This is a genomic window from Streptomyces chumphonensis (assembly GCF_014779715.1).
Classification (GTDB): domain Bacteria; phylum Actinomycetota; class Actinomycetes; order Streptomycetales; family Streptomycetaceae; genus Streptomyces; species Streptomyces chumphonensis.
The window spans coordinates 56,391-111,754 of sequence record NZ_JACXYU010000013.1 but is presented as its reverse complement, the minus strand read 5'-3'; the positions used below and the strand labels follow the sequence as shown (position 1 = coordinate 111,754).

Genomic DNA, 55,364 nt, shown 5'->3' with positions numbered 1-55,364 from the left:
ATCTGGGCGCCCTTGTACTCGACGGGAATGCCACCGAGGGGGTAGTCCTTGCGCTGCGGGTGGCCCTGCCAGTCGTCCGGCATCATGATCCGCGTCAGCGCGGGATGGCCGTCGAAGACGATGCCGAAGAAGTCGTAGGTCTCGCGCTCGTGCCAGTCGTTCGTCGGGTAGATCTCCACCACCGACGGCACGTGGGGGTCGCCGTCCGGCACGCCGACCTCCAGCCGCACGACCCGGCTGGCGTGGGTGAGCGAGCGCAGGTGGTAGACGGCGTGCAGCTCGCGGCCCTGGTCGCCGGGGTAGTGCACCCCGCTGACGCCGCTGCACTGCTCGAAGCGCAGCGCCGGGTCGTCGCGCAGGATGCGGCAGACCTCCCTGAGGTACTCGCGCTCGATGTGGAAGGTCAGTTCGTCCCGGTCGACGACGGTCTTGGTGATGACGTTCGACGGCACGAGGCCCTGCTCGTCCAGGGCGCCCTCGAGCTCGTCGGCGATCTCGTCGAAGTAGGAGCCGTAGGGGCGGGTGGCCGCGCCGGGCAGCCGCACGGTGCGCACCAGGCCGCCGTAGCCGGAGGTGTCGCCCCCGGCGCTGGGCCCGAACATGCCGCGCCGGACGCCGATGACGTCACCGGCGTCGGTGCGGGCGGCGGGTACGGAGGCGCCGTTGGCCCCGGCGTCCTCGGGGTGCTGGTCGTCGGTCACCGCAGGAGACCCTTCATCTCGATCGTCGGGAGCGCCTTCAGGGCCGCTTCCTCCGCCTCACGGGCCGCCTGCTCGCGGTTGACGCCGAGCTTCTCGTCCCGGATCTTCTCGTGCAGCTTGAGGATGGCGTCCATCAGCATCTCGGGGCGCGGCGGGCAGCCGGGCAGGTAGATGTCGACCGGCACGATGTGGTCGACGCCCTGCACGATGGCGTAGTTGTTGAACATCCCGCCCGAAGAGGCGCACACGCCCATCGAGATGACCCACTTGGGGTTCGGCATCTGGTCGTAGACGTGCCGCAGGACGGGCGCCATCTTCTGACTCACCCGGCCTGCGACGATCATGAGGTCGGCCTGGCGCGGCGAGGCGCGGAAGACCTCCATGCCGAAGCGCGCCAGGTCGTACCGGCCGGCGCCGGCCGTCATCATCTCGAACGCGCAGCAGGCGAGCCCGAACGTCGCCGGAAACACCGAGGACTTGCGGGCGAGCCCCGCTGCCTTCTCGACGGTGCTGAGCAGGAAGCCGCTCGGCAGCTTCTCCTCGATTCCCATACCGATCCCCTATCCGTTGTCCGCCGGCCCGAGATGTGTGCTGGTCAGTCCCACTCCAGACCTCCCCGGCGCCAGTCGTAGGCGTAGGCGACGCCGATGAGGCCGACGAAGATCAGCATCTGGACGAGGCCGAACATCCCGAGGGCGTCGAAGTGGACGGCCCAGGGGTAGAGGAAGACGATCTCGACGTCGAAGACGATGAAGAGCATCGCGGTGATGTAGTACTTCACCGGGAAGCGCCCGCCGGTGGCCGGCATGGGAGTGGGCTCGATGCCGCACTCGTACGCCTCCAGCTTGGCGCGGTTGTAGCGCTTGGGTCCGATGATCGAGGCCATCACCACGGAGAACACCGCGAAGGCCGCGCCTAGGGCTCCGAGCACGAGGATGGGCACGTAGGCGTTCACCGCACCTCGCTCCTTCCAGTCGCCGATGACTAGCTGGGGTCCGCTGCGGGCCCGTTCTCCGCCCCGAGGGGTTGCAGAGATCGTGCAATTGTGAGGCAGTTCACAAGCCCGAGTGGGTGCATCCTATGCCTCCGCCTCTGTGACATGCGACACGGGGTACAGGACTGACTTTGTGATCTTCAACACCCGGTGATCGATCAGCGGTTGGATCGACGGTCCGTGTTCGCACGCGAAGCCCGCGAACGGTCACCGAAGGTAATTTTTGCAGGCTTCGCCGCAGGTTGAAAGAGTTTGAGCTAGCAAAACATGTGCCGTCCATGCAAATTCGCAATGGACAGCCTCACGTGCTAGCGACGCGGCCCCGAGTGCGGCGCGAGAGACGGGCGGGGTGCCGTTCCGTGACGGCGCGACTCCCTTGTGCACGCACGCACAACCCGTCCCTTCCGCGGGCGGACGGCGGACGGCGGACGGCGCGATGAGTTTCCGGGGCGTCCGGTGTCCACACCGGTGTGGGACCGCCACCGGCCGTCCCGGACCGTACGGAAGGAGAACCCCCATGCCGCGCATCACCCCCACCCTGTGGTTCGACACCCGGGGCGAGGAGGCCGCCGCGTTCTACTGCTCGGTCTTCCCGAACTCCCGGATCACCCACGTCGCCCACTACGGCGAGGCCGGTCCGCGCCCGGCCGGCACCGTGCTCACCGTCGACTTCGAGCTGGACGGCCAGCGGTACGTCGCCCTCAACGGCGGGCCCGAGTTCACCTTCGACGAGGCGGTCTCGCTCTCGATCGACTGCGCCGACCAGGACGAGGTCGACCACTACTGGACGAAGCTGGCCGAAGGCGGCGAGGAAGGGCCCTGCGGGTGGCTCAAGGACCGCTACGGGCTGTCCTGGCAGGTCGTCCCGCGTCGGCTGGAGGAACTGCTGGCCGACCCGGACGCCGCCCGGGCCGACCGCGCGATGAAGGCCATGCTGGGCATGAAGAAGCTGGACGTCGCCGCGCTGGAGGCCGCGGCCGACGGTACGGCCTGAGCCGGACGCCGGACGCCGCCCCCGGCGCGGGTTCAGCGGTCGACGCCGCCCAGCACGGGGTCGACGGAGGCGATCGTCACGATGACGTCGGCGATCTGGCCGCCCTCGACCATCGCGGCGATGGCCTGCATGTTGGCGAAGGACGGGTCGCGGAAGTGCACCCGGTAGGGCCGGGTGCCGCCGTCGCTCACGGTGTGCACGCCGAGCTCGCCCTTCGGGGACTCCACCGCGATGTACGCCTGGCCCGGCGGTACCCGGAACCCCTCGGTGACCAGCTTGAAGTGGTGGATCAGGGACTCCATGGAGGTGCCCATGATCTGCCGGATGTGGTCGAGGGAGTTGCCGAGGCCGTCGGGGCCGAGCGCGAGCTGGGCGGGCCAGGCGATCTTCTTGTCGCCCACCATCACCGGGCCCGGCTCCAGCCGGTCCAGGCACTGCTCGACGATCCGCAGCGACTGGCGCATCTCCTCCAGCCTGATGAGGAACCGCCCGTAGGCGTCGCAGGTGTCGGTGGTCGGGACGTCGAAGTCGTACGTCTCGTACCCGCAGTAGGGCGCCGTCTTGCGCAGGTCGTGCGGCAGGCCCGTGGAGCGCAGCACCGGGCCGGTGAGCCCGAGCGCCATGCAGCCCGCGAGGTCCAGGTAGGCGATGTCCTGCAATCGCGCCTTGAAGACCGGGCTGTTGGTCGCGAGGGTGTCGAACTCGCCGAAGTTCTTGCGGAGGGTCTTCACCGTCTCCCGGATGGCGTCGACCGAGCCGGGCGGCAGGTCCTGCGCCAGACCCCCGGGCCGGATGAAGGCGTGGTTCATCCGCAGGCCGGTGATCTGCTCGAAGAGGTCGAGGATCATCTCCCGGTCCCGGAAGCCGAAGACCGCCACCGTGGTGGCGCCCAGCTCCATGCCGCCGGTGGCGATGGCGATGAGGTGGGAGCTGATCCGGTTGAGCTCCATGAGCAGGACGCGGATGATCGTCGCCCGGTCCGGGATCTGGTCCTCGATGCCGAGCAGCTTCTCCACGGACATGCAGTAGGCGGCCTCGTTGTGGAACGAGGTCAGGTAGTCCATGCGCGTCACGTACGTCGACCCCTGGGTCCACGTGCGGTACTCGAGGTTCTTCTCGATCCCGGTGTGGAGGTAGCCGACGCCGCAGCGGCACTCGGTGACGGTCTCCCCGTCGATCTCCAGGATCAGGCGGAGCACGCCGTGGGTGGACGGGTGCTGGGGGCCCATGTTGACGACGATCCGTTCGTCGTCGTTCGCCTGGACACCCTGGACGACGTCGTCCCAGTCCCCGCCCGTGACCGTGTAGACCGTCCCCTCGGTGGTTTCGCGGCCAGGTGCGTGTGACGTTGAGGTGCTCATCAGCTGTACGACCTCCGCTGATCAGGGTCCGGGATGACTAGCCTGTCCGCTCGTGCGATTGTGAGGCAGTTCACAAGTCCGAGTGCCTGCATCCTATGCCCCGACCTCTGTGACATGCGACACGGGGCCGACCCCGTCTTTGTGATCCTCAACACCCGGACGCCGCCCCGGTGGTCACCACCACCCGGATCAGCACACGCAAAGCCTGCGAACGCGCACGGGGCGTCATGTGCGCCCCCCGAGGCGCAGCTCCGGGGGTGTGCGCCTAGCAAAGGGAGGCCCGGCCTTCCAAATTCGCAATGGACACCTCGACGTGCTAGCCGAGGCCACACACGCCATCCCGCGGCCCTTCGACGTCGAGCGGCCAGGCGGTACACCTCTTCCTGAATTCAGGAAGAGGTGTACTCTCATGGCGTGCTGACCCTTGCCTCCGACATCGAGGTGCTGGCCCGGTTCGGCCGCGCACTCGCCGACCCGATCCGCTGCCGCATCCTGCTCGCCCTGCGCGAAGCCCCCGCCTACCCGGCCGACCTCGCCGACGCGCTCGGCGTCTCGCGGAGCCGGTTGTCGAACCACCTGGCGTGCCTGCGCGACTGCGGCCTGGTCGTCACCGTTCCGGACGGGCGCCGCACCCGCTACGAACTCGCCGACGCCCGCCTCGGCCACGCGCTGGACGACCTGCGCGCCGCCGTGGTGGCCGTCGCGTCCGACCGCACGTGCACCGACGCCGAGACGAAGGGCTGCTGCCGCCCATGACCGCCGAGACCTCGGTGTCCCCCGGTCCGTCCCCGGACCGCCGCGAGGAACTCGCCCGGCGGATACGGTGGCTGGTCGCCGCGACGGTCACCTACAACGTGATCGAGGCGGTCGTCGCGATCACCGCCGGCACCATCGCCTCCTCCACCGCACTGATCGGATTCGGGCTCGACTCGATCATCGAGGTCTCCTCCGCCGCCGCCGTCGCCTGGCAGTTCTCCGCCCGCGACCACACCGCCCGCGCGGCGCGCGAGCAGCGCGCCCTGCGGATCATCGCGGTGTCGTTCTTCGCGCTCGCCGCGTACGTCGCCGTCGCCGCCGTCCGCGCACTGGCCGGTACCGGGGAGGCGGAACGATCGGTCACCGGCATCGTCATCGCGGCCCTGTCGCTCGCGATCATGCCGTTCCTGTCCGCGGCCCAGCGCCGGGCCGGCCGCGAACTCGGCTCCGCGTCCGCCGTCGCCGACTCCCGGCAGACGCTGCTGTGCACCTATCTGTCCGCCGTGCTGCTGCTCGGCCTGATCCTCAACGCGACTCTCGGGTGGTCCTGGGCCGACCCCGTCGCCGCCCTCGTCATCGCCGCCGTCGCCGTCAAGGAGGGCCGCGACGCCTGGCAGGGCCGGGGCTGCTGCACGGTCCCCACCGGAGCGGCCATGCCCTCGGCCGGTGCCGCGCCCGAGGCGTGCGGCTGCCGCACCGAAGGCGCCTGCCGCGCCTGACCGCCGGGGCGGGTCGGGCGCGGCAGGCGCCGAGAGCGGGTCCGCCGAGGACCGGGGCCGTGGCGGCGCGGTGCCAGCGGCGGTTCAGGCCGCGGTCGTCAGTTCGGCGCGGCCGAAGAGAAGGGCGTAGCCACGCGGCAGACGGGCGAGGACGCGATCCAGCAGGTCGTCCCCGGCGAGGCGACCGACGGCGGCCAGGACGGTGCCGGCGTCCCAACGCGTCGTGGCCGGGGTCCCGCCGGTGCGGGCGGCCAGGTCGTGCACGAAGGACGAACCCGTCAGGGGGACGGTGTCGGGTATCTCTCCGGTCAGGACGCGGGCGGCCTCGCCGGGCAGGCAGGCGGCCAGCTCCTCCCGGACGTCACCGGAGAGCTGTCGGCCCAACGCGGAGAGGACGGCGCACAGGACCTCCTCGGCCCGCTCGCGCGTCGGGTACGCGCCCTCGTACCGCACGTGCTCCAGGAGCTGGGCGTGGGTGACGGCCCTTTCCGTACCGGACGGTTGCCGCTGGGTGAGCATCGGTGACGCCTTTCTCTGCTGGTCGCTGGGATGGTCTCGGCCCCAGGGGCCGGGTCGGTTCGGCTAGTGCTGCGGGTGTCCGAAGAGGATGTCGTAGCCGGGCGGGAGCTGGAGCAGGATGCGGCGGGTCAGCTCCTCCCCCGCCGCGTCGGCGGCGACGCTGAGGACGGCGCCGACGTCCCAGGCCGCGGTCTTCTCGGTGGCTCCCTCGATCCACGCCGCTGTGGCCCGGACGAACCGCTCGGCCGACAGCGGCTCCGACGCCTGGAGCGGGTTGAGCAGGATGATCGAGAAGGACTCCGGGAGCCGGGCGGCCAACTCCGACCGGACCTCGCCGACCAGATGGGCCCCGAGCAGGGCCAGAACGGTCCGGGACGCCCGGTCGGCCTCCTCACGTGTGCCGTACTCACCGCGTTCCCGCACCTGGTCGAGGAACGCGTCTGCTCGCATCACCACCACGCCACCTCCTCGGGGCGGCGGCGGGAGGGCGGAACCCCTCAAAGCACCGTCGGAAAGAGGACCGTGCTCCCGCCGCCGGTCGACGGCGCCGACTCAGCCGCTGATCTGCTTGCGCCCGGACCCCTCGCCGATGGTGATCTTGCGGGGCTTGGCCCGCTCGGCGATCGGGATGCGCACGGTCAGCACGCCGGCGTCGTAGTCGGCCTTGATGCGGTCGGTGTCCAGCGTGTCCGCGAGGACGACCTGGCGTGAGAAGACCCCGAACGTCCGCTCCGACAGCTCCATCTGGACGTCGTCGCCGTTGACGGCGGGGCGGCGCTCGGCCTTGACCGTCAGCATGTTCCGCTCGACGTCGATGTCGATCGCCTCGGCGGATACGCCGGGCAGGTCGAGAGCGATCACGTACGCGTCGCCCTCCCGGTAGGCGTCCATCGGGACCACCGACGGCCGGGACCACGTCCCAGCGGTACCGAGGAACTGCTGCGTGAGCCGGTCGAGCTCGCGGAAGGGGTCGGTGCGCATCAACATCGTCTGCACCTCCATCACCGTGTGAGTGCCAATGCGCTGTTCTTGCCTCCTGTTGTAGCATGTCATCGAAACGATGACAACTCACGACGTCATCCAGTGGATGACATCACAGCGGCAACCACCAGAAGCCGCCAACAGGAACCACCGGCAGAAACCACCGACGACGCACCAGGGGACCCGATGAGACCCGCCGACGAACACGCCCCGCACCAGCGCCGCGCACCCACCTCCTTCTCGGCCGCCGTGGAGGCGCTGAGCACGATCGACGCCACGCTGCGCACGGCGCACACACACCGGCCCGGCCAGGGACACGACGCCGGGCTGACGGACTCCGAACAGGCCCTGGCCGCCCTCCTCCTCCTGCGCGAGCTGCGCACCCGGCTCGCCGGATGGGAGGCCGGGCTCATCGAGGCGGCCCGCGACGCGGGGGCCAGCTGGGCCGACCTGGCCCGCCCGCTCGGCGTCGCCAGCCGACAGGCCGCCGAGCGGCGGTACCTGCGCGTCCGCCCCGGCGCCGCGGGCAGCACCGGCGAGGAGCGGGTGCAGGCCACCCGCGACCGACGGGCCGCGGACCGCACCGTCACGACATGGGCACGGGCGAACGCCGCCGAGCTGCGCCAGCTCGCCGGGCAGGTCACCGCCCTCACGGATCTGCCCACCCGGCCGCACTCCCCCGTGACCCGCCTCGCCGACGCGCTGGGCGAGGACGACGCCGCCCGCCTCGTCGCCCCGCTCACCGACGCCGGGACCCTCCTCCAGGACCGCCACCCCGAGCTCGCCGCCCGCGTCGACGCCCTCACCGACCGGGTCGACCGGCTCCGCCAGGACAGCGACGGACGGCGCCCGGCGGACTGAGGCGACGGCGGGTGATTCGGGGCTTTTGCCGGAACTTGCCGACCGAAGCCGCCCGGCCCTCACTGACGCGAAGTCAGGACTGCGCGTCAACGTACACATTGCGCCGGTTGACTCGATTCAGCGCATTGTCCGTTTGGGGTGTTAGAGGGTGAAGCAGCGTTCGACTCACTCTGTGATCTGGGTCACCAAACCTGCTCGGCGGCAACTGTCATGTTGGCGTTACCGGGCCGAGACATGCTAGGCCCGCCCCGGCGGCCGACAAAGCGGACAACTGCGTGGTCGTGGGCCCGTAGTCGGACAGGACGCGACCCCTGAACGCCCCCTGACGCCGGATCAAATGCCGCGAAACGGACGCCACCTCGGGGCCTGTGGTGCAGAACACGACGCTTGAGGGGAACGTCGGACGCCTGGTAGCCCTTTCCCCATGTCCTCGAACGCTCACATACGAAGCCACCGGAAACCCCGGCGTTCCTCCCGGAACACGCTGATCCGCTCGGGTGTTGCCGGTGGCGTCTTCACGACCCTCGCGGTGACCGGTGCGGCCTCGCCGACGTCCGCCGCGAGCCAGGCGTCCTCGGTCGACAGCACGGTCGAGATGCCGACGCTGAGCGGCGTCCTCACCGCGGGTGCCGAGGAGGCCGCGCACGCCACCCAGACCATCGCCATCCAGTACGACGTGGAGGCGGCGAAGGAGCAGGCGGCCGCCAACGCCAAGAAGGCCGCGGCGGAGACCAGGGAGAAGGCCGAGGCCAAGGCCGAGGCCAAGCGCAAGGCCGCGGCCAAGAAGGCCGCCGAGGAGGCCGCCGAGGCCGAGGCCGCCGAGGAGGCCGAGCGCGCGGCCGCCGAGCGCGCCGAGGAGCGGCGCACGGCGTCCCGCAGCACCGAGCGCCCCGACGCCCCCAGCACCACGAGCGCGCCCGCGCCCGCGCCGTCCAACGCCACCGGCAGCGCCGCGGCGGTCGTCAACTTCGCCCGCGCCCAGGTCGGCAAGGCCTATGTCATGGGCGCCACCGGCCCGAGCGCCTACGACTGCTCCGGTCTCACCGGTGCCGCGTTCCGCCAGGTGGGCATCAACCTGCCGCGCGTCTCGCAGGACCAGTCCGTGACCGGTACGCAGGTCCCGCTGAGCCAGGTGCAGCCCGGGGACATCCTGTACTGGGGCAGCGCGGGCAGCGCCTACCACGTCGCCATCTACGTCGGTGACGGGAAGTTCGTGGGCGCCCAGAACTCCTCGACGGGCGTCGTCGAGCGGGACATGAGCTGGGACATGCCGACCGGAGCGGTCCGCGTCCTCTGATCCACTACGACGTTGCCGGCCTGCGCGACCGCTCAGGCCGGCAACGTCGTGTCGACGACGAAGGCGATCTCGACGAACTGGCCGGGGAAGGCCAGTTCCGTGACACCGAGGACGGTGTTGGCGGGGCGGTGGTCGCCGTAGTACGCGGGGTTGCCCGCCATCAGGGCCGCACCGTTCTGCCGCAGACCGACGACGTACACGGTCTGCGAGACGATCTGCTTCCGGGTCGCCCCGTAGTGGTCCAGGATCGCGTCCATGTTGACGTAGGTCTGCCCGAGCTGGGCGCCGAAGTCGTCCGCGTGGACGAACTCGCCCGCGTCGTCGTAGGAGAACTGTCCCGAGGCGTGGATGAGAGTGCCGGACCTGACGGCCTGCGCGTAGCCGAAGGCGCTCTCGGCCGGGACGTTGCGGTGGAAGGCGTCGATCGTGGTGGCCATGGGCCGGGCCCTTCTGTAGTGCTCTCCAGTGGTTACCGGGAAACCCTAGGAGAGTTACCGTCTACCGGGAAGAACGCACTTTCCGGTGACGGAGGAACCTCATGGTGACCACGCGGCAGCGCCAGGACCTGCCCGAGGACGCGGACCTGCGGCGTGCCGACTCGCTCGCCCGGGAGATCTTCTCGGACGTCGCCAACAAGTGGGCGCTCCTGATCATCGAAGCCCTCGGTGAGCGCACCCTGCGCTTCAGCGAGGTGCGGGACGAGGTGGCGGGCGTCAGCCACAAGATGCTCACCCAGAACCTGCGCATGCTGGAGCGCAACGGCCTCGTCGACCGGACGGTGCACCCCACCGTTCCCCCTCGGGTCGAGTACACCCTCACCGAGCCGGGCCGGGCGCTGCGCGCGACGGTCGACGCCCTGTGCGCGTGGACGCAGCGGCACCTCGGGCACATCGAGGACGCGCGCCGCCGCTTCGAGGGCTGACGGACGCCGAAGCGGCGGCCGCCCCCCGATCAGGCGGGGAGGGCCGCCGCTACCTCGGCGTGCGGGGCGGGTGCGCTCAGGCGCGGGGGGCGACGCGGGAGAGGCCGTTGATGACGCGGTCCATCGCGTCGCCGCCCGTCGGGTCGGTCAGGTTGGCCAGCAGCTTGAGGGTGAAACGCATCAGCAGCGGGTGCGACAGGCCGCGTTCGGCGGCGAGCTTCATGACCTTCGGGTTGCCGATGAGCTTCACGAAGGCCCGGCCGAGGGTGTAGTAGCCGCCGTAGGTGTCGGCGAGCACCTTGGGATAGTGCCGCAGGGCCCGCTCACGCTGGAGCGCGGTCTGCCGGGACTGCGCCTGCACGACGACGTCGGCCGCCATCGCCCCGGACTCCATGGCGTACGCGATGCCCTCGCCGTTGAACGGGTTCACCAGCCCGCCCGCGTCGCCGACGAGCAGCAGGCCGCGCGTGTAGTGCGGCTTGCGGTTGAAGGCCATGGGCAGGGCGGCGCCCCGGATGGGCGTCGTCATGTTGTCGGGGGTGTAGCCCCACTCCTCCGGCATGGAGGCGCACCACGCCTTCAGCACCTCGCGCCAGTCCAGCTCGCGGAAGGCGCTGGAGCTGTTGAGGATGCCGAGGCCGACGTTGGACGTACCGTCGCCCATGCCGAAGATCCAGCCGTAGCCGGGGAGCAGGCGGTCCTCGGCGCCCCGGCGGTCCCACAGCTCCAGCCACGACTCCAGGTAGTCGTCGTCGTGCCGGGGCGAGGTGAAGTAGGTGCGCACCGCGACGCCCATCGGGCGGTCCTCGCGGCGGTGCAGGCCCATCTTGAGCGACAGCCGGGTGGAGTTGCCGTCGGCGGCGACGACCACGGGCGCGCGGAAGACGGCGGGCCGCCGGTCCTCGCCGAGCTTCGCCTCGACGCCGGTGATGCGCCCGGCGGCGTCCAGGACCGGGTCGCCGACGTTGCAGCGCTCGTACAGTCGCGCCCCGGCCTTCTCGGCCTGCCGGGCCAGCTGCTCGTCGAAGTCGTCGCGCTTGCGGACGAGTCCGTAGTCGGGGTAGCTCGCCAGGTCCGGCCAGTCGAGCTGGAGGCGCTGGCCGCCCGCGATGATGCGCAGCCCCTTGTTGCGCAGCCAGCCGGCCTCCTCGGAGATGTCGATCCCCATGGCGACGAGCTGCTTGACGGCGCGCGGCGTCAGGCCGTCGCCGCAGACCTTCTCGCGGGGGAACGCCGTCTTCTCCAGCAGCAGGACGTCGAGCCCCGAACGGGCCAGATGGTACGCGGTCGTGGACCCGGCGGGCCCCGCCCCGACGACGATCACATCGGCCTGGTGCTCCGAGGCCGGCTTCGACTGCGGTTCCGCCACGAGGACTCCCGGGGATGAGGGCACTGGTCCGGGAAGTCTATGCGTCGCGCCCGGCCGCTCCGGGGTCAGGGCGTGGTGCCCGGCTTCGTTCCCCGGTGCAGGGCGACGATGCCGCCGGTCAGGTCGCGCCACGCGACGCGGGACCAGCCCGCCCGCTGCAACCGCCGCGCCAGCTGGGGCTGGTCGGGCCAGGAGCGGATGGACTCGGCGAGGTACACGTACGCGTCCGGGTTGGAGCACACGGTCCGGGCGATCGGCGGCAGCGCCTTCATCAGGTACTCGGAGTAGAGGGTGCGCAGGGGCCGCAGCACGGGCTGGCTGAACTCGCACACGACGATCCGGCCGCCGGGACGCGTCACCCGGAGCATCTCGCCCAGCGCGGCCTGCGTGTCCTGCACGTTGCGCAGGCCGAAGGAGATGGTGACGGCGTCGAACGCGTCGTCGCGGAACGGCAGCCGGGTGGCGTCGCCCGCCGTGAACGGCAGCCAGGAGTGACGCTGTCGGCCCTCGGCCAGCATGCCGGTGCTGAAGTCGCAGGGGACGGTGTAGGCGCCGGCCCGGGAGAACGGCAGGGAGGACGTCCCCGTCCCGGCGGCGAGGTCGAGCACGCGCTCCCCCGGGCGCGCGGCCACCGCCTGCGCCACGGCACGGCGCCACAGCCGGGCCTGGCCCAGCGAGATGACGTCGTTGGTGAGGTCGTACTTGGCCGCGACCCGGTCGAACATCGCGGCGACGTCGTGGGGCTGCTTCTCCAGGCTGGCGCGCGTCACACGGCCATTGTTCACCCTCCCCGGCCCGGCGTCGGCGCCGGGGGTGCCGTCGGCGCGGGTCAGTGGCCGGGCGGCCCGGCGGTGCGCAGCGGGAGGCCCGCCGCGACCCGGCGCTTCACCTCGGCGACGTCGCGCAGACCGGCGACGCAGGTGACCGCGTCGCCGTTCGCGTCATGGTCGTCGAACACGTCGAGGAGGTCGCGGTCGAAGTGCTCCAGCATGCGGGGGTCGTCCTCGTCGATCACGTCCGGCCGAACGGCGACGTCGAGCCTCGGCCGGCCGATGACGGTCCCGGCCCGCAGCGCGCCGCCGATGGTGAAGTGGTGGTTCTCGCCGTAGAAGAGGCGGGCCCGCACGTCGCCGTCGACGCGGGCGGAGCAGTCGTTGTAGTCGCCGACGAGCCGGTCGGTGGTCAGGTCGCCGTACACGTCGAGCCAGCCGGCGGTCACGACGTCGCGGGCCCGCATGGCACCGGTCACCAGCAGCAGGGACTCGGGGTCGTCGCTGTCGCGGTACACGCCGTCCACCGTGAGATCACCGAGCACGGCCAGGAAGTGGACACGCTCCCGCGTCAGGTCGAGGTCGCCGGGGACGTGCAGGTCGCCGTCGGCCACCCAGACGTCGCGGACGGCGTCCCCGGACCCGTCCAGGGCGGCGGTCACCTGCGCGACGGTGTGGTGGTTGCGGAGTCCCCCGACCGCCGCGACGGCCTCCGCCCGCGAGAGCCGACCCCGTCGGAAGCTGCGCACGTTCGCGATCACGACCGCGAGCCTAGCGCCGGGCGGGGGCCGTGTGGGGGCCGGGGCCGGGGGGCCGGGGGAGGCTCCCGGACGCCCCGGGGAGCTCTCAGCGGCCGCGGTACACGATGCGGCCGGCCAGGACGGCGGCGCGGCAGGTGCCGTCCGGCGCCGTCACCGTGAAGTGCGCGGGGCCCCCGACCGTCAGCCGCGGCGCCACGGGCTCCGGCAGGACGGGCAGGCCCGAGCGCCGGACCGCCGTCCGGACCGGCGGCCGGTCAAACGGGCCGACGAGGGCCGTCACCCCCTGGGCCAGCAGCCGCTGGAGGCCGCGCCGGGCGCTGCCGCCCCACCGGGCGGCGTCCAGCGGCCCGAGCGCGGCGAGCGCCGGACCGGTCAGCGGCGCGGTGCCCAGCTCGGCCGCCTCCCGGGGGTCGGGGTGGTAGGCGTCCTGGAGCAGGCGGGCCGCGTCGGGTTCGCAGTGGCCGGGACCGATGGCGCCCGGCCAGCGGCGCTCCCGTGCCCCGGGACGGGCGGCGGCCAGCTCCGCCGCCGGGCCGACGGCGACGAGCGTCCCGTCCTCGACGAGGACCGCGTCGCCGGTCTCCGGCACGTGGAGCGTCAGCACGGCGGGCGGGCGCTCAGCCGGCGTCGATGAGCTTGAGCTCGGGGTGCGCCGTGCCGCCCGCGAGGGCGGTGGACGACAGGTGGGAGACGACGCGGTCGTCGGCCGGGTCGTTCGCGGGGTCGTCGTTGACCAGCAGGTGCTCGTACGTCGTCGAGCGCTGGGCGGGGACGCGGCCCGCCGCCCGGATGAGGTGCAGCAGCTCGGTGAGGTTGGAGCGGTGCTTGGCGCCCGCCGAGGAGACCACGTTCTCCTCCAGCATGACCGAGCCGAGGTCGTCGGCGCCGTAGTGCAGGGAGAGCTGGCCCACGTCCTTGCCGACCGTCAGCCACGAGCCCTGGATGTGGGCGACGTTGTCGAGGAACAGCCGGGCCACGGCGATCAGGCGCAGGTACTCGAAGAGGGTGGCCTGCGTGCGGCCCTTCAGCACGTTGTTCTGCGGCTGGTAGGTGTACGGGATGAAGGCGCGGAAGCCGCCGGTGCGGTCCTGCACGTCCCGGATCATCCGCAGGTGCTCGATGCGTTCGGCGTTGGTCTCGCCGGTGCCCATGAGCATCGTCGACGTCGACTCGACGCCGAGGCGGTGGGCGATCTCCATGATCTCCAGCCAGCGTTCGCCGGACTCCTTCAGCGGCGCGATGGCGTTGCGCGCCCGCTCGGGCAGCAGCTCGGCCCCGGCGCCCGCGAACGAGTCCAGCCCGGCGGCGTGGATGCGCTCGATGGCCTCCTCCGGGGTGACGCCGGAGATCCGCGACATGTGCTCGACCTCGGAGGCACCGAGGGAGTGGATGACGAGCTGCGGGAACGCCTTCTTGATCGCGGAGAAGTGCTCCTCGTAGTACTCGACGCCGTAGTCGGGGTGGTGGCCGCCCTGGAACATGACCTGGGTGCCGCCCAGCTCCACCGTCTCCGCGCAGCGGCGCAGGATGTCGTCCAGGTCGCGCGTCCACACCTTGTCGCTCTTGGGCGGCGCGTAGAAGGCGCAGAACTTGCACGCCGTGACGCAGGCGTTGGTGTAGTTGATGTTCCGCTCGATGATGTACGTCGCGATGTGCTCCGTGCCCGCGTAGCGGCGGCGGCGGACGGCGTCGGCCGCCCGGCCCAGCGCGTGCAGCGGAGCGTGCCGGTAGAGCTCCAGCGCCTCCTCGGCGGTGATCCGGCCGCCCTGAGCGGCGCGGTCGAGGACGGACGTGAGGTCGGCGTTCTCGGTCACCGGGGCGGCCCCTTCCGGCAGGTGCGTACGACGCGCCCAGCGTACGCCAGCGCGCCGACGGACCCGGCGGCCGGGCGGTCAGCCCCCGCCGCGGGTGAGGTCGGCGCTCGGGTTGCCCGCCGCCGCGTCCTCCGCCCGGAAGCGCAGGGTGTCGCCGCCGTCCCGGAGGGTGAGGGTGAAGGCGTCGCTCGCACTGCACAGGGGGACGCCCAGCACGGTCGGGTTCTCCACGGCCCGTTCCGACAGCTCCAGCCGCTCGGCGCCGACCGACTCCACGGTGCCCACGCCCGTGCACTCCTGGCCCAGGTAGCGCGTGGTGAGCTCCGCGACCTCGCCGCCGACGTGCCCCTCCTCGACGACGACGGTCAGCTCGCCGGCCTCCAGGCCGCTGTCGGTGGTCACGGTGCCGGTCCAGGTGCCGACGAACGCCTCGGGGACGGCGTCCTCACCCGGGCCGTCGTCGCCGCCCGTGGCCCCTTCCGTCGTCCCGGCCGTCGTGCCGGCCGTCGTGCCGGCCGTCGTCCCCGCCGCCGCCCGGCCGCCGTCGTCCTCGGGCAGGAGCACGACGGCGAGCGTCACGAGGACGGCCAGCACGATGCCGGCCGCCGCCAGGAGCAGGGCGCGCTGGACGACGCCGCCACCGGAGGCGTCGCCGCGCGGGTGCGGCAGCGCGGCGCCGGTGGACGCCTGGTGGAACGGAGCCGCCTGGTGGTGCTGTGGGGGCCGGTGGTACTGCGGGGCGACGGCGTAGGGCTGCGGCCCGACGGGTCCGTGCCCGGCCGGACCGCCCGGCCACGACCCGGGCGGCGTCGACGGGCCACCCGGCGGCGGGGTGGACGGGCCACCCGGCGGCGGCGTCGACGGGCCCGGCGGCGGGGTGGACGGGCCCGGGGGCGGCGGGGGCCCGTCCGGACCGCTCGGACCCTCCGTCGCCTCGTCCTCCAGCTCCAGCAGGGCCACCGCGCGACGGCTGACGCCCTCCACGACCGGCCCGGGGAGCCAGCCCCCGGCCACCAGCGCGGCGGCACCCTCCCGCCCCGCCAGGTAGCGGACGACCTCCGCGACGGCGGGGCGCTCGGCCGGGTCCTTGGCCAGGCAGGCGGTGACGAGATGCCACAGCTCGCCCTGGAGGCCGTGCAGTTCCGGCTCCTCGTGCACGACCTTGTAGAGCAGGACGGCCGCGCCGTCACCGGGGAAGGGCGGCCGGCCGGTCGCGGCGAAGGCGAGGACGGCGCCGAGCGAGAAGACGTCGCTCGCGCTGCCCACGTCCTGCCCCTGCACCTGCTCCGGCGACATGTAGCCGGGCGAGCCGACGGACATGCCGGTGGCCGTCAGGGAGGCGGTGGCGTCCGTGGCGCGGGCGATGCCGAAGTCGATGAGCCGCGGGCCGTCGAGGGTGAGCAGGACGTTGGACGGCTTGACGTCCCGGTGGAGCAGCCCGATGCCGTGCACGGCCGACAGCGCCTCCGCCAGGCCCGCACCCAGGGCCCGCACCCCGCGCTCGGGCAGGGGGCCGTGCCGGGAGACGGCGTGCTGGAGGTCGGGGCCCGCGACGTAGCCGGTCGCCACCCAGGGCGTCGGCGCGTCCGGGTCGGCGTCCAGGACGGGGGCCGTCCACTGGCCGCCGACCCGCCGGGCGGCCTCGATCTCCCGGCGGAAGCGGGCGCGGAACTGCTCGTCGGCGGCGAAGTGGCCGTGCACCACCTTGACCGCGACCGTGCGGCCACCGCCGCTGCGCCCCAGGTAGACCCGCCCCATGCCGCCCGCGCCGAGACGGCGCAGCAGCCGGTAGCTCCCGATGACCCGTGGGTCGTCCGCGCTCAGCGCCTCCATGCCTCATCCCCCCTGTGTGCCACGCGGCGTAAGCGTAGGACACCGGGGGGACGGCCGGTCAGCCCTACCGCGTACCGGTCGGTGCGGGCAGCAGGTCCACGGCGACGTCGGCCGGGTAGCCCGTGTCCGGGCCGGTCCGCCGGGCGAACTCGGCGATCCCGGCCAGCTGCTCGGGACCGAGGCGGAAGTCGAGCGTGGTGAAGTAGCGGGCGAGGAGGTCCGCGTCGAAGGTCTCCCAGCGCGCCGCCTGCTCCGCGACCTTCCCGACCTCCTGCAACGACAGGTCGCGCGAGGCGAGGAACGCCCGGTGCACCTCGCGGACGGCCTCCGGCTCGCGGGCCAGGTAGTCGCGCCGGGCCGCCCAGACGGCGAAGACGAACGGCAGTCCCGTCCACTCCTTCCACATCTGCCCCAGGTCGTGGACCTGGAGCCCGAGCCGGGGGGCGTAGTGCAGCGACGCACGCAGCGCCGCGTCCCCGATGAGCACCGCCGCCTGCGCCTCGTGCATCATCTGTCCCAGGTCGGGAGGGCAGGTGAAGTACTCCGGCGTGATGCCGTGACGCTCGGCCAGCAGGAGCTGCGCCAGCCGCACCGAGGTCCGCGACGTCGACCCGAGGGCGACCCGCTCGCCGTCCAGCTCCGCCAGCCCGCCCTTGGACACCAGGACGCAGGACATCACCGGCCCGTCGCAGCCGACGGCGATATCGGACAGGGCCGTGAGGTCCTCGCTGTGCCGCAGGAATTCCACCAGGGTGACGGGGGCGATATCCAGGTCCCCGTTCACGAGCTGTTCACTCAGCCTTTCGGGGGTGTCCTTCGTCAACTCCAGGTCGAGAAGGCTCCCCGTCCGGGCGAGGCCCCAGTAGAGGGGCAGGCAGTTCAGAAACTGGATGTGCCCCACCCGGGGCCGGGAGGGGGGAAATCTCCGGTGCGCGCTCACACTGCGGAGGGTACGCCCGGCCCCCGCCCGCGCCGCACGGACCCGTCCCGCCGCCCTCTCGACCAGGCACGACGCCACGGATCATGAAGCACTACCGCACCCGCACCGAGCGTGCTACGCTCCAAGCGAGTTGCAGTTTGGTTTCCTTGCAGTACAAAGCCTGCGGAGCATGTGACCGCGGGCTTTTGTCGTATTCAGACTTCAAGACATCTTGCAGGTTCTGGAGCAGGGCGACCCTTATAGGCCCAGGGAGGGCTTATGGCTACCGGAACCGTCAAGTGGTTCAACGCCGAGAAGGGCTTCGGCTTCATCGCCCAGGACGGCGGGGGCCCCGATGTCTTCGTCCACTACACCGCCATCAACGCGGCCGGCTTCCGGTCGCTTGAGGAGAACCAGACCGTCACCTTCGACGTCACGCAGGGCCCGAAGGGCCCGCAGGCGGAGAACGTGACCCCGGCCTGATTCGCGAGAAGCACCACCAAGGAGCCCCCGCCCCGGCGGGGGCTCCTGCCGTTGCACACCCCCTCGCACCTCAGCCCTGCGGGTCGGTAGCCGCGCCGCCGGCGGCGGACTCGAGCCCGCCGCCGGTGCACGGGTCGCCACTTCAGTCGCGGGTACGCAGAGCGTCGAGTGGTACCTCGCGGGGGGCGCTTGACACCGCGATGATCTGTACGAGTGCGGTCAGCACGATGGCGATGAGCAGGCCGGATACGTAGGGGCCGGTGTTGATCTGGACGGGGACGCGGACCAAGCGGTCGTAGCCGACGTCGGTCAGGAAGGTCATCAGCCAGGCGATGGGCAGCAGGGTGAGGACGGGCAGGATGCTGTAGAGGGTCCAGGCGCGTCCCAGGACGTGCGGAGGTACTCCGACGATTCCCAGGTAGGCGTGGACGCGTCGGCGTTCGATCAGGGCGGTCAGCGCGGAGACCAAGACGAAAGTGCCTGCGACGGCAAGGGTGACGATGGCCGCCGAGGTGAACCAGCCGCGGTAGTGGCCGGTGCGGTTGAGGCGCTCTGCATAGGCGGTGGTGTCGTCCTGAACGTCGGCCGCCGGATCGGCCGCGAGCACTCGGGTTCGCACTCCGGTCTCGTCGGCGTCCTGGCCGGGGAGGATCAGCGTCCCTCTCTGGAGGGCGGGGGCGCCGGAAAGTTGCCAGGTCCGGTGGTCGATGAGCAGGGAGATGTCGCCCACGGTACCGGCGACGCCGGGCAGGGCCTCATAGGTCACGCTCGGCTCGGGAACGGCGAACGCGGTGGCGGGGGTCTGGCCAGCGCTGGAGGGGTCGAGTGGCATGGCGTGAACACTGCCGCCGGGTGGGAACGGGTTCGGGGTGACGTCGGAAGCGAAACCGACGACCCCGTCGGCGCACTGCGATGTGTCCTTCTTCAGCAGAGTGAGGAAGGTGTCGCAGTCGCCCACCATCACGCTCGCGGCGTTGGCGAGGTAGGGATCGTCCATCAGTTTGTTCCGGCTGCCGTCGCCGTTGCGGACGTCGGCCAGGGACACGGGGCTGAGTGCGGCGGCGTCGGGGAGGGCTTCGCGGACGAGAGGGAGCCGGTCGGTGGTGACCACGGTCAGGGCCTCGTCGGAGCTGGTGCGGTAGAGCTCAGTGTCGACGTGGGCGATCTGGCTGGTGAGGGAGCCGACGATGCCGGAGGCCGCGACGGCGAGAGCGATCGCGAGGGCTCCCAGGGTGCCGGTGTGTGGGTCGGCGGCCAGGCGACCGCTCCCCAGGGCAAGCCAGGGTGTGCCGGAGTGGGAGAGTCTTCGCCCGGCGGCTCGCACCAGGACGGGGCCGGCCCACGCCAGGCCGGCCACTGCGACGACGAGCGCGCCCATGCCCGCGTAGACCACCCAGGTCTTGGGCGTGGCGTTCGCCTCCCAGGGAAAGACGGCGATACCGGCCAGACCACTCATCCCGAGAACAGCGGGCCCTAGCCTGCGCCAACGCCGCTCACGTCTGCCGGTCGGGTGCGGGCGGTGTGTGCCGCGCAGTGCGGTGACCACGGCCGCAGTGACGAAGAAGACCATCGTGACCAAGGCTGGGATCCACTGCAGGGCGACGTCGCCGGGGAACCACGCAGCCGGTTCCGGCGGCAGGGAGGCCGCCGCTCGCATGAGCCAAGGGGTCGCCGCAACGCCAAGGGTCCAGCCGACGACGGCGACGGCGGTCACTTCGGCAGCGGTGATCAGCCGCACTGTGGTCGGTGCCGCACCAAGGAGCTCCAGCGAGGCAAGGGTGCGGCGGCGCCGTTCCCGCAGGAGCGCCGAACTCCCCAGCACCAGCATGGCCAACGGCACGCAGATCGCCACCGTAGCGACCATCAGCAAGGACTTCACCGGTCCCGCCAAGCGAGGAACCTCTCCGAGAGTGCCGTACAGCTCGGGGTCGGGCGGGGTGCCGAAACCGTCTACCGGGGTCGCCTCGGGGACGTCACCGACGGGGACGGCGACATAGGCGACGCGTTCATCGGGGTGAAGGAGCCCGGCGTCCGTGACGCTACCGACGATCTGCCCGTACTGCGCCTTCACCAGGGCCGGGGGGGCATCGGCGAGCTCGGTCTTCAGTGCAGGTGAGACCACGGCCTGACCGGGCTCGGGCCAATCTGGCAAGCCCGGAGGAAGAGGTGTGCGGGGCCGGTCGGGCACACCGAGGATGAAACGCTCGACGGGCTGACCGTCCAGGGCTCCTGTGCGCGGCGTCCACACCACCTGATGTTGGTCGGGCTGAGCGTTCTCCTCGTAGAGGTGGTACGGGGAACGGGCCTCCGCGCGGGCGGTGCGCTGCTCGATGATGTGGGACATCGACAGTGCGGCGACAAGGCTGACGGTGCCCACGGCTGTACACAGCACGACGGCGAGGGTCGTCCACGAGCGGGCCCGAAGGGCGAGGTGGACGCCGATGCGCAGGACCGAGACGGTCCTGCGGGACTTCGAGAACCCGGAGGTGTCCTGGCCGGAGTGGGACGGTGCGGTGGTGTCGGGAAAGGCAGTCATGCGGTCAACCGCCCGTCGGCCATCCGCTCAGAGCGGTTCATGCGCTGGGCGACGCGTTCGCTGTGGGTGACGACCACGAGTGCGGCGCCGGTGCGGGCGGCTTCGGTGAGCAGAAGCTCGACGACGGCATCGCTGGTCCTGGAATCCAGAGCGCCGGTGGGCTCGTCCGCCAGGATGACGGCGGGCTCGTGCACCAGGGCACGGGCGAGCGCCGCTCGCTGCAACTCCCCGCCCGACACCTGGGAAGGTCGCTTGCCGTGCAAGTCGGTACCCAGACCGGTGGCTTCCAGCAGCGGCCTGGCCCGTTCGCGGGCGGCGCGGCGTGGGACACCGGTGAGCCACAGCGGGAGGCTCACGTTGTCCACAAGGCTGAGCTCGGGGACGAGTTCACCGAACTGGAACAGGAAACCGAAACGCTGCAGGCGCAATTCGGAACGCTGCCGGGCGGGCAGATGGTCGAAGCGTCGACCTTGGAGGCTGACGGTACCGGCGTCGGGGGTGACGACGCCGGCCAGACACTGCAGAAGAGTCGACTTCCCCGCCCCGCTGGTTCCCACGACGGCGACGCTCTCACCGGGTGCAACGCTCAGGGAAGCGCCTCTGAGGACATCGGCGCCGCCCAGTCGGACATGTACGTCCCTGGCTATCAGACAGTCCGTGGCCACCTCGGTCTGCACCACAGCGCTTCCCGCCTTCTTCCGCCGACGTCGCTCGAATGCCCCCCATGATGCAGTGGTGCTGCCGACCACCGGGCCGGCAGCACCACAGCCGTCATCGATGGGTTGATCCACTCATCTCAGGGGTGGAGAGTCCTCGTGGCGCCCACGCTGTCAGGGAGCCAACCCCGGTCGGTGACTGCCTTGAACGTGAAGGCGCCCTCACGGGCGAAGGTGTAGGTGTAGTTGGCGTGGGTGCCCTCACCGCTGCGCAGGTTGTCCTTGCCGTCCTTGCCGGGACCGCTCCACTCGATGCGCACGGAGTTGCCGTCCGACTTGGTGTCCCGCAGTTTGCAGTACACCTTCATACCCGAACCGGTACTGTCCATCGTGCAGGTGGCGTCCGAGCCGATCGCGTCGGACTTCAGGGTCTGACCGTCGTAGGCGGAAGCTGACGGAGCGAAGGCCAGGCCAGCCATCATCAGCGAACCGGCTATACCCGTGATTGCGCGCTTTCTCATAAGGTTCCCCTCCTTGAGCCCGTGCGGGCCCGGTCATCACAGCGGATCAGCCCCCTGCTGGAATCCGCCGACGAGCAGCGACGGGCGCATGGTGCGCCTGTCGACGCCGGTCACCCTGACATCCACACCCCAGAGCACTGCACCAAGATCCGGGCCGAGGATGCGAGATCAGGACTCGAGGACCGGGGCGTGATGTGACGGTGCGCCCGCGCCTTATCACCCCAAAAACCCCAGAACTTCGGTGTACCCGAGGCTGGTTGGCAAGATCGCTTCACTGTCGCCCTGAGGAAACTGGCCGGATCCCTCGCACTGCCACCACGGGGGAGGGCGTTTGCAGGACCCGCGTGGCCAGCCACCCATCGCCCACGTCAAAAAGCCCGCGGGTCAACACACCCAGTGGTTTCCTAGCCCGTCGGCAGGGGTGGCGTGCGGCGTTGCACGACCCGGGCTGCAACGCCACGAGTAGCGGGCGGCGGGCCCGAGGGCCGCTGGGACGCCGCTGGGCTCAACGGAGAGCGCGGCGGTAGACAGAGAAGGGGCGATCCGCGCCTCTGGGCCGGGAACGGCTGCGGTCCTTCTCTACCGGTCAGCACCGGACGTCGATCGAGTGCTGACCGAATGCGCCACGTCGTGGCCCGCCGACCATGGCCAGCGGGAATACGGCTGCCCCGACACAGCGGCCACCGCGCTCCGCCTTTCGGCTCCGCCCGTGATCGGGCCGGACCGGCTAGCCCTGCGGGTCGGTGCTTTCGGCGTGGTGGAGGGCCTGGCGGGCCTCCTCGGCGTGGCCGCCCCGGGCGACGACGTCGTAGCGGGACGCCACCAGGCTCTGCCGTGAGGCGAAGTCCCGCCGTCCGCCGGTCGCGGCGTGCGACGCGAAGCCGAACACGGCGCCCCACAGCGCACCGATCAGCACACCGCCGAGGATCAGGCCGAGCCACACCGGCCCCGTCGTGAAGAGCCCGACGAGGAGTCCGATGAACAGGCCGAACCAGGCGCCGCTGGCGGCGCCGGCGGCCGACGCGCTGCCCTTGGTGAAGCGGCCGGTCACGCGTTCGACGGTGCGCAGGTTCGTGCCGATGATGTCCAGGTACTCGACGGGGAACCTCTCGTCCGACAGCCGGTCCACGGCCGCCTGGGCGTCGGCGTAGGAGTCGTAGCTCGCCACGGTGTTCCACGCCATGCTGACCGGGCTCGGAGCGCCGGGGTCCGTTGCGGACATCGGGTCCACCTCTCGTCGACGATGCGCGTCAACGCCCCGGGTGCCCCGTCGCGCGCCGGGTTGAACACCCGCTCCGCCACCCCGCGCGCCGCCCACCCGGGTGCACATGACGGCGTCATGGCGTGATCGCGCCGTCACCCTGGGCACGATGGCGGCGACCGATCCGTCCCCGTCCGGGGATGACCCGAAGGACTCAGATGCGCACCTCCCCCTCGCGCGCCGCCCGTATCGTCGGCGCCTCGGCCGTCCTGGCCGGACTCCTGACCGCCGCGCCGTCCGCCACCGCCGCCCCGGCCCCCGCGCCCGGCGCGACGGCCGACTACGCGGGGCAGTCGATCGACCTCGCCCGGGACGGCTGGCTGGACGCCCACACCTGCGTCGTCCACACCCCCGAGAACGTCCGCTGCTACGGCGAGGCCGCCGAGGCGGACGGCGCTCTCGGCTACGAGCGTTCCGCCGACCCCGCCGCCCGGCGCAACGCGGCCGTCCCGGCCTGCGCCAACGGCTGGCTCTGCCTGTACGAGCACGCGAACGGCGGCGGCCGCCGGCTCATCTTCAACGACGAGTACTGGCACAACCTCTACGACTACGGCTTCGAGAACCGGACCAGCTCCTGGCGCAACAACCAGCGCTCGGGCGACTCCGGCGGCCTGCGCATGTCCGACGACCAGCGCCAGATCTGGATCGACGCCCCCGGCTACACGGCCTACATCGGCATCTACAACGACCGCGCCTACATGGTCCACGGCTGACACCTGCGGCCGGCGCGGCACCGCGCGTTGCCGGGCAGGCCGGGGCGGGGGCGGTCATCCGACCGCCCCCGCCCCCTCGCTGCGCCTCGGGCCCCTCAGGAACCCCGGGTGCCGTCGGCGAGTTCGCGGAGGATGTCCAGGTGCCCGTTGTGGCGGGCCGTCTCCTCGACGAGGTGCAGCAGGATCCAGCGCAGCGTGACGGCCCTGCCGTCACGGCCCGTGCGGCGGGCGGTGGTGTCCAGGTCGTGGGCCTCCACGAGGTCCCGGTGCCGGGCGCTCTGCTCCTCGTAGTCGGCGACCAGTTCGGCGAGCGGCGTCCGGGCGCCGAGCCGCATCTCGCGGTCGGGGTCGTCCTCCGTCCACGGCGCGTCGTCGGGTTCGCCGAGGAAGACCACCCGCAGCCACCAGTACTCCACCCAGCGCAGGTGGCTCAGCACTCCGGCGAGGGACATCAGGGGGGAGCCCGGCAGCGGGGCGGCCGTCGCGGTGTCCGGGGAGGCGTCGGCGCACTTGGCGACGGCCGTGGCGCGGGCGTAGTCGAGCATCGTCGTCAGGGTCGTCCGCTCGTCCCAACGCGTCGGACGGTCGGTGCGGGCGGGGATGGCGTTCGTCATCCGGCCCATCCTCACCGGACGGTCGACCGGCGTCGAACGCTTTTCGCGTCGGCGACGGTCCCGTCTCCGGGCCGGGGCTGTGGCTCAGTGATCGTCCCAGTGGTCGCCGTGGGCGGCGTGGCGGTGGCCGTCGTGGAGGTAGTCGACGTGGTCGCCGTGCGGGACGGCCTCGTGCCCGCACAGGTCCCCGTGCCGGTGCTCGTGGCGGGGGTGCCGCACGTGGGCGGTGGGCTCGCACTCGTCCCAGTGCCCGTCGTGGGCGCGGTGCAGGTGGCCGTCGTGCACGTAGTCGACGTGGTCGCCGTGCTCGACGCTCTGGTGACCGCAGGTGGCGCCGTGCCGGTGGGGGTGCGCGTCGTGCGGCCGGTGGGTGGCTGTGCTCATCGCAGGACTCCCTGGGTCGTCCTTCCAGGCTAGCGAGATGTCCCGTTATGCCGCATCCGGGTGCGTCGGCCCGTAGAGCGCCTCGATCTCCCGGTGGAAGTCGCGCACGATGGCGTCGCGCCGGATCTTGAGGCTGGGTGTGAGGTGCCCTGCGGCCTCGGTGAAGTCGCCGGGCAGGATCGTGAAGCGGCGGATGGCCTCGGCGTGCGAGACGAGCTGGTTGGCCTCGTTGACGGCCTGCTGGACGGCGTGCCGCAGGTCGCTGTCGCGGACGAGGTCGCGCATCGGCAGGTCCTCCTTGCCGTGCATGCGCCGCCAGTGGCCGAGGCCGTCCCGTTCGAGGGTGACGAGCGCGGTGAGGTAGTTGCGGTTGTCGCCGATGACGAGGCACTGGCTGATCAGCGGGTGGGCGCGCAGCCAGTCCTCCAGCGGGGCGGGGGCGATGTTCTTGCCGCCCGAGGTGATGATGAGGTCCTTCTTGCGGCCGGTGATGGTCAGGTACCCCTCGTCGTCGAGGGCGCCGACGTCTCCGGTGGCCAGCCAGCCCTGCGCGTCCGTCTCGGGGATGACGGACTGCCGTTCGGCGTCCCAGTACCCGCCGAAGACGCTGCCGCCCTTGAGCAGGATCTCCCCGTCGGCGGCGATGCGCACGGACGTGCCGGGCATCGGCCAGCCGACGGTGCCGAGCTTGGGCTTGAGCGGCGGCGTGCAGGTGACGGCCGCCGTCGTCTCGGTGAGCCCGTACCCCTCGTAGACCTCGATGCCGGCGCCGGCGAAGAAGGCGGTGAGCCGGCGACCGAGGGGGGACCCACCGGAGATGACGTAGCGCACGTGGCCGCCGAGCGCGGCCCGGATGCGGCGGTAGACCAGTGCGTCGTAGAGGCCCCGGGCGGCCCGCAGGCCGAGGCCGGGCCCGCGTCCGGCACCGGTGAGGGCGGCGGTCGACGTCTCCCCGTAGCGGACGGCGACCTTCTCGGCCCGGTCGAAGGAGGAACCCCTGCGCATCTCCTCGGCGGTGGCGCGGGCCCGGTTGTGGATCTTCTCCAGCACGTAGGGGATGGCGAGGAGGAACGTCGGCCGGAACGCGGCGAAGTCGGCGATCAGGGCGTCGGTGTCGGTGCTGGGCGCGTGGCCGAGGCGGACACGGGCCCGCAGGCAGCCGATGGCGACCATGCGGCCGAAGACGTGCGCGAGGGGGAGGAAGAGGATCGTGGACGCCGGTTCGGCGCTGACCGCCTGGAAGACGGGGTGCAGCAGTTCGACGGCGTTGTCCGTCTCGCTCATGAAGTTGCCGTGCGTGAGCACGCAGCCCTTGGGACGGCCGGTGGTGCCGGAGGTGTAGATGAGGGTGGCGACGTTGTCGGGTCCGAGGGCGGAGCGGCGCTCGGTGACCAGGGCGTCGGGGAGGGGCCGTCCGGCTGCGGCGAGCTGGTCGAGGGCGCCGTTGTTGAACTGCCACAGGTGCCGCAGCCACGGCAGCGCGCCCCGGATGCCGCTGACGAGCCGCGCCCCCTCGACGTCCTGGACGGCGATGCCCGTGACGCCCGCGTCCTGGAGGATCCAGCGGACCTGGGCGGCGGAGGAGGTCGGGTAGACCGGCACGGTGATCAGGCCGACCGCCCAGGCGGCGAAGTCGAGCAGCGTCCACTCGAAGCAGGTGGGGGCCATGATGGCGAGCCGGTCGCCGGGCCGCATGCCGGAGGCGATGAGGCCGCGCGCCACGGCCCGGACCTGGTCGGCGAACTCGGCGCACGTCACGTCGTCCCAGCCGCCGCCCGGACGGCGGCGGGCCAGCACGACGGCGTCGGGGTCCTCGGCCGCGTTGGTGAACGGGATGTCGGCGAGCGAGCCGTGCCGGGGGAACGTCACGATCGGTGGCACCTCGGCCTGCCGGACGACGCCGTCGCGGGCGCGGCGCAGCAGGGGCGGGACGAGAACGGGTGGGCCCTGGGGTCGTTGCGGGACCGGTTGTCCCGCCCCGGGGACGGCCGTTCGGGCGGCGGCCGTCTGCGGGGCGGCGCTGTTCTGTGCGGACATGCGGCCCTCCGCCGACGCGTGCGTTGACAAGGAGTCGATAAAGGTTACTCAACCGTAGGTTGCCGTACGGTAACCACTTCCGACCAGAGGGCGTGCAGACTCGGCACACCATTCGACCGTGACCTTCACCGCACCACCGCTCCCCGGCTCCCGCCGTCCGGCCACCGGACGCCGCCGGGCGGTGACGCCCCCGGCGGTGACGACGGGGGCGGCGGGGGCGCGTCAGCCCGGGCGCACGGCGTAGCCGAGGAAGCGCTCGCCGCCCAGCTCCTCGACGGCGTCCAGGAGGGCGCGCACCGCCGTGGTGATCTCTCCCGCCCCCTGCCCGGCGGCGACGCGCTCCCCGATCTCGGTGTGCACGAGGGAGTGGAAGGCGGCGATCTGCGTGGCGACCAGGCGGGGCATCGGGTCGTCCGGTGCCGCACCCGTCCCGGCCCGCAGCTCGGCGGCGAGGACGTCGGTCATCCGCCGCCGCAGCCGTTCCAGCCGGGCGGTCAGCGCGGGCGTGGAGCACATCGTCCGGTACGTGCGGCCGAAGCCGTCGGTCAGGGCGCGCCGGCGGTCGGGGTCCCCGAGCTCGGCGCGCAGGTGCGCCAGCACGGCGTGCGCCGCCGACTCCCCGGGCCCCCGCCGCCGCACGACGTCCGCGAGGTGCTGTGCCGTCGTCTCCTCCGGCGGGAGGACGAGGTCCTCCTTGGCCGCGAAGTGGTTGTACACCGTGTTGACCGAGACCTCCGCCGCCTCGGCGATCTCGGCGACGGTGACGGCGTCGAACCCCCGGGCGGCGAAGAGCACGGCCGCCGCGTCGGCGACGCGCTGGCGGGTCTGGCGCTTCTTGCGCTCGCGGAGCCCCTCGGTCATGCGTCCGCAGCGTAGTGCGGACGCATGACCGAGGGATCGTGGGCGGGGCTCGACGGGGTGGCCTACGGGAGGAGTTGACGCGTGAGGGTGTCGGCGGCCCAGTGCTCCCAGCGGGCGGGGGTCCAGCCCTGCGTGGTGACCAGCAGCCCGTAGGTCTCCGGGCCGAGGAGGGCCAGGGCGACGTCGGCGGCCGAGGCCGCGTCGTGGCCGTCGCGCAGCGGGCCGTCGGCCTTGCGGACCAGGGCCTCGGCGAAGCGGAGCTGGACGGTGTGCCGCTGGCGCTGGTTGGTGCGCCACACCTGCGCCATCTCGGCGTCGGCGGCCGCCGCGCCCCGCACGACGTCCAGGACGGGCGCGGCCCGCTCCAGGACGGCGCGGGCGCCGGCCGCCTGGCGTGCGAGCTGCTCCCGCGCACCGGGGGCGTCGACGACCGCGCGGGCCCAGGGCCGGTCGAGGGTGGCGACGGGGTCCGCGTCGCCGGCGATCGCGGTGTCCAGCACCTCGGTGAGCAGGGCCCGCTTGGTGCCGAACGTGAAGTAGACGGTCTGGACGCCGACCTCGGCGGCGCGGGCGACGTCCTGCACCGTCGTGGCCGTCCAGCCGTGCTCGCAGAACAGTCCGGCGGCGGCGTCCAGCATGCGTCGACGCGTCCGCCGGGTCTTCTCGGCGCGGGTCACGGCGGCGGTCACGGCGGCTCCCTGGGCGGCTCGGGCGGGCTGCGGGCTTTGACTGTAGTCACACTACAGTGATACTCGTTGGAGCGTGACTACAGTGAATGGGCAGGTGCTGGTCGTGGGCGGCCGGGGAGCCGTCGGCTCCGTCGTGCGCACGACACTGGAACGGTGGTTCCCGGGCCGTGTGCGGACCGCCGGACGCAACCCCGGCGCCCACGGCGTCCGGATGGACGTGACCGACACCGACGGATTCCGCCGGGCCCTCGCCGGGGTCGGCGACGTCGCGGCCGTCGTGCTGTGCGTCCAGCCACCGGACGCCGGGCCCGCCACGGCGTGCCTGGAGCGGGGCATCCACCTCGTGGACGTGAACGCCGAGCCGGATCTCATGCGCCGGACCGCCGAGCTGGACGACCTCGCCGACGCCGCCGGAGCCACCGCGGTGCTCAGCGTGGGCCTGGCCCCGGGCCTGACGAACCTCCTCGCCGGGCGCGCGCACCACGCCGTGGGCGGAGCCGACCGGCTGGAGCTGACGGTGCTGCTCGGCGCGGGCGAACGGCACGGCGCCGACGCGGTGCGCTGGACCGTCGAGGCGCTGACCGCACCGCGCGGCGACGCCCGTCCGCGCCGCGTCGCGCTCCCCGGTCACGGGCGGCGGACGGCCCGCCCGTTCCCCTTCTCCGACCAGCACACGCTGCAAGGGACGCTCGGCGTCCCGGAGGTCGCCACCCGACTGTGCCTGGACTCGCGCCTGAGCACCGGCCTGCTGTTCGCCCTGCGTCCGGCAGCACGCCACCCCGCCCTGCGCCGGGCCCTGACGTCGATGCTGCCGCGGACCCACCTCGGCGGCGACGCCTTCGCCGTCCGCGCCGACGCCTGGCGGGCCGGACGCCACGCGGCCCTCGCCGTCACCGGCCGGGGGCAGGGCCGCGTCAGCGCACTGGTCGCGGCGCACGCCACCCGGGAGGTACTGGCCGGTCGGCTGCCCACCGGGGTCCGCCACATCGAGCAGTTGCCCACTCTGGCGGACCTGCCCGAACGCCTGGCCCCGGACGGGGTCGTCCTCCACTCACTCGACGGCACCGCGTCGCGGCGATCATGACGTAAGCGTGATCCGCGCGCGTCCGAACAGATGTGTGGCGCTGCTACCGTCGCGCGGGTCCGTCGCAAGATCGTTCAGGTGGGTTGCACAGTGGAGCAGGGGTCAGGGACCGGGAAGCCGGAGAGAGAACCGTCGATATCGGACGAGGAGTGGCTGCGGTTCCAGCGCGAGGGCGGAGACGTCGCGGACGTCCCCAAGGAACCCTCGGCACGGGCCCGGATGGTGGCGGCCCGGCTGCGGGAGCTGGACGCGGAGGCGGCCCGGCGGCAGCCCAGGCGGTGGTGGGAACGGAAGGCGAAGGAGCCCGAGCCGTGGCAGCCGGACGGCTGGCGCACGGGCCCGGCCTGGCAGGGGACGCGCGGGAGGCGGAACCGCTCCGGCCGGTGGATCGCCGGATTCGTGGCGCTGTTCGCGGTGAGCGCCGGCGTGGTGACCTACCTGGACGACGCCGCCCCGGGCCTCGACCTCGGGCGCGGCGGGGAGGCCGCGCCCCTGCCCGCCGAGACGGCCGCGCCGAGCGCCGCGCCGGCGGACGAGGTGTTCCCCGACCGGCCGACGCTGAAGGAGCCGTTCAACGGTTCGCCCGCGCAGCGCTGGGAGTCCGGGGCCGACGCCGTCGAACTGCCGGAGGCCGAGGCGGTCAACGGCGTGTCAGCGGAACGGGTGGCGGACGGGGCGCGGCTGCTGAAGGAGTTCCTCGTCGCGGCCAACCTCGACCCGGAGGTGCTGGCAGGCGGCGAGCCGACGGACGCGGTCGCGCTGCTGGACCCGATCGGCCGGGAACTGGTCCAGGAGACCCGGGAGTCGCTGGCGTCCCCCAGCAGGGAGCGGGACCCGCTGTGGCTGTTCTCCCGGTTCGACACCGACGAGGTGAACCTGATCGAGGACGTCCGGGTGCGCGGCCGGATGGAGGTGACCGCGGGCGAGGGCAAGGGGAAGGCCGTCATCGCGAGCGACTACTCCTTCGTCTACGCGGTGGAGAACGCCGACGTGCCCGGCGAGGTGACGCGGACGCTGGTCCGCAGGGAGATCCACGTGGAGGTCGTCGACCCGGCCCGCTGGGAGGCCACCGAGGGCACCCTCTGGCTCACGGAGTACAACATGGAGGTGGGCAACAGCTCCTGCTCGGTGTACGACGGACTGCTGCACCCGACGTTCGACTCCGACCGCATGGGCGACGGCGAGGCCACCGGCCCGACCGCCGACCCGTACGACCGCAGCGAGTCCCTGGGCGGCGAGGACGGCCTGGGCGAGGAGTGCGGCGTGGTCAGCCGCATCTGACCGGGGACCCGCGCGGCGCCGCGGTGGCCGGGGGCCACCGCGGCGCCGCGTCCGGCGCACGTCGCGCCGTCAGAACCGCCCGCGGTTCAGGGTCCGCTGAAGCGCGGTGGTGGTGGACGTTCCCCAGGCGCCGTCGACGTCCAGCCCCGCACCCCCCATCCGGTTCAGGTGCCGCTGCAACGCCCGGACCGACGCCGGCCCGAAGTCCCCGTCCACGACCAGGTCCGCGTGCGCCCAGCGGTTGAGGTGCCGTTGCAGGGCACGGCGGGAGGCGGGGCCCCAGACGCCGTCGGCGGGGGTGCCGATGGCCCGCTGGGTGGCGGAGATCGTCGCGGGGCCGAAGTCTCCGTCCACCGTCAGCCAGGCACCGCCGTCGACATAGGAGTAGTAGGCCCGCTCGGTGGCCGGGCCCCACAGGCCGTCCACGGTGACGCCGACGCGGCCCTGGAGCCACCGGACGCCCGCGTCCGTCTTCGGCCCCCAGACACCGTCGAGGCCCAGCGGCGGCGTGTACCCGAGCGAGTTCACCGCGCTCTGCTGGGAGATGACCGAGCGGACCGACGTCATGCCGCCGCCGGACGTGCCGCCGCCGACGTGCGCGGTGTAGGCGGCCTCGGTGGCCGGGCCCCACAGGCCGTCGGCGGTGACGCCGACGCGGCTCTGGAGCCACCGGACGCCCGCGTCCGTCTTCGGCCCCCAGATGCCGTCGACGTCCAGTGCGGGTGAGTACCCGAGGGCGTTGACGGCGCGCTGCTGGGCGGAGACCGAGCGGACGGAGGTCATTCCGCCGCCACCCCCGCCGTCGCTGGGCGGCGGGGAGTCACCGATCGGGATGTCGTCGGCGTCCATGCCGTTCTGGACCCAGGTGCGCAGGTCCGCGCCGGGGCAGGAGGTCGAGTTGCCGGGCAGTCCGCCATGGTAGGTGGGGGTGAGCGTCTTTCCGCTCAGTTCGTTGGCCTTGCGGTACAGCGCCCGGATGGTCGACTTGGCGGCCGGGGTGGCGTCGCCGTCCCGGCCGATGAAGCAGACGCCGACGTGGCTGGTGTTGTGGCCGCTCGCGTGGGCGCCGACCGTCAGCCAGCCGCGTCCCTCGTAGGCCCGGCCCCCGGCGTCCACGAGGAAGTTGTAGCCGATGTCGGACCAGCCGTTGCCGTCCATGTGGTAGTTCTGGATCTGCCGTGGCGTCTGGGTGGTGGGGCCGGCGGAGTAGTGGACGGTGAACCCGGTGCGGGCGGACCACGTCGTGCGCTCGTGGGCCACCGGAGGGCGGGCCCCCCAGCGGGACCGGGAGATGATGGTGACGCTGGTGGCCGGCGGCGGTGGCGCCGGGGGCTCCAGGGAGTCGTTGTCGACGTAGGGCTGGAGGTTGCCGGGGCACTCCGTGGCGAACACGTCCTGGTGCCCTCTGATCATGAGGCCCGCCGGGTAGGTGCGGTGCTCCCGCAGGTACTCGATCAGGTCCTTGATGGAGGCACGCATGGACGCGGAGGGCTGGTCCTCCTGCCCCAGGAGGCCGAGGATCGCGTAGAAGCCCTCGTTGGCCCCGACGCTCTCCGCGCGGCTGACGACGATGGAGCGCGTGCCGTTGGCGGCCGAGCGCACGTGCAGACCGCGCCCCTCGAAGATGTCGCCGTGCTGGCAGACGACGAAGTTGTAGGCGATGTCGTCGTACGTCTCCAGGTAGCCCGGCGCCCAGTCGGGGAGCCAGCCGCGCCACCCGGGGTCCATGTGCTTGCTCTGGATGTCCTTGACCATCCCGTAGCAGTGCAGCCCGCTGTCCGGGGGGTGACTGCCGCCCCCCATGTGGTGGATGACGACCCCGCCCTTCTGCGGGTCCCAGTTCCCCTCCACCGGTCTGCCCGGCTCCGCCTTCCACACGCTGCGATCGATGATGGTGACCATCAGTCCTCCGACTGTCCTTCGTGCCTCGCTGGGATGCCTGGCGGGGAGGGACGTCTGCTCGCGGCTCTCGGGACTGGGCAACGCGTCCGACCAGCAGAGCATCTTCTCTACTGGGAGGTCAACTCCTTGACCGGCGGTGCCTGTTCATGGATGGATGGAATCGGTGGGAGGGGGACACTGCGCGGTCACGTCGGGAACCGACCGAACAGTGAGGACATCGCATGACAACCGAAGACGCCGAAGACCGGGCCGTCGGCACCGACGACACGTCAAGACGTCGACAGCACAGCAGAGTTGACGGTCCGGGACAGCCGCACGGAACGCTCTCGCGCCGACGCGTCCTCGGGGCAGGGGCGGGCGCCTTCGCGGGCGCACTCGCCCTGTCCACCCCGGCCGCGGCCCTGCACCCGGTGGCAGCGGGCAGCGGACGGCCGGGTGCCCGGCCGGGCTTCGCACCGGTGCCGGTCGGTGAGGCCGACGCGCTCGTCGTTCCCGAGGGCCACACCGCGGAGGTCCTGGCCCCCTGGGGCGACCCGCTGGCGCCCTCCGGGCCCTCCTGGGCACCGGACGGTCGGAACACCGCCGCCGAGCAGGCACTCCAGATCGGCTCCCACCACCACGGCATCGCCTTCTTCCCCCTCCCGGCGGGACGAACCGGGTCGGACGGGCAGCGCGGCGTGCTGGCGATCAGTCACGAGGGCGCCGACCCGGCCCTGCTGGGCGCGGACGCCGGAAAGGTCCTGGCCGCTCAGGGCGTGACGCTGGTCGAGGTGACGCACCGCCGCCGCGCCGACGGGACGTCGAGGGGCTGGCGCACCGTCGGCTCCGCGCGCAACCGCCGGATCACCGGTGCCACACCGGTGGCGTTCTCCGGCCCGGCGGCCGAGGACCCGCGACTGGCGTCGGGGCGGGCCCCGCGCGGCACCCTCGCGTGCAGCGGGCACGGCGTCACACCGTGGGGCACGTACCTGGCGTCGGAGGAGAACGCCAACGCGTACTTCGGCACGTCCGAGCCGCAGTGGCAGCGCTCCGAGGCGGACGTCCGCTACGGCCTGAGCCGGAACGGCTTCGGCCACCCTCTGCACCGGCACGACCGCCGCTTCGACCTCGCCGCGCCGGAGCAGGAGTCCGAACGCTTCGGCTGGGTCGTGGAGATCGACCCGCTCGACGGGCGCGCGGTCCCGGTGAAGCGGACGGCGCTGGGGCGGTTCGCGCACGGCGGGGCCACGGTCGTGGAGTCCGCGGGCCGCGTCGTCGTGTACAGCGCGGACGCCGAGGACGGCGAGTACCTCTACAAGTTCGTGGGCGAGGGACGTTGGCGCGACCACCGCGCGGCGGGCCGGAGCCCACTCGACCACGGCACCCTGTACGTCGCCCGGTTCGCGGACGAGGGCACCGGCGAGTGGCTCCCCCTCGCGCAGGGCCGGGGAGCGCTCACCGCGGACGGCGGCTGGCCGGACCAGGCGGAGGTGCTGATCCGCACGCGGTTGGCCGCTGACGCCCTGGGGGCCACCCGGCTGGACCGGCCCGAGCGGGTCGCCGTGCGCCGCCCCGGCGAGGGCTTCCTCGCCCTGCCCGGCGGGAGCGGCGGCGCCTGCTGCGAGGAGGACCGGCACAGCGGCCACGGCGTCCGCACCGCCTCGGCGTTCGGCCAGGTCCTGCGGTGGACGGAGGAGGCGGGCGACGCGACGGCCCGACGGTTCCGCTGGGAGCGGTTCGTCTCCGGGGGCACGTCCGAGGCCGGCCCGGAGGGTGCGTTCGCCGCCCCCAAGGGGCTGTGGTGCGACGGCGGCGGCCGGCTGTGGATCTCCACCGGCGTCTCCGGTGCCGTGCTCAACAGCGACGAGGGCGGCCACGACGCCTTCGGCAACAACGCCCTGCTGGCCGCCGACCCGGACAGCGGTGAGGTGCGGCGGTTCCTCACCGGCCCGCGCGGAGCGGAGATCACCGGCGTCACCGCCGCGCCGGACGGCCGCACGCTGTTCGTCAACGTCCAGCATCCCGGCGAGCGCACCACCCGCTGGGGCTCCCCCGCCCGGAGCGGTCCGCGTGCGGTCAGCAACTGGCCCGACCGCGACCCGGGCGGACGTCCGCGCTCCGCCACCGTCGCCGTACGCCGCGTCGACGGCGGCGTGGTCGGGGCGTAGGACCGCTTGCGGCCGAGCCCCCGCCCAGGGGTGGGCGGGGGCTCGGCCGGGCGGGATCACAGGTAGGTATGGTGCGGTCAGGGGACCGTGTACTCCGCGTCGCCGAAATCCGCCACCACGCGGAGATGCCCGCCCAAAGCCTCTCCATAGGAGCGCTGAGTCAGCGACTGCTCCCGCCGGATCTCCGCGAGCTTGTACGCCCGCACTCGGACACCAGCCGGCCCATCGCCGCCTGCTTCTCCGCAGGCGTGCGAACCGACAGCCCGGCGGCCCTGCGTCGTTCGCGGGCCGCCCGCCTCGCGTCCTCCCAGCTGACCGCGTCACTCATGCGTACTCCCTGGTCTCCAGATCATCGAGGTGTGCAAGCACTCACCCTCGCCACTCATCGCTCATGCCTCGACACGAGACAGCACCGCGGCTTCCGGCCTGTACCACTCCGCCGGGGCGAGCGCAGCCCCGCCGGCGCGGGACCGACGGGGCTGCGGAGTGGCCCGGGGAGGCGGGGGGCTACGACACGGCGGCGGCCACCGGGCGAGCGGCGTCCTCACCGCTGTCCGGGTCGTCCAGGTCGAACGACGTGGCCGCGTCGTACTTCTCCCGGTCGAGGATCTTCTCGCGGGCGGCGACGACGACGGGGACGACGGCCTGGCCGGTGACGTTCGTGGCGGTCCGCATCATGTCCAGCACCGGGTCGATGGCCAGCAGCAGGCCGACGCCCTCCAGGGGCAGGCCGAGCGTGGAGAGGGTGAGCGTGGTCATGACCGTCGCGCCGGTGAGGCCCGCCGTCGCGGCGGAGCCGATGACCGAGACGAAGACGATCAGCAGGTAGTCCTGGAGGCCGAGGCTCACCCCGAAGATCTCCGCGACGAAGATCGCGGCCAGGGCCGGGTAGATCGCGGCGCAGCCGTCCATCTTGGTCGTGGCCCCGAACGGGACGCTGAAGCTCGCGTACTCCTTCGGCACGCCGAGACGCTCGACGGCCTTCTGCGTCACCGGCATGGTGCCCACCGAGGAGCGGGAGACGAAGCCCAACTGGATCGCGGGCCACGCGCCCCGGAAGAACTGCACGGGGCTGACGCGCGCGGCGAGGGCCAGCAGCAGCGGGTAGACGCCGAACATGACCAGCGCGCAGCCGATGTAGACGTCGGCGGTGAACGTGGCGTACTGGCCGATCAGGTCCCAGCCGTACTGGTTGATGGCGTTGCCGATGAGGCCGAGGGTGCCCAGGGGGGCGAGGCGGATGACCCACCACAGCGCCTTCTGGAGCAGGGCCAGCACCGACTCGCCGAAGGCCAGCAGCGGTTCGGCCTTCGCGCCGAGCTTGAGCGCGGCCACACCGGCGACGGCGGCCATGAACACGATCTGGAGCACCTTGAGTTCGGTGAACGGCGTGATGACGTCCGTCGGCACGATGCCGGTGAGGAAGTCCAGCCACGAGCCGGAGCTCTCCGGGCGCACGCCGTCCTCGGGGGTGAGGCCGGTGCCGGCGCCGGGGTCGGTGAGCAGGCCGATGGCCAGGCCGATCGAGACGGCGATCAGCGAGGTGGCCAGGAACCACAGCAGCGTGCGGCCCGCGAGCCGGGCGGCGTTGGAGACGTTGCGCAGGTTGGTGATCGATATCGCGATCGCGAAGAAGACCAGCGGGGCGACGGCCAGCTTCAGCAGCTGGACGAAGAGGTCACCGGTCTTCTCCAGGCCGGTGCCGAGCCAGTCGACGTCGGCGCTGCGGGCGAGCCAGCCCAGCAGCACGCCGAGGACGAGACCGGCGAGGATCTGCGCCCAGAAGGGCACCTTCGGCAGGCGGCGGAGCGAAGAGGTGGCGGACGACGGGGCCGACGGGGTCGCCGACGGCTCGGCCGGGGACGGCGTGGGGGACACGGACACACTCCGGTAAGGGTCGCGGAACGTACAGCACGGATGACACGAAGGAGGAGCGTCCGGGATTGTCGTCCGGACGCGGGGATGTCGCCAGACCTGCGGTCAGGGGCGACAGGCCGTCGTCCGACAGCGGCAGAGGTCGACGTGCAGCCGGGCCACGAGGGCGGCGCTCCGCGGGGCGGGGCGCGTCGGGGCTGCGTTCGTCATGGGCCTCACGCTAACACTGGGACTTATGGCCGCCCAAAGCCTTCCTTGGGGAGCCGGTGACGTGAGACGACAACACCCCTCCGGGCGTGGGTGATTCCCGAAGGGGTGCCGGCCGTGCTGTGACGAGCGTTACGCGACGCCGTCCTCCTGGTCGCGGTTGGCCGCGAGCCGTGCCTTGACGTTGTCCGAGACCTTCTCGACGCGCGGGGCGATCTGCTCGGCCATCGCGTCCCGCTGACGCCGCAGGAGGACGAAGCTGAGCGGCGCGGAGACGACGATCGCCAGCGCCACCAGCCACAGCGGGTTCGACTTGCCGATCCCCTCCGGGATCACGCCGACGTAGGCGAGCACCGCCAGGACGGCGAAGCTCGCGGCGAAGAGCCCCAGCCGCAGCAGGGTGTAGCGGAGCGCCGCCCGGGGGGTCGTGGTCGGGTTGCTGGTCACGGTGGTCTCTTTCTCGTCCTGCGGGCCCGGGGCCCGGCGGGCTGCGGGTCCTTCCGGTTCTGCCGGTGCTGCCGGCTCTGGGCGCCTCGTCACGTCAGGGGGAGCCACATCGTGATGTCGTCGCGGTAGTCGTCGTCACCGACCCTGATCGCCTCCGGCACCCGGCCGACCTCCTTGTAGCCGCACGCCGCGTAGAAGTGCTCCAGGCCCATGCCGCCACGGCAGGTGAGCCGGATGCCCCGGACGCCGTCCATCGCGCGGGCGGCCTCCTCGGCCGAGGCCATGAGCGCCCGGCCCGTGCCGGTGCCCTGGAGGTCCGGGTGCACCATCACGGAGTACAGCCACACCCAGTGTCGCATCAGGCGGTGTGTGTTCAGCGTGAAGAAGGCGGTGGCCTTCACCTCACCCGCCGCGTCGAGCCCGGCCAGGAGCCGGGTGCGTCCCTCGGACATGGCGGTGAGGTGCTTGAGGAGCTCCGGCCGGACGTCCTCGGCCGTCACCGGCGGGACGAAGCCGACCGCCCCGCCGGCGTTGACGACGTCCGCCCACAGCCGGCAGGCGCCGTCGACCGTCGCCCGGTCCATGCCGGGGTCGAGCACGTAGCGCATGGTGTCCGCCACCGGTCTCAGAGCCGCATCGGCTGCGGCGTCTCGCGGCGCCCGGCCTCCGGGCCCGGGTACTCGCGGACGATCTCGTAGCGGGTGTTGCGCTCGACGGGGCGGAAGCCCGCGTCCCGGATGAGCTCCAGCAGGTCCTCGCGGGTGAGCTTGTCCGGGGTGCCGAAGTCGTCGGCGTCGTGGGTGATCTTGTACTCGACGACCGAGCCGTCCATGTCGTCCGCGCCGTGCTGGAGGGCGAGCTGCGCCGTCTGCACGCCGTGCATGACCCAGAACACCTTCACGTGCGGCACGTTGTCGAACAGCAGCCGGGAGACGGCGAACGTCTTCAGCGCCTCGGCACCGGTGGCCATCGTGGTGCGGGCCTGGAGGCGGTTGCGGATCTTGCCGTCCTTCATGTCCACGAAGTCGTGCTGGTAGCGCAGCGGGATGAAGACCTGGAAGCCGCCGGTCTCGTCCTGGAGCTCGCGCAGCCGCAGCACGTGGTCGACGCGGTGGCGCGGCTCCTCGATGTGGCCGTAGAGCATCGTGCTCGGGGTCTTGAGGCCCTTGCTGTGCGCGAGCCGGTGGATGCGCGACCAGTCCTCCCAGTGGGTGGCGTGGTCCACGATGTGCTGCCGGACCTCCCAGTCGAAGATCTCCGCGCCGCCGCCGGTCAGCGACTCCAGCCCGGCGTCGATGAGCTCGTCCAGGATCTCGCTCGCGTCCATCCCGGAGATCGTCTCGAAGTGGTGGATCTCCGTCGCGGTGAACGCCTTCAGCGACACCGACTCCGGCAGCGCCTCCTTCAGCGCCCGCAGCGAACGCGGGTAGTAGCGCCACGGGAGCGTGGGGTGGAGGCCGTTGACGATGTGCAGCTCGGTGAGGTTGTCGCCCTCCATCTCCTTGGCGAGCTTGACGGCCTCCTCGATGCGCATCGTGTAGGCGTCCTTCTCCCCCGGCTTGCGCTGGAAGGAGCAGTACGCGCAGGACGCGGTGCACACGTTCGTCATGTTGAGGTGACGGTTGACGTTGAAGTGGACGACGTCACCGTTCTTGCGGGTGCGGACCTCGTGGGCCAGGCCGCCGAGCCAGGCCAGGTCGTCGGACGCGTAGAGGGCGATGCCGTCCTCGCGGGTCAGCCGTTCGCCGGCGCGGACCTTCTCCTCCAGCTCGCGCTTGAGCCCAGCGTCCATGCGTCGCGCCTCCTCGGGTCTGCGCGGGCCTCCGCTCGCGCGCTTCCAGCTCGCAGCATCCCGAGCGTACGCCACCCCTATTCGGGGCAAGCCGGGCGGGGTGGCGCCGCGTGACGGGACGGCCCACCGCGCACCGGGGCGCGTGCCGCGCCGGCCCTCAGGCCCCGAGGGCCTCGCCGCCCGGCAGCTCGCCGACGCGGTTCTCCCACTTCGTGGAGAGCACGATCGTCGTGCGGGTGCGGGAGACGCCCTGGGTGCCGGACAGCCGGCGGATGGTCCGCTCCAGGCCGTCGACGTCCGTGCCCCGCACCTTCAGCATGAAGGAGTCGTCACCCGCGATGAACCAGCAGTCCTCGATCTCCTCCAGCTCGCGCAGCCGGTGGGCGACGTCGTCGTGGTCGGTGGCGTCGGACAGCTGGATGCCGATGAGGGCCGTGACGCCGAGGCCGAGGCTCGGGGCGTCGACGGTGGCGCGGTAGCCGGTGATCACCCCGGCCGCCTCCAACCGGTTGATCCGGTCCGTCACGCTCGGCCCCGACAGGCCCACCAGCCGGCCGAGCTCGGCGTAGGAGGCCCTGCCGTTCTCCCGCAGCGCCTGGATGAGCTGTCTGTCCACGGCGTCCATGCGTCGCCTCGCCCTTCAGTTGTCCCGCACGAGCTCTCTTCGGTATCAGAATCTAAGCCATGGAGGGCGGTGTACCTGCGCTACCCAGCCCGCCCCGCCACCGCTGGTACAGCCGGTGCGGCACCCCCGCCGCGTCCAGCGCCCGTCCGGCGACGAAGTCCACGAGGTCCTGGATGTGCCGCGCACCGGCGTAGAAGGCGGGCGAGGCGGGCAGGACCACGGCCCCCGCCCGGTCCAGCGCGACGAGCTGCTGGAGCGTCGGCCCGTTCAGCGGGGTCTCGCGGACGGCGACGACCAGCGGGCGCCGCTCCTTCAGCGTCACGCTCGCCACCCGCTGGAGCAGGTCCTTGGACAGCCCGAGCGCCACCCCGGCGACGCACGCCGTCGAGGCCGGGACGATCAGCATGCCCCGCGCCGGGTAGGACCCGGAGGACGGTCCGGCGGCCAGGTCACCGGCCGGCCAGTGCCGCACGAGCTCCTCGGGGGCGTCCTCGGGCAGCGCGTCGGGGAAGGCGTCGGGGCTGCCGTCCGCGCCCCGGGCCAGCCAGCGCCGCAGGTCCTCGCGCCAGTGGGCGTCCCGGAACGGGTGGCCCGTCTCGTCCAGCAGGGTCAGCCGGGCGGCCCGGCTGACGACCAGGTCCACCGGCTCCCCGGCGGCGATCAGGGCCCGCAGGACGGCGGCGGCGTACGGCGTCCCCGAGGCACCGGAGACTCCGACGATCCAGGGGCGGCGTGGCTCGGCGTCGATCACACGTCGAGCCTACGGGCTGGGGTGCCGTGCCGTCGGAGCGCCCCGACGGGGTGCCGATGCGGGGTGCCGGTGCCGGACGCCGGGTGCCGGCGGTGACAATGGGGCGAACCAGCCGACGCACCACGTGCTCGCCGAGCCGCCCGGGAGTCCGCCATCACCGCTCGCACCGGAACGCCCCGCCGCCTCCGCGGCCGGGCGCTCACCGCCGTCGTCGCCCTGCTCGCGTGCACGGGCCTGCTGGCCGGGGCCCTGGCGTGCACGGCCACCGAGAAGCTGACCACCGCCGTCCGCACGAAGGCCGCCGTCGACCGCCTCGGCGCGAACGAGGCCGTCTCGGTCACCGCGCGGCTGGAGGGCACCCCGGAGGAGGTCCACGCCTACCTCCGGCAGCGCACCGGTGCCGACACCGGCGAGCGACGGCTGCGCGAGCAGGCCCGGCTGCTCGCCGACCTGGAGGTGGCTCTCGCCGTCAAGGCGGACAAGCCGCTGCGCGACCTGGGCCGGTCGGACCGGGTGGACACGGCGGCGGCCGTCAGCTTCGGCGGCCGGGACGTCCTCGGGGTCAAGTCCGTCGACCACGAGCTCTACGTGCGGGTGGGCCTCGCGGCCCTCGCGGCGGAGGTGGGTCACCGGGGGCCGGTGCTGCGGCACGTGCCCGAGCTGGAGCGGCTCACCGACGAGCTGCCGTCGTCCCTGAACGTCGCGCAGTCCGCCCTGCGCGGCGAGTGGGTGCGGGTCGACTCCGCCGAGTTCGGCGAGTTCGCCGAGGTGCTCGGCGGCGGTGCCGACACCCCCGCCGAGCGGCTGGCCCGCTCCACGTCCGTCCTCACGACGGCCGAACTCCAGCACCAGCTCGCGGACGCCCTGCGCGACACCCTCAGCGCGCACGGCTCGGTCCGGGCCGACGGCGAGCGGGACGGCGCCGAGCACGTGACCGTCACCCTTCCGGGGCGGGCGGCCGGACGCACCCTGGCGGCCGCGCTCGACCCGCTGCGCTACTACCTGGGCGAGCCGGACCTCACCCCGCTCACGGACGCCCCCGACCGTCCCGTCCGGCTCGACCTGGCGATCCGGCACGGCGCCCTGTCGTCGCTCACCGTCGACCTGGGCCGGCTCGACCGCCGCAACCCCGACGGCCCGGACGCGGCGACCCTGCCGCTGCGTCTGGACTTCGCCCCCGGCGAGGTCGCCTACGTCGCCGCGCCCTCCGTCGCGCAGCTTCACCCCCAGGACCTGCTCGCCGCGCTGACGTTCGTCACCCTCCGCGAGCCGGAGCTCTCCTCCCTGTTGCACACTTTGCGTACGCTGGATCTGTAAACACGCCGGGCGGATGGGGGTCTGCATGTCGTACGGACCGCGCGGGACGGGCACCCAGCCGTCGCGCCGCTCGCGGGCGGTCACCGCGGGAACGTTCATGCTCTCCTGGGCCGCGCTGCTGTGGTTCCTGACCGCCCTGGACGGCTCCAGCGGGCTCATCGTGAGCGAGTACGGCATCCAGCCCCGGGAGACCGACGAACTCGCCGACATCTTCCCCGCCGCCTTCCTGCACTTCGGCTGGGACCACGTCGCCGCGAACACCCTGCCCCTGGTGATCTTCGGCTTCCTGGCAGCCGTGCGCGGCCTCGGCCGGTTCGTCGGCGTCGTCCTCGTCATCATCGTCACCAGCGGGCTCGGCGTGTGGCTGACGGCTCCGGACGGCACCAACACCGCAGGCGCCTCCGGCGTCGTCTTCGGCCTCTTCGGCTACCTCCTGGTGCGCGGCTTCGTCGAACGCGACGCGCTCGACATCACCGTGGGCATCACCGTGCTGCTGCTCTACGGCTCGATCCTGTGGGGCGTCCTCCCCACCACCTCCGGCGTGTCCTGGCAGGGACACCTCTTCGGCCTGATCGGTGGGGTGATCGCCGCCTTCTGGCTGCGCCGCACTCCCCCGCGCCGCCGCCCGGCCCCGTACGGCGCCGGGCCGAGCCCCTGGAGCTGACGGCTCCGGCCCGCTTGCGCCGACCGGCCCGCACCGCGGGCCCGGTGGACGTCGCTCACCCCCGTCCACCCCCCGGACGCCTCGTGGAGCGGCGAAAGGGACGGCTGGCACAATCAGGGGCATGGCCCGCCCTCCGGCACCGCCCACACTCCGCGCCGGGGTGTTCTCCGCGGTGTGCGTGCTTCCGGCGGCCGTCGGCCACGTGCTGATGTCCCACTCGCTGCCGTTATGGGCGCCGATCACGGCCTTCCTCGTCACCGCCGCCCTCAGCCTCGCGCCGGCCCGCCGCGAGCGGGGCCCGCTGGCCGTCATCGGCTCCTCGGTCCTCGTCCAGACCCTGCTGCACATGGCGTTCTCCCTCGTGCAGGCACTCACGGGCCCGGCCATGCCGCACCCGGCCGGGCACACCGGGTCCGAGGGGCACGCCGCCCCGGGCGGGCCCGGCGGGCCGCACGGCCATCCGACGCTCGGCGGGCACGGCGGCTGCGGTGACGGCATGGCCGGGGCGACGGTCCCCGCCGCCCCCGCCCACCCCGGCATGACCGCCGGGCAGGACGTCCCCGGCCTCGACCCCTGGTCCCTGCTGACCCACGGCTCGGCCGGGATGACCGCGGCCCACCTCCTCGCGGCGACGATCACCGGCTGGTGGCTGTGGCGCGGCGAGACGGCGGCCTTCCGCATCGGGCGCGCGCTCGTCGCGGCCCTCTTCGAGCCCCTGCTCAGCCCCCCGTGCCGGGCCCGCGTCCCCTTCCCCGAACTCCGAGCCGTCCCCGGCGGCACGGAGGACGCCGTCCCCCGCGAGGAACGGCACCTGCGGCACGCCCTCTCCCGGCGAGGCCCGCCACCCCGTCCCGCCGCCGTCGTCGACGTCGACGGGACGCCACCCGCACCCCCGAGGACCGGCCCGGTGCTCGCGGTCGGCTGACCACCGCCGCACCACCCCGCCGTGCCCCGCCGTGCCCACGGCCGCTCCCCACACCTTCGACGACGGCCGCGCCCACGTCACGCCGGCCCGGGACGGGCCGGTTCCACCGGGGCCGGGCTGCCCCAGCGCGGCCCCCCTTGGGAACGAAGGAACAGGGATGCACTCCGTGCCCGAACCCGTTCCCGGACGCGTCGCGACGCGTCCGGGAACCTCCCACGACGAGAAGGTGACCCGCTGGGCGCTCGCCGCGCAGCGGGGCGACCGGGTCGCCGCCGAACGCTTCGTGCGCGCGACCCACTGGGACGTCTGGCGCTTCGTGGCCCACCTGAGCGGGGACGTCCACGCCGCCGACGACCTGGCGCAGGAGACGTTCGTCCGCGCCCTGCAGAGCCTCCACGGCTTCGCGGGCCGCTCCTGCGCCCGGACCTGGCTGCTGACGATCGCCCGCCGGGTCGTCGTCGACCAGCGGCGCCGGGCCTCGTCCCGGCCGCGCATCGCCGAGGTCGACGACTGGCAGGCGGCCGTGGAGCGGACGCAGGGCGAGGACGGCAACGGCTTCGAGGAGCTGGTGGCCCTGCGGGACCTGATGGACGCGCTGGACCCGCCACGGCGGCAGGCGTTCGTCCTCACCCAGCTCGTCGGGCTGTCCTACGCGGACACGGCGGAGCTCGTGCGGTGCCCGGTGGGCACCGTCCGCTCCCGCGTGTCCCGGGCCCGGCGCGAGATGACCGCCTCGATCAGGACCGCGTAGGGAGGCGCGGCCCCGCAGGACGGCGTCCCCGGGGGCGTGGCCCGCACGCCGCGCCCCCGGGGCGCCCCGACCGAGCACACCCGAGAAGACGCACAGCGAACCGGAAAGGTGAAGCACCCATGACACCGGAGATCGAAGCCGCCTTCGCGGCCCTGACCCAGGAGTACGGCCCCGGCTCCCTGGACCGGGTCGAGCGCATGCTGGAGCCCGGCGGGACGGGGCGCGAGCCGCTCCAGGAGAAGGCCCGCTGGGTACTGCCGGGCATATCGCCCCGACCCTGGCACGACCCGTACGAACACCCGGAGATCAAGCCGCTGGTCGACGCGCTGGAGACGCACCACGGCGCCATCCGCGCGGAGTTGGCCACGGCGTGGGCCGACCGTCGCGCCATGTTCGGCGACTACGAGCACTACCTCCAGCGGCAGACCGACTGGCAGGCCCTCTACCTCTTCCGGGACGGCGCCACCGTGCCGTCCTCGGAGGACGCCGTCCCGACGACGGCACGGATCCTGCGGGAGCACGCCATCGAACCGGGGCTGCTCTCACCGCTGCTGGAGTGCCACTTCTCCACCCTGCTCCCGGGGGCGGCCATCGCCCCGCACTGCGACCTGTGGAACTTCACCATCAACCTCCACCTGGCCGTGGACATCCCGGAGGGCTGCGGCATCCGGGTCGCGGAGGAGACCCGCGCCTGGGAGCAGGGCAGGTGCCTGCTGTTCGACTACTCCTTCGAGCATGAGGCGTGGAACCACGGCACCGAGCCCCGGACCTGCCTGCTGATGGACCTGTGGCACCCGGAGACCACCGTGTGCGAGCGGCGCGCGCTGACCGTCCTGGTCACCGAGGTCCGCAAGCTCATGGGTGAGGGCTCATGACCGGGAGTTGAACTCCGCGATCGTCACGGTCGTGGCCACGGCCTCCACCTCGCCGCTGACGGCGAACCGGAGGACGAACCGGACCGGCTGCCCGGGCTTCAGCCCGGGTGGCCGGTTCAGCATGATGTTCCCCTCCCAGGGGTCCATGCGGACCTCCGCCCCGGCCGGCACGGGCAGCGAGTCCAGCGGGCGCATCGAGCCGGCCCCGTCCCGGACGAGGACGCGGCTGAGCATGACGCCGTCGGGGAGGTCGGGCGAGGACACCGACAGCAGCCGGTCGGCCCCCTCGCCGGTGTTGCGCAGGGTGAAGTAGGCCGAGCCCTGGAGGTCGTTGGTGGGCTCCAGGACCATGCCGTCGACGACGGCGATCTCCGGGCGGCCCTCACCGGCGGCCCCGGTGGCGGTGTAGAGGGTGAGCAGGAGCAGGGTGACGGCGGCGGCGCCGAGGGCGGTCAGCGCGGTACGGACGGCGCTCATGCGAGACGGCTCCTCACGGGACGGTCGGCCCCCGGCGGCGGCCCGGTGCGGGGCGCCGCCGCCGGTGCCGGACGGAACCCGCGCAGCCGCAGGCTGTTGCCGACGACGAGCAGGGAGCTGGCCGACATGGCGAGCCCCGCGAACATCGGCGTGAGCCACCCGGTCGCGGCCAGCGGCACGGTGACGACGTTGTAGCCGAAGGCCCACAGCAGGTTGACCCGGATGGTGCCGAGCGTGCGCCGGGTGAGCCGCACGGCGTCGGTGATGCCGCGCAGCCCGCCGTGCACGAGGGTGAAGTCGGCGGCCCCGATGGCGGCGTCGGTGCCGCTGCCCATGGCGATGCCGAGGTCGGCCGCGGCGAGCGCGGCGGCGTCGTTGACCCCGTCGCCCACCATGGCCACCCGGCGTCCCCGGCCGCGCAGTTCGGCGACCTTGGCCGCCTTGCCCTCGGGGGTGACCTCCGCGTGGACGGTGCGGATGCCGGCCTCCCGGGCCGCCGCCTCGGCCGCCGCCCGGGAGTCGCCGGAGACGAGCACCGGCTCGATGCCCTGACGGCGGAGGGTGTCCACGGTGCGGTAGGCGTCGGGGCGCAGGGTGTCGCCGAGGGCCAGCACGGCCACGGGACGCGCGTCGAACTCCACCACGACGGCGGTGCGTCCGGCGGCGTCCGCGCGGCGCAGCGCGGCGGCGAGGGGTTCGGGCAGGGCGCCGCCCGTCCGGGGACGTCGCACGGCGACCGTCCGCCCGGCGACGCGGCCCGTGACGCCGACGCCCGGCTCGGCCCGGAAGTCCGTCGCGCGAGCGGGGGCTTCGGTGGATGCGAGGCGTTCGGCGGCGGCCACGACGGCGCGTCCGACGGGGTGTTCGGACCCGGCCTCGACGGCCGCTGCGACCCGCAGGACCTCCGCCGCCCCCGGCCCCCCGGCGTCCCCGGGGCCCCCGTCTCCGTCGGGTGCGCCCAGCACCGTCGTCTCGTGCAGCGTCATGCGGCCCGTGGTGAGGGTGCCGGTCTTGTCGAAGAGCATGACGTCCACCCGGCGGAGCCGTTCCAGTGCCTCCGGGCCGCGCACCAGCACGCCGAGCTGGGCGCCGCGTCCGGTGGCGGCGAGGAACGCGGTGGGGATGGCGAGGCCCAGGGCGCAGGGGCAGGCGACGACGAGGACGGACGCGGCGGCCGTGGCGGCGGCCGAGGCGTCGGCTCCGGCGCCGAGCCAGAACCCGCAGGTGGCGACCGCGACGGCGAGGACGGCCGGCACGAAGACCATCGAGACGGCGTCGGCCAGCCGCTGCGCCCGCGCCTTGCGGGCCTGCGCGTCCGTGACCAGCCGGGTGATGCGGGCGAGTTGGGTGTCGGCGCCCACGGCCGTCGCCCGCACGACGAGCAGACCGGAGGAGTTGACGGCGGCCCCGACCACCCGGGTGCCGGGCCCGGCCTCGACGGGGGCGCTCTCCCCGGTGACCAGGGAGAGGTCGAGCGTGGAGTGCCCGGAGACCACCTCGCCGTCCGTGGCGACCTTCTCGCCGGGCCGGACGAGGAAGTGCTGCCCGACGCCGAGTTCCGCGACGGGGACCCGGGTGCCCGTCCCCGTGCCGCCGACGGTGTCGTACAACTCGACGTCGCGGGCGCCCAGTTCCGCCAGGGCCCGCAGGGCGGCCCCCGAGCCGGACCGGGCCCGGCCCTCCAGCCACCGCCCCGCCAGCACGAACAGCGTGACGGCGACGGCGGCCTCCAGGTACACGTGCGGGGTGCCGTCGTCGGCCCGGGGGACGGGCGAGAAGTCCATGCGCATGCCGGGGTCCCCGGCGCCGCCGAGGAAGAGCGCGTAGCAGGACCAGGCGTAGGAGGCGCTCACCCCGAGGGAGACGAGGGTGTCCATGGTGGCCGTCCCGTGCCGCAGACCGCGCACCGCGCGCCGGTGGAAGGGCAGGGCGCTCCACAGCACGACCGGGGTGGAGAGCGCGAAGCACAGCCACTGCCAGGCGTCGAACTGGGCGGCGGGCACCATCGACAGGAAGATCACCGGTAGCGCCAGGTAGGCGGTCGTCAGGAGACGTCCCAGGTCGGCGACGTCGCCGGGGCCGTCCGTGTCGGTGGCGTCGGTCGCGTCGGTGGCTGGGGCGGTGGTGTCGGCGTGCGGGGTTCCGGCGCTCCCGGCGCCGGGCGGGGCGACGCGCCGGGCGGTGTAGCCGGCCTGCTCCACCGTCTCGACGAGGCGGTCCACCGTGATCCCGGGGGCGTGGCCGACGTGGGCCCGGCCGGTGGCGAGGTTCACGGCGGCCGAGGTGACCCCGTCCAGCCTGGTCAGCTTCCGCTCGACGCGGCCGACGCAGGCGGCGCAGGTCATGCCGCCGACCGCCAGTTCGGTGACGAGCGGCCGGTCCGGTTCCTCGGTGGTGGGCGGGACCGTGCTCATCCGTGCCCGCCTCCCCCGTGTCCGGTGCCGTCCTGGCCGGGGGCGTCGGGGCTGTGCAGGCCCGGGGCGACGGGCCCGGCGGCGGTGCCCACCGCGTAGGACGCGGCGAAGACGGCGGCGAGCAGCAGCAGGAACGCGGCCGTCCCGTACCAGGCGGAGAGGACGGTCGGGGCGGGGCGGACGGTCGCGGGGGCGGTCGCGGGGACGCTCCCCGCGCGTTCCCCGGTGGGGCCGGACGGTGCGGACATGACGACGGCTCCCTCGGTGCGGGCCGTGGACGGCCCTGACGACGGTTCAAGGGCTGCGCCAGGCTATTACGCGGCACACCCTGAAAACATCGGAAACCTTCCTGTAGAAACTCGGAAGGGAGCGGCTTACCGCCATTCGCGTACCCTTCGCCGAAAGCTCGGGAACTTTTTCGCTCCGCCATCCGACTTCCTCTCAATACCCTGCGGGAAGTCCACCCGGGTTTCGGCCATTCGCGTCGACCCCGCGGGTCTCCGTTCCAGTTCCCGGCGGTGGCATATTCGTCTGGAAATCACCGAACGCACCTCCGCGAATACCCTTGGGACGCCCTTCGCGCAAGAGGGATTCCACCCTGTCCGAAAGTGTGTGACCTGTTTGCCCCCGAACACGCGTCGGGTGAGAGTGGAGCGACCGGAGCGAGAGCTTCAACGGTTATGCGGCGACACGGTCAGCGTGATTCATGTCACCGCGTACCGCGGCATTGTGTGTTCAGGGGGAGAGCACGATGGAACGAGGGGAAGACACGCGTCCCGTGCCGTCCGGCGCGGACCGGACCGCCGGCCCGGCGGGCGGAGGACGTGCACGGGCCCAGCTGGCGGTGCTCGCCGCCGCGCAGTTCGTCATCGCCGTCGACTTCAACATCGTGCACGTCGCGCTGCCGAGCATCGGCACGGCGGCCGGCTTCTCCGAGCACGACCTCCAGTGGGTCGTGAGCGCCTACGTCGTCGTCACCGGCGGCTTCCTGCTGTTCGGCGGACGCGCCGCCGACCTGCTGGGCAGGCGCCGGATGTTCGTGACGGCGGCCCTGCTGTACGCGGTGTCCTCACTGGCCGGCGGAGCCACCGACGAGCCGGGCGTCATCGTCGCCGCCCGCGCCGCCCAGGGGCTGGGCGGCGCCCTCCTCTTCCCCGCCACGCTCTCGCTCATCAGCACGTTGTTCGCCGAGGGGCCCCCGCGCAACCGGGCGCTCGCCGTGTGGGGGGCCATGGGCGCCTTCGGGCTGTGCGCCGGCTCGCTGGCCGGCGGGGTGCTCGTGGACGCCTTCGGCTGGGCCGCCGTCTTCTACGCCAACATCCCGCCCGCGCTGGCCATCGCCGCGGGTGCGCTGCTGCTCTTCCCGGCGGACCCCGCGCGGGAGCCCGGCCGACGGTTCGACGCCCCCGGCGCCGTGGCGGTGACGGGCGGCGCGACGCTCCTCGTCTACACCGTCGTACGCGGTCCGCAGGCGGGGTGGGGCAGCGTGGAGGTGCTCACGGCCGGCGCCCTCGCCCTGCTGCTGCTCGCGGCCTACGTCCGGCGGGAGCGGCGCTGCTCCGACCCGCTCACCCCGCCACGGCTGCTGCGCGCCCCCGGGGTCCGGACGGCCGTGCCCACGGCGCTGGTCTTCGGCGCGACGTTCAGCGCGCTGCCCTACTTCCTCACGCTCTACCTCCAGCGCGTCGCCGGGCTGGACCCGCTGGCCACCGGTGCGGCCTTCCTGTGGCCCGCCCTGGTGGTGGCCGTCGGGGCGCGGGCCGGCGAGTGGGCGGTGGGGCGGCTCGGGCCGAACGCCACCCTGCGGCACGGGCTGGCCGCGGGCGCGCTCGGCACGGCGCTGCTGGCCGTCGCCATGAGCGAGGACGGCGGCTACCCCGTCCTGCTGCCCGGCCTGACCCTGCTCAGCCTGGCCCAGGGCGCGGTGTGGACGGCGCTGTGGATCGTCGCGGCCGACGGGATCGAGCCGGGCGACCAGGGCGTGGCCTCCGGGACGGCGTCCACCGCGCTCCAGCTCGGCGGGGCGCTGGGCCTGGCCGTCCTGGTCGCCGTCGCCAACGCCGGGGCGTCGGGGGCCGACGGCGGTGCCTCGGCGGCGGCCGGCGCGGACGGGCTGCGCACGACGGTGTTCGTCGTCGCCGGGACGCTGCTGGCCGCCGCCGTGGCCTACGCCGCCCGTCGCAGGGGGCCGCGGAAGGCGGCGGGGACCCTGCGGAGCTGACCGCGCGGTCGCCGTCCCGCCCCCTCCTCCCGACGACCTTCCGACCACCTCCCGATCCCTCCGAACCCGATTCCGCCGTGGCGGCTGTGACCCGCGCCGCACGGTTTCCCCCTCAGGCGAGAAGGAGTTGCCCTTCCATGGCCCAGACCTCCCCGTCGGCCCCCTCCGTCGCGGTGCTCTGCGGCCTGGGCGGCTGGGTGCCGCCCAGGATCGTCGACAACGCCGAGCTGTCCGCACGTCTCGACACGACGGACGCGTGGATCACCGAACGCACCGGCATCCGCCACCGTCGGCACATCGAGCCCGGGCAGGCCACCTCCGACCTGGCCGTCGAGGCGGGACGGCGGGCCGTGCGCTCGGCCGGGGGTGCGCCGCCCGACGCCGTCCTCGTGGCGACGACGACGCCGGACCGTCCCTGCCCGGCGACGGCGCCCGTGGTGGCGGCCCGGCTCGGCCTGGCCGGGGTGCCCGCGTTCGACGTGGCGGCCGTGTGCACCGGATTCCTCTACGCGCTCGCCACGGCCTCCGGACTGCTGGCGACCGGGGCCGCCCGCCGGGTGCTGGTGATCGGGGCGGACGCCTACTCGACCATCGTCGACCCCGGGGACCGCACGAACGCGGTCATCTTCGGCGACGGCGCCGGGGCCGTGGTGCTGCGCTCCGGTTCCCCCGAGGAACTCGGCGCCCTCGGCCCGTTCGACCTGGGCAGCGACGGCGCCGGGGAGGACCTCATCACCGTCCGGGCGGGCGGCTCCCGGCAGCGCTCGGCCGGGGACGACGGTCCGCCCGCCGGGCCGGAACGTTTCTTCGAGATGCACGGCCGGGCCGTCTACCGGCACGCCGTCGTCCGCATGAGCGGCTCGGCCCGGGCCGTGCTCGACGCGGCGGACTGGAAGTCCGACACCGTCGCCCACGTCGTCCCGCACCAGGCCAACCTGCGCATCCTGCGCTCCGTCGTCGAGCACCTCGGGCTGCCCGAGGAGCGCCTGGTGACCAACATCCGGGACCTCGGCAACACCGGCGCCGCCTCCGTCCCGCTGGCCCTGTGCGACGCGGCGGCCGACGGCCGGCTCACGCCGGGCGACGGTGTCCTGCTCACCGCCTTCGGCGGCGGTCTGACCTGGGGCTCGTGCGTCCTGCGCTGGCCCGCGTTGCCGCCGACCGTCCGCCCCGCCACCCCAGCGGACCCCCCGACCCCCCGCCCCGGCACACCGGGGACCCCCACCCCGAAGGAGCAGCACCCGTGAACGACACGACGACCACGCTCGACCGGCTGATCGCCGTCGTCGAGGCGCTCGACCCGCAACTGGCCGACGCCGACCCCGACGCCACCTACCAGGCGCTCGGCCTCGACTCCCTGACGCTGACCGAGATCAGCATGCGCATCGAGAGCGACTTCGAGGTCCCGGTGGACGACACCGAGATCACCGAGGAGTTCAGCCTGCGCAGCACCGCCCGGCTCGTCGACGACAAACTCGCCCACCGCACGAAGGAGCAGTGACCACCATGGAGATCACCGTCCGCACCGACGCCGCACTCGGCGCCCAGGCCACCGACTTCGACCACCGCACCGCGAGCGAGGAGGACATCGCCCGGCTCAAGGAGGCGGTCTACCGGCACAAGATCGTGGTGCTCAAGCAGCAGGACCTCTCCCCGCGCGACTACCTCGACCTCGGCCGCCGGCTCGGCCGCCCCGAGACGTACTACGAGGAGATGTACCAGCACCCCGAGGTGCCCGAGGTGTTCGTCTCCTCCAACGTGCCGGAGGACGGCAAGCAGGTCGGCGTCCCGAAGACCGGCAAGTTCTGGCACGCCGACTACATGTTCATGCCGAACCCCTTCGGGCTCACGCTCATCTACCCGCAGGTCATACCGCAGCGCAACCGCGGCACCTACTTCATCGACATGGGCCGCGCCTACGAGCGGCTGCCCGAGGACCTGCGGCAGGAGATCGCCGGGACCCGCTGCGTCCACAGCGTGCGCAAGTACTTCAAGATCCGTCCGCACGACGTGTACCGGCCGCTGTCCGAGATCATCGACGAGGTCGAGAGCAAGTCGCCCCCGGTGACGCACCCGACCACCTTCACCCACCCCATGACCGGCGAGACGGTGCTCTACCTCAGCGAGGGCTTCACCGTCGGCATCGAGGACGAGGACGGCAAGCCGCTCGACGACCTGCTGCTGGACCGCCTCTACGAGGCCACCGGCCAGCGGGACGAGACGTACCGGCACGAGAACATCCACCTGCAGAGCTTCGAGAAGGGCGACCTGCTCATCTGGGACAACCGCAGCCTCATCCACCGCGCCCTGCACACCAGCACCCCCGAGCCCACCGCCTCCTACCGCGTCACCGTGCACGACGAGAAGCCGCTCTACGAGGGCCTGCGCGTCCCCGGGGAGCAGGGCGGGCCGGAGGGGGACCCGCGATGACCGGTGTCCGCGTCCAGGACCCCACCCCCGGCACGGTCACGTCCCACCCCACCGACGGCCCGCTGCTCACCCGCGTGCTGCGGCCGTACAAGCCGGGCTGCGCCTACCTGCGAACGGCCGAGGTGACCCGTTCCGTCGACGGCCGGGTCGCCGTCCACGGCACCTTCGCCATCCCGGAGTCCTGCTACATCGACGACACCGGGCACCTCAACGCCGTCGAGGTCAACATCGCCTACAACCAGATGATGTACTACGCGGTCGCCAAGTCGGTGAAGGAACGGCTGCTGCCGGAGTTCGCCGACTGGACGCTGGAGGACTACTGGCGCCACCAGCTCCCCGACATCCTCATCGTGCGCTTCCGCAGCAACTTCCGCCGCCCCGTCGACCCGCGCGACTTCACCGGCTCCATGGAGTTCACCGGCTTCACCCGCCCCCGGCGCGCCGCGGACGCCCCTCCGCTGCTGCTCGCCGACACCACGTTCCGCTACGCCGACGCGGCGGGGGGACGCTGCGACGGCGGCGTCCAGCTCGCCCTCGTCGGCCTGACCGGGGCGGAGGGCACATGACGCTCCCCACCCTGGTCGAGTCGCTGCGCACCCAGGCCGGGCTGCGCCCCGAGCACCCGGCCGTCCGCTGCGGCCCGCACACCCTCACCTACGCCGAACTCCTCGCCGCCGGGAACCGCGTGGCCCGGCGGCTGCGGGCGGCGGGTGTGCGTCCGGGGGACCGGGTGGCGTACCTGGGCAAGGAGTCCGAGCGCTACTACGAGATCCTCTACGGCTGCGCCCTGAGCGGCACCGTCCTGGTGCCCCTCAACTGGCGGCTCACCGCCGTCGAGGTGACCCACATCCTCGCCGACTCGGGCGCGGCGCTGGTGTTCCTGGAGTCCGCCTTCGAGGACCTGCTGCGGCAGGTGGACGAGGCCGCCCGGCCGCCCCGGCACGTGCTGCTCGGCGAGGACCGGCAGGACGCCTACGCCCGCTGGAAGTCGGCGGACGGACCGGCGGACGCGGCGGCGGCCGACGCGGCGGTTCCCGGGGGCACGGCGGCGGACCTCGTCGAGCCCACGGCGGACACCCCCGTCGTCCAGCTCTACACCAGCGGCACCACCGGGCTGCCCAAGGGCGTCGTCCTGGCCCACCGCTCCTTCGCCGCCGTCCGCACCGCCATGGCGGAGGCGGGCGTCGACTGGATCGACTGGCGACCGCAGGACGTGAGCCTCGTCGGCATCCCCGGATTCCACGTCGGCGGACTGTGGTGGGCCACCCAGAACCTGGCCGGCGGCGCCACCATCGTCGCCCTGCCCGCGTTCACCGCCCGGGACGCCGTGCTGGCGCTGCGCGAACACGGGGTGACGACGGCCTGCGTCGTCCCGTCCATGCTGCGCCTGCTGCTCGCCGAACCCCAGGTCGAACAGGCGGACTTCAGCGGCCTGCGGAAGATCGTCTACGGCGGCTCACCGATCACGGAGGACCTGCTCGAACGCAGCCTCGCCGTGTTCGGCGCCGAGTTCGCCCAGATCTACGGCCTGACCGAGACCGGCAACACGGCCGTGTGCCTGCCGCCGGCCGACCACCGCCCCGGGCAGCCCCGGATGCGGGCGGCCGGCCGCCCCTACCCGGGCGTGCGGGTCAAGATCGTCGACGAGAAGGGGGCCGAACTCCCGGTCGGCCGGGTCGGGGAGGTCTGCCTGGCCACCCCGGCCCGGATGGTCGAGTACTTCGGCCTGCCCGAGCGCACGGCCGAGACCCTCGTCGACGGCTGGGTCCACACCGGGGACGCGGGCCACGTGGACGAAGCGGGCTACGTCTTCATCCAGGACCGCATCAAGGACACGATCATCGTCGCCGGGGAGAACGTCTACCCGGCCGAGATCGAGGACGCCCTGGAGAAGCACCCGGGCGTGGCCGACGCCGTCGTCGTCGGCGCGCCGGACGAGCACTGGGGCGAGCGCGTGCACGCGTGCTGGGTCCCGGCGCCCGGCACCCCGCCGACGCGCCGCGAGCTGCACCGCTTCCTGAGCGAACGGCTCGCCGCCTTCAAGCTCCCCGCAGCCTACGAGGAGATCGCGCACGTGCCGCGCAACCCCAGCGGAAAGATCCTCCGCCGCGAGCTGCGCGACCGGCTGTGGGCGGGCCGCGACCGCAAGGTCAACTGACCCCGCACCCCGTGCCCGGCCCGTCCGGGCGGGCCGGTGTTCCGCGCGCCGCGCGGCCGCCGGCCCGCCCACCGAACGCACCCCAGGAGAGGACGATGAACGAACGAGTCGAGGCCGTCACCGAGGCCTCCTTCCGGGCCGATCTGGCGGAGTTCCTCCACCAGAGCCCCGACGAGGTCGACCTCGGCGAGGGCCCCGTCGACGCGGGGCTGGACTCGCTGCGCGTCAGCACCCTCGCCGAGCGCTGGCGGGCCGCGGGCGTCGAGGTCGGCTACGTCGACCTGGCCGAGCGCGGCTCGTTCCAGGAGTGGTGGGAGCTGCTGACCGAACGGATGACGCGGACGGTGCCCGATGCCCGCTGACCCCGCCGCCACCGCACCCGGGCTGCCCCTGCTGGCCGCCCAGTGGGGCATCTGGGCCGCCCAGCAGTTCGACCCGGACAGCGCCGCCTTCAACACCGCCGAGTACCTCGTCATCGACGGCCCCCTCGACCCGGACCGCTTCCGGGCCGCGGTCCGCCGCGCCATCGCGGAGAGCGACGCCCTGCGCGTCCGGTTCAGCGTCACGGACGGCGTCCCGCGCCAGCACGTGCTGGACGACGGGCCCGCGACGGTGGAGTACGCGGACCTCACCGGCGCACCCGACCCGCACGCCGCCGCGCACCGCCGGATGGCCGCCGACCTCGACCACCGCGT

Annotated in this window: 58 protein-coding genes (2 of these 58 cut by a window edge); 24 read left to right on the top strand and 34 right to left on the bottom strand. The window is 73.1% G+C overall.

Going from position 1 to position 55,364, the window contains the following annotated elements:
* The 3 genes in view from IF129_RS21165 to IF129_RS21155 are tightly spaced (at most 44 nt apart) and all read right to left on the bottom strand, a layout consistent with a single transcriptional unit that may run on beyond the window.
* Positions 1–701, bottom strand: partial view of an NADH-quinone oxidoreductase subunit C gene (locus IF129_RS21165; RefSeq protein ID WP_191211348.1) — the 5' portion only. It extends 34 nt beyond the left edge of the window; only the first 701 of its 735 coding nucleotides appear in the window; it begins with the start codon at positions 699–701; the stop codon falls past the left edge of the window.
* Entirely contained in the window at positions 698–1,252 is a 555-nt protein-coding gene (locus IF129_RS21160; RefSeq protein ID WP_191211347.1) for a NuoB/complex I 20 kDa subunit family protein, read from the bottom strand. Before IF129_RS21160 ends, IF129_RS21165 begins: the two co-directional genes overlap by 4 nt.
* 44 nt (positions 1,253–1,296) lie before the next feature.
* Positions 1,297–1,656, bottom strand: a complete 360-nt coding sequence (locus IF129_RS21155) for an NADH-quinone oxidoreductase subunit A (protein WP_191211346.1) — start codon at positions 1,654–1,656, stop codon at positions 1,297–1,299.
* Positions 1,657–2,212: 556 nt separating this feature from the next.
* Here IF129_RS21155 and IF129_RS21150 point away from each other — a divergent pair.
* Positions 2,213–2,689: a VOC family protein gene (locus tag IF129_RS21150; protein WP_191211345.1), complete on the top strand. Its 477-nt coding sequence runs from the start codon at positions 2,213–2,215 to the stop codon at positions 2,687–2,689.
* Positions 2,690–2,721: 32 nt separating this feature from the next.
* Here the strand turns inward: IF129_RS21150 and IF129_RS21145 are convergent, their stop codons facing one another.
* Positions 2,722–4,050 carry an NADH-quinone oxidoreductase subunit D gene (locus IF129_RS21145; protein ID WP_191211344.1) on the bottom strand — a complete coding sequence of 443 codons (1,329 nt, stop codon included), beginning with the start codon at positions 4,048–4,050 and terminating at the stop codon, positions 2,722–2,724.
* A gap of 414 nt (positions 4,051–4,464) precedes the next feature.
* Here IF129_RS21145 and IF129_RS21140 point away from each other — a divergent pair, with 414 nt between their 5' ends.
* Complete coding sequence (locus tag IF129_RS21140; RefSeq protein ID WP_191211343.1) at positions 4,465–4,806, top strand: ArsR/SmtB family transcription factor; 342 nt, start codon at positions 4,465–4,467, stop codon at positions 4,804–4,806.
* Positions 4,803–5,525 (top strand): cation transporter, encoded by a 723-nt coding sequence (locus tag IF129_RS21135; protein ID WP_191211342.1) that lies wholly within the window; start codon positions 4,803–4,805, stop codon positions 5,523–5,525. Before IF129_RS21140 ends, IF129_RS21135 begins: the two co-directional genes overlap by 4 nt.
* Before the next feature lie 84 nt (positions 5,526–5,609).
* Here the strand turns inward: IF129_RS21135 and IF129_RS21130 are convergent, their stop codons facing one another.
* From IF129_RS21130 to IF129_RS21120, 3 genes are all read right to left on the bottom strand, one after another.
* Positions 5,610–6,044, bottom strand: a complete 435-nt coding sequence (locus tag IF129_RS21130; protein ID WP_191211341.1) for a DUF2267 domain-containing protein — start codon at positions 6,042–6,044, stop codon at positions 5,610–5,612.
* 63 nt (positions 6,045–6,107) lie between these two features.
* Complete coding sequence (locus tag IF129_RS21125; RefSeq protein ID WP_191211387.1) at positions 6,108–6,494, bottom strand: DUF2267 domain-containing protein; 387 nt, start codon at positions 6,492–6,494, stop codon at positions 6,108–6,110.
* A 102-nt stretch (positions 6,495–6,596) separates the two neighbouring features.
* Positions 6,597–7,031: an Hsp20/alpha crystallin family protein gene (locus tag IF129_RS21120; protein WP_191211386.1), complete on the bottom strand. Its 435-nt coding sequence runs from the start codon at positions 7,029–7,031 to the stop codon at positions 6,597–6,599.
* 180 nt (positions 7,032–7,211) lie between these two features.
* Here IF129_RS21120 and IF129_RS21115 point away from each other — a divergent pair, with 180 nt between their 5' ends.
* Together IF129_RS21115 and IF129_RS21110 are read left to right on the top strand one after the other, a co-directional pair.
* A complete protein-coding gene (locus IF129_RS21115; protein ID WP_191211340.1) occupies positions 7,212–7,886 on the top strand; it encodes a type III effector protein in 675 nt (224 codons plus the stop codon).
* A 424-nt stretch (positions 7,887–8,310) separates the two neighbouring features.
* Positions 8,311–9,183: a C40 family peptidase gene (locus IF129_RS21110; protein WP_191211339.1), complete on the top strand. Its 873-nt coding sequence runs from the start codon at positions 8,311–8,313 to the stop codon at positions 9,181–9,183.
* 32 nt (positions 9,184–9,215) lie between these two features.
* Here IF129_RS21110 and IF129_RS21105 read toward each other — a convergent pair whose 3' ends face one another.
* Positions 9,216–9,620: a RidA family protein gene (locus IF129_RS21105; protein ID WP_191211338.1), complete on the bottom strand. Its 405-nt coding sequence runs from the start codon at positions 9,618–9,620 to the stop codon at positions 9,216–9,218.
* A 101-nt stretch (positions 9,621–9,721) separates the two neighbouring features.
* Between IF129_RS21105 and IF129_RS21100 the strand changes: the two genes are divergently transcribed.
* On the top strand, positions 9,722–10,105 hold the full coding sequence (locus IF129_RS21100) for a winged helix-turn-helix transcriptional regulator (RefSeq protein WP_191211337.1): 384 nt from the start codon (positions 9,722–9,724) through the stop codon (positions 10,103–10,105).
* A gap of 76 nt (positions 10,106–10,181) precedes the next feature.
* Here the strand turns inward: IF129_RS21100 and IF129_RS21095 are convergent, their stop codons facing one another.
* The 7 genes from IF129_RS21095 to IF129_RS21065 form a co-directional block, all read right to left on the bottom strand.
* Positions 10,182–11,474: a geranylgeranyl reductase family protein gene (locus tag IF129_RS21095; protein WP_191211336.1), complete on the bottom strand. Its 1,293-nt coding sequence runs from the start codon at positions 11,472–11,474 to the stop codon at positions 10,182–10,184.
* 65 nt (positions 11,475–11,539) lie between these two features.
* Complete coding sequence (locus tag IF129_RS21090) at positions 11,540–12,244, bottom strand: demethylmenaquinone methyltransferase (protein ID WP_191211335.1); 705 nt, start codon at positions 12,242–12,244, stop codon at positions 11,540–11,542.
* Positions 12,245–12,303: 59 nt separating this feature from the next.
* On the bottom strand, positions 12,304–13,005 hold the full coding sequence (locus tag IF129_RS21085; protein ID WP_191211334.1) for a hypothetical protein: 702 nt from the start codon (positions 13,003–13,005) through the stop codon (positions 12,304–12,306).
* Positions 13,006–13,090: 85 nt separating this feature from the next.
* On the bottom strand, positions 13,091–13,609 hold the full coding sequence (locus IF129_RS21080) for an imidazolonepropionase-like domain-containing protein (protein WP_191211333.1): 519 nt from the start codon (positions 13,607–13,609) through the stop codon (positions 13,091–13,093).
* Between the two features lie 13 nt (positions 13,610–13,622).
* Positions 13,623–14,819, bottom strand: a complete 1,197-nt coding sequence (mqnC, locus tag IF129_RS21075; RefSeq protein ID WP_191211332.1) for a cyclic dehypoxanthinyl futalosine synthase — start codon at positions 14,817–14,819, stop codon at positions 13,623–13,625.
* Positions 14,820–14,897: 78 nt separating this feature from the next.
* The gene (locus tag IF129_RS21070; RefSeq protein ID WP_191211331.1) at positions 14,898–16,652 is read right to left on the bottom strand and encodes a serine/threonine-protein kinase; all 1,755 of its coding nucleotides are present in this window, start codon (positions 16,650–16,652) and stop codon (positions 14,898–14,900) included.
* Positions 16,653–16,716: 64 nt separating this feature from the next.
* Positions 16,717–17,592: a menaquinone biosynthetic enzyme MqnA/MqnD family protein gene (locus IF129_RS21065; protein WP_191211330.1), complete on the bottom strand. Its 876-nt coding sequence runs from the start codon at positions 17,590–17,592 to the stop codon at positions 16,717–16,719.
* Positions 17,593–17,850: 258 nt separating this feature from the next.
* Here IF129_RS21065 and IF129_RS21060 point away from each other — a divergent pair, with 258 nt between their 5' ends.
* Complete coding sequence (locus IF129_RS21060; protein WP_191211329.1) at positions 17,851–18,054, top strand: cold-shock protein; 204 nt, start codon at positions 17,851–17,853, stop codon at positions 18,052–18,054.
* 142 nt (positions 18,055–18,196) lie between these two features.
* On the opposite strand, the gene IF129_RS21055 is transcribed toward IF129_RS21060, so the two are convergent.
* The 4 genes from IF129_RS21055 to IF129_RS21040 form a co-directional block, all read right to left on the bottom strand.
* A complete protein-coding gene (locus IF129_RS21055) occupies positions 18,197–20,590 on the bottom strand; it encodes an ABC transporter permease (RefSeq protein ID WP_191211328.1) in 2,394 nt (797 codons plus the stop codon).
* Positions 20,587–21,270 (bottom strand): ABC transporter ATP-binding protein, encoded by a 684-nt coding sequence (locus tag IF129_RS21050; RefSeq protein ID WP_381481562.1) that lies wholly within the window; start codon positions 21,268–21,270, stop codon positions 20,587–20,589. The genes IF129_RS21055 and IF129_RS21050 overlap by 4 nt, the downstream gene beginning before the upstream one ends.
* Before the next feature lie 116 nt (positions 21,271–21,386).
* A complete protein-coding gene (locus tag IF129_RS21045) occupies positions 21,387–21,767 on the bottom strand; it encodes a hypothetical protein (RefSeq protein WP_191211327.1) in 381 nt (126 codons plus the stop codon).
* A gap of 727 nt (positions 21,768–22,494) precedes the next feature.
* The gene (locus IF129_RS21040; protein ID WP_191211326.1) at positions 22,495–22,989 is read right to left on the bottom strand and encodes a general stress protein; all 495 of its coding nucleotides are present in this window, start codon (positions 22,987–22,989) and stop codon (positions 22,495–22,497) included.
* A 197-nt stretch (positions 22,990–23,186) separates the two neighbouring features.
* Here IF129_RS21040 and IF129_RS21035 point away from each other — a divergent pair, with 197 nt between their 5' ends.
* Positions 23,187–23,741 (top strand): peptidase inhibitor family I36 protein, encoded by a 555-nt coding sequence (locus tag IF129_RS21035; RefSeq protein ID WP_191211325.1) that lies wholly within the window; start codon positions 23,187–23,189, stop codon positions 23,739–23,741.
* 95 nt (positions 23,742–23,836) lie between these two features.
* Here IF129_RS21035 and IF129_RS21030 read toward each other — a convergent pair whose 3' ends face one another.
* From IF129_RS21030 to IF129_RS21010, 5 genes are all read right to left on the bottom strand, one after another.
* A complete protein-coding gene (locus IF129_RS21030; protein ID WP_191211324.1) occupies positions 23,837–24,355 on the bottom strand; it encodes a DinB family protein in 519 nt (172 codons plus the stop codon).
* Positions 24,356–24,439: 84 nt separating this feature from the next.
* Positions 24,440–24,739 carry a hypothetical protein gene (locus IF129_RS21025; RefSeq protein ID WP_191211323.1) on the bottom strand — a complete coding sequence of 100 codons (300 nt, stop codon included), beginning with the start codon at positions 24,737–24,739 and terminating at the stop codon, positions 24,440–24,442.
* 45 nt (positions 24,740–24,784) lie between these two features.
* Positions 24,785–26,776, bottom strand: a complete 1,992-nt coding sequence (locus IF129_RS21020) for an AMP-dependent synthetase/ligase (RefSeq protein WP_191211322.1) — start codon at positions 26,774–26,776, stop codon at positions 24,785–24,787.
* Between the two features lie 222 nt (positions 26,777–26,998).
* Positions 26,999–27,637 (bottom strand): TetR/AcrR family transcriptional regulator, encoded by a 639-nt coding sequence (locus IF129_RS21015; RefSeq protein ID WP_191211321.1) that lies wholly within the window; start codon positions 27,635–27,637, stop codon positions 26,999–27,001.
* Positions 27,638–27,699: 62 nt separating this feature from the next.
* On the bottom strand, positions 27,700–28,326 hold the full coding sequence (locus IF129_RS21010) for a TetR/AcrR family transcriptional regulator (RefSeq protein WP_318153869.1): 627 nt from the start codon (positions 28,324–28,326) through the stop codon (positions 27,700–27,702).
* A 73-nt stretch (positions 28,327–28,399) separates the two neighbouring features.
* On the opposite strand from IF129_RS21010, the gene IF129_RS21005 reads away from it, so the two are divergent.
* A complete protein-coding gene (locus IF129_RS21005; protein ID WP_318153868.1) occupies positions 28,400–29,410 on the top strand; it encodes a saccharopine dehydrogenase family protein in 1,011 nt (336 codons plus the stop codon).
* 78 nt (positions 29,411–29,488) lie between these two features.
* A complete protein-coding gene (locus IF129_RS21000) occupies positions 29,489–30,691 on the top strand; it encodes a hypothetical protein (protein ID WP_318153867.1) in 1,203 nt (400 codons plus the stop codon).
* 69 nt (positions 30,692–30,760) lie between these two features.
* Here the strand turns inward: IF129_RS21000 and IF129_RS20995 are convergent, their stop codons facing one another.
* The gene (locus IF129_RS20995; RefSeq protein WP_191211320.1) at positions 30,761–32,593 is read right to left on the bottom strand and encodes a peptidoglycan recognition protein family protein; all 1,833 of its coding nucleotides are present in this window, start codon (positions 32,591–32,593) and stop codon (positions 30,761–30,763) included.
* Positions 32,594–32,814: 221 nt separating this feature from the next.
* Here IF129_RS20995 and IF129_RS20990 point away from each other — a divergent pair, with 221 nt between their 5' ends.
* Entirely contained in the window at positions 32,815–34,740 is a 1,926-nt protein-coding gene (locus IF129_RS20990) for a PhoX family protein (protein WP_191211319.1), read from the top strand.
* Positions 34,741–35,247: 507 nt separating this feature from the next.
* Here the strand turns inward: IF129_RS20990 and IF129_RS20985 are convergent.
* The 6 genes from IF129_RS20985 to IF129_RS20960 all read right to left on the bottom strand — a co-directional run bounded on the left by IF129_RS20985 (position 35,248) and on the right by IF129_RS20960 (position 40,437).
* Positions 35,248–36,618 (bottom strand): dicarboxylate/amino acid:cation symporter, encoded by a 1,371-nt coding sequence (locus IF129_RS20985; protein ID WP_191211318.1) that lies wholly within the window; start codon positions 36,616–36,618, stop codon positions 35,248–35,250.
* A 336-nt stretch (positions 36,619–36,954) separates the two neighbouring features.
* Positions 36,955–37,269 (bottom strand): DUF4229 domain-containing protein, encoded by a 315-nt coding sequence (locus tag IF129_RS20980; protein WP_191211317.1) that lies wholly within the window; start codon positions 37,267–37,269, stop codon positions 36,955–36,957.
* Between the two features lie 89 nt (positions 37,270–37,358).
* On the bottom strand, positions 37,359–37,877 hold the full coding sequence (locus tag IF129_RS20975; RefSeq protein WP_191211381.1) for a GNAT family N-acetyltransferase: 519 nt from the start codon (positions 37,875–37,877) through the stop codon (positions 37,359–37,361).
* Positions 37,878–37,894: 17 nt separating this feature from the next.
* Positions 37,895–39,061 (bottom strand): aminofutalosine synthase MqnE, encoded by a 1,167-nt coding sequence (mqnE, locus tag IF129_RS20970; RefSeq protein WP_191211316.1) that lies wholly within the window; start codon positions 39,059–39,061, stop codon positions 37,895–37,897.
* A 157-nt stretch (positions 39,062–39,218) separates the two neighbouring features.
* The gene (locus tag IF129_RS20965) at positions 39,219–39,686 is read right to left on the bottom strand and encodes an Lrp/AsnC family transcriptional regulator (protein WP_191211315.1); all 468 of its coding nucleotides are present in this window, start codon (positions 39,684–39,686) and stop codon (positions 39,219–39,221) included.
* 52 nt (positions 39,687–39,738) lie between these two features.
* Positions 39,739–40,437, bottom strand: coding sequence for a UbiX family flavin prenyltransferase (locus IF129_RS20960; RefSeq protein ID WP_381481553.1), 699 nt, complete (start codon positions 40,435–40,437; stop codon positions 39,739–39,741).
* A gap of 456 nt (positions 40,438–40,893) precedes the next feature.
* Between IF129_RS20960 and IF129_RS20955 the strand changes: the two genes are divergently transcribed.
* The 5 genes from IF129_RS20955 (at position 40,894) to IF129_RS20935 (ending at position 44,969) form a co-directional block, all read left to right on the top strand.
* Complete coding sequence (locus tag IF129_RS20955; protein ID WP_191211314.1) at positions 40,894–41,754, top strand: hypothetical protein; 861 nt, start codon at positions 40,894–40,896, stop codon at positions 41,752–41,754.
* A 25-nt stretch (positions 41,755–41,779) separates the two neighbouring features.
* Positions 41,780–42,418 (top strand): rhomboid family intramembrane serine protease, encoded by a 639-nt coding sequence (locus tag IF129_RS20950; RefSeq protein ID WP_191211313.1) that lies wholly within the window; start codon positions 41,780–41,782, stop codon positions 42,416–42,418.
* Positions 42,419–42,539: 121 nt separating this feature from the next.
* Positions 42,540–43,343 carry a hypothetical protein gene (locus tag IF129_RS20945; RefSeq protein ID WP_191211312.1) on the top strand — a complete coding sequence of 268 codons (804 nt, stop codon included), beginning with the start codon at positions 42,540–42,542 and terminating at the stop codon, positions 43,341–43,343.
* Positions 43,344–43,500: 157 nt separating this feature from the next.
* Positions 43,501–44,094, top strand: a complete 594-nt coding sequence (locus IF129_RS20940) for a sigma-70 family RNA polymerase sigma factor (RefSeq protein ID WP_191211311.1) — start codon at positions 43,501–43,503, stop codon at positions 44,092–44,094.
* Between the two features lie 119 nt (positions 44,095–44,213).
* Positions 44,214–44,969 carry an aspartyl/asparaginyl beta-hydroxylase domain-containing protein gene (locus IF129_RS20935; RefSeq protein ID WP_191211310.1) on the top strand — a complete coding sequence of 252 codons (756 nt, stop codon included), beginning with the start codon at positions 44,214–44,216 and terminating at the stop codon, positions 44,967–44,969.
* Here IF129_RS20935 and IF129_RS20930 read toward each other — a convergent pair.
* The 3 genes from IF129_RS20930 to IF129_RS20920 are packed head-to-tail and all read right to left on the bottom strand — an operon-like array spanning position 44,964 to position 48,108.
* Entirely contained in the window at positions 44,964–45,446 is a 483-nt protein-coding gene (locus tag IF129_RS20930) for a copper chaperone PCu(A)C (RefSeq protein WP_191211309.1), read from the bottom strand. The genes IF129_RS20935 and IF129_RS20930 overlap by 6 nt on opposite strands.
* A complete protein-coding gene (locus tag IF129_RS20925) occupies positions 45,443–47,860 on the bottom strand; it encodes a heavy metal translocating P-type ATPase (RefSeq protein ID WP_224755333.1) in 2,418 nt (805 codons plus the stop codon). Before IF129_RS20925 ends, IF129_RS20930 begins: the two co-directional genes overlap by 4 nt.
* A complete protein-coding gene (locus IF129_RS20920; RefSeq protein WP_191211395.1) occupies positions 47,857–48,108 on the bottom strand; it encodes a hypothetical protein in 252 nt (83 codons plus the stop codon). Before IF129_RS20920 ends, IF129_RS20925 begins: the two co-directional genes overlap by 4 nt.
* A gap of 503 nt (positions 48,109–48,611) precedes the next feature.
* Here IF129_RS20920 and IF129_RS20915 point away from each other — a divergent pair.
* The 8 genes from IF129_RS20915 to IF129_RS20880 all read left to right on the top strand — a co-directional run.
* Positions 48,612–50,081: an MFS transporter gene (locus IF129_RS20915; RefSeq protein WP_191211308.1), complete on the top strand. Its 1,470-nt coding sequence runs from the start codon at positions 48,612–48,614 to the stop codon at positions 50,079–50,081.
* 137 nt (positions 50,082–50,218) lie between these two features.
* Positions 50,219–51,328, top strand: coding sequence for a beta-ketoacyl-ACP synthase III (locus tag IF129_RS20910; protein ID WP_191211307.1), 1,110 nt, complete (start codon positions 50,219–50,221; stop codon positions 51,326–51,328).
* On the top strand, positions 51,325–51,582 hold the full coding sequence (locus tag IF129_RS20905) for an acyl carrier protein (RefSeq protein ID WP_191211306.1): 258 nt from the start codon (positions 51,325–51,327) through the stop codon (positions 51,580–51,582). The genes IF129_RS20910 and IF129_RS20905 overlap by 4 nt, the downstream gene beginning before the upstream one ends.
* Before the next feature lie 5 nt (positions 51,583–51,587).
* Positions 51,588–52,511 carry a (3R)-3-[(carboxymethyl)amino]fatty acid oxygenase/decarboxylase gene (scoE, locus tag IF129_RS20900; protein ID WP_191211305.1) on the top strand — a complete coding sequence of 308 codons (924 nt, stop codon included), beginning with the start codon at positions 51,588–51,590 and terminating at the stop codon, positions 52,509–52,511.
* Complete coding sequence (gene scoD / locus IF129_RS20895) at positions 52,508–53,077, top strand: (2E)-enoyl-ACP glycyltransferase (RefSeq protein ID WP_191211304.1); 570 nt, start codon at positions 52,508–52,510, stop codon at positions 53,075–53,077. Before scoE ends, scoD begins: the two co-directional genes overlap by 4 nt.
* Complete coding sequence (locus IF129_RS20890) at positions 53,074–54,669, top strand: long-chain-fatty-acid--CoA ligase (protein WP_191211303.1); 1,596 nt, start codon at positions 53,074–53,076, stop codon at positions 54,667–54,669. The genes scoD and IF129_RS20890 overlap by 4 nt, the downstream gene beginning before the upstream one ends.
* A 95-nt stretch (positions 54,670–54,764) precedes the next feature.
* Positions 54,765–55,031: a phosphopantetheine attachment domain protein gene (locus tag IF129_RS20885; RefSeq protein ID WP_191211302.1), complete on the top strand. Its 267-nt coding sequence runs from the start codon at positions 54,765–54,767 to the stop codon at positions 55,029–55,031.
* Positions 55,021–55,364: the 5' portion of a non-ribosomal peptide synthetase gene (locus IF129_RS20880; RefSeq protein ID WP_191211301.1), read on the top strand. The gene runs 4,099 nt beyond the window's last position; only the first 344 of its 4,443 coding nucleotides appear in the window; it begins with the start codon at positions 55,021–55,023; the stop codon falls past the right edge of the window. The genes IF129_RS20885 and IF129_RS20880 overlap by 11 nt, the downstream gene beginning before the upstream one ends.

Coding starts and splice junctions, on each gene's coding strand:
- IF129_RS21160 (WP_191211347.1), bottom strand. CDS start 1,252: ATGGGAATCGAGGAGAAGCTGCCGAGCGGCTTCCTGCTCAGCACCGTC.
- IF129_RS21150 (WP_191211345.1), top strand. CDS start 2,213: ATGCCGCGCATCACCCCCACCCTGTGGTTCGACACCCGGGGCGAGGAG.
- IF129_RS21145 (WP_191211344.1), bottom strand. CDS start 4,050: ATGAGCACCTCAACGTCACACGCACCTGGCCGCGAAACCACCGAGGGG.
- IF129_RS21135 (WP_191211342.1), top strand. CDS start 4,803: ATGACCGCCGAGACCTCGGTGTCCCCCGGTCCGTCCCCGGACCGCCGC.
- IF129_RS21130 (WP_191211341.1), bottom strand. CDS start 6,044: ATGCTCACCCAGCGGCAACCGTCCGGTACGGAAAGGGCCGTCACCCAC.
- IF129_RS21125 (WP_191211387.1), bottom strand. CDS start 6,494: ATGCGAGCAGACGCGTTCCTCGACCAGGTGCGGGAACGCGGTGAGTAC.
- IF129_RS21120 (WP_191211386.1), bottom strand. CDS start 7,031: ATGTTGATGCGCACCGACCCCTTCCGCGAGCTCGACCGGCTCACGCAG.
- IF129_RS21115 (WP_191211340.1), top strand. CDS start 7,212: ATGAGACCCGCCGACGAACACGCCCCGCACCAGCGCCGCGCACCCACC.
- IF129_RS21110 (WP_191211339.1), top strand. CDS start 8,311: ATGTCCTCGAACGCTCACATACGAAGCCACCGGAAACCCCGGCGTTCC.
- IF129_RS21105 (WP_191211338.1), bottom strand. CDS start 9,620: ATGGCCACCACGATCGACGCCTTCCACCGCAACGTCCCGGCCGAGAGC.
- IF129_RS21100 (WP_191211337.1), top strand. CDS start 9,722: ATGGTGACCACGCGGCAGCGCCAGGACCTGCCCGAGGACGCGGACCTG.
- IF129_RS21070 (WP_191211331.1), bottom strand. CDS start 16,652: ATGGAGGCGCTGAGCGCGGACGACCCACGGGTCATCGGGAGCTACCGG.
- IF129_RS21060 (WP_191211329.1), top strand. CDS start 17,851: ATGGCTACCGGAACCGTCAAGTGGTTCAACGCCGAGAAGGGCTTCGGC.
- IF129_RS21055 (WP_191211328.1), bottom strand. CDS start 20,590: ATGACTGCCTTTCCCGACACCACCGCACCGTCCCACTCCGGCCAGGAC.
- IF129_RS21045 (WP_191211327.1), bottom strand. CDS start 21,767: ATGAGAAAGCGCGCAATCACGGGTATAGCCGGTTCGCTGATGATGGCT.
- IF129_RS21040 (WP_191211326.1), bottom strand. CDS start 22,989: ATGTCCGCAACGGACCCCGGCGCTCCGAGCCCGGTCAGCATGGCGTGG.
- IF129_RS21035 (WP_191211325.1), top strand. CDS start 23,187: ATGCGCACCTCCCCCTCGCGCGCCGCCCGTATCGTCGGCGCCTCGGCC.
- IF129_RS21030 (WP_191211324.1), bottom strand. CDS start 24,355: ATGACGAACGCCATCCCCGCCCGCACCGACCGTCCGACGCGTTGGGAC.
- IF129_RS21025 (WP_191211323.1), bottom strand. CDS start 24,739: ATGAGCACAGCCACCCACCGGCCGCACGACGCGCACCCCCACCGGCAC.
- IF129_RS21020 (WP_191211322.1), bottom strand. CDS start 26,776: ATGTCCGCACAGAACAGCGCCGCCCCGCAGACGGCCGCCGCCCGAACG.
- IF129_RS21015 (WP_191211321.1), bottom strand. CDS start 27,637: ATGACCGAGGGGCTCCGCGAGCGCAAGAAGCGCCAGACCCGCCAGCGC.
- IF129_RS20995 (WP_191211320.1), bottom strand. CDS start 32,593: ATGGTCACCATCATCGATCGCAGCGTGTGGAAGGCGGAGCCGGGCAGA.
- IF129_RS20990 (WP_191211319.1), top strand. CDS start 32,815: ATGACAACCGAAGACGCCGAAGACCGGGCCGTCGGCACCGACGACACG.
- IF129_RS20975 (WP_191211381.1), bottom strand. CDS start 37,877: ATGCGCTACGTGCTCGACCCCGGCATGGACCGGGCGACGGTCGACGGC.
- mqnE (WP_191211316.1), bottom strand. CDS start 39,061: ATGGACGCTGGGCTCAAGCGCGAGCTGGAGGAGAAGGTCCGCGCCGGC.
- IF129_RS20965 (WP_191211315.1), bottom strand. CDS start 39,686: ATGGACGCCGTGGACAGACAGCTCATCCAGGCGCTGCGGGAGAACGGC.
- IF129_RS20950 (WP_191211313.1), top strand. CDS start 41,780: ATGTCGTACGGACCGCGCGGGACGGGCACCCAGCCGTCGCGCCGCTCG.
- IF129_RS20945 (WP_191211312.1), top strand. CDS start 42,540: ATGGCCCGCCCTCCGGCACCGCCCACACTCCGCGCCGGGGTGTTCTCC.
- IF129_RS20940 (WP_191211311.1), top strand. CDS start 43,501: ATGCACTCCGTGCCCGAACCCGTTCCCGGACGCGTCGCGACGCGTCCG.
- IF129_RS20935 (WP_191211310.1), top strand. CDS start 44,214: ATGACACCGGAGATCGAAGCCGCCTTCGCGGCCCTGACCCAGGAGTAC.
- IF129_RS20930 (WP_191211309.1), bottom strand. CDS start 45,446: ATGAGCGCCGTCCGTACCGCGCTGACCGCCCTCGGCGCCGCCGCCGTC.
- IF129_RS20925 (WP_224755333.1), bottom strand. CDS start 47,860: ATGAGCACGGTCCCGCCCACCACCGAGGAACCGGACCGGCCGCTCGTC.
- IF129_RS20920 (WP_191211395.1), bottom strand. CDS start 48,108: ATGTCCGCACCGTCCGGCCCCACCGGGGAACGCGCGGGGAGCGTCCCC.
- IF129_RS20915 (WP_191211308.1), top strand. CDS start 48,612: ATGGAACGAGGGGAAGACACGCGTCCCGTGCCGTCCGGCGCGGACCGG.
- IF129_RS20910 (WP_191211307.1), top strand. CDS start 50,219: ATGGCCCAGACCTCCCCGTCGGCCCCCTCCGTCGCGGTGCTCTGCGGC.
- scoE (WP_191211305.1), top strand. CDS start 51,588: ATGGAGATCACCGTCCGCACCGACGCCGCACTCGGCGCCCAGGCCACC.
- scoD (WP_191211304.1), top strand. CDS start 52,508: ATGACCGGTGTCCGCGTCCAGGACCCCACCCCCGGCACGGTCACGTCC.
- IF129_RS20890 (WP_191211303.1), top strand. CDS start 53,074: ATGACGCTCCCCACCCTGGTCGAGTCGCTGCGCACCCAGGCCGGGCTG.
- IF129_RS20885 (WP_191211302.1), top strand. CDS start 54,765: ATGAACGAACGAGTCGAGGCCGTCACCGAGGCCTCCTTCCGGGCCGAT.